The sequence below is a fragment of the Rheinheimera pacifica genome (assembly GCF_024809855.1).
Lineage (GTDB): Bacteria > Pseudomonadota > Gammaproteobacteria > Enterobacterales > Alteromonadaceae > Alishewanella > Alishewanella pacifica_A.
Genome location: NZ_JANUEM010000011.1, coordinates 56938 through 114608, shown reverse-complemented (window position 1 = coordinate 114608; position 57671 = coordinate 56938). Strand labels below are relative to the sequence as shown.

51 protein-coding genes (2 of these 51 only partly in view) are annotated in these 57671 nt (G+C 48.9%); 32 read left to right on the top strand and 19 right to left on the bottom strand.

Translation table 11 applies throughout. The features are described from left to right. The 4 genes from M2404_RS14410 to M2404_RS14395 form a co-directional block, all read left to right on the top strand. Positions 1 to 118, top strand: partial view of a BON domain-containing protein gene (locus M2404_RS14410; RefSeq protein ID WP_259240453.1) — the final stretch only. The gene continues 236 nt to the left of window position 1, outside the view; only the last 118 of its 354 coding nucleotides appear in the window; its start codon lies beyond the left edge, outside the window; it ends in the stop codon at positions 116 to 118. 199 nt (positions 119 to 317) lie between these two features. Beyond that, positions 318 to 2360, top strand: a complete 2043-nt coding sequence (locus M2404_RS14405; protein ID WP_259240452.1) for a bifunctional 2',3'-cyclic-nucleotide 2'-phosphodiesterase/3'-nucleotidase — start codon at positions 318 to 320, stop codon at positions 2358 to 2360. A gap of 40 nt (positions 2361 to 2400) precedes the next feature. Next, entirely contained in the window at positions 2401 to 2961 is a 561-nt protein-coding gene (locus M2404_RS14400) for a GNAT family N-acetyltransferase (RefSeq protein ID WP_259240451.1), read from the top strand. Continuing rightward, on the top strand, positions 2948 to 3457 hold the full coding sequence (locus M2404_RS14395) for a SixA phosphatase family protein (RefSeq protein WP_259240450.1): 510 nt from the start codon (positions 2948 to 2950) through the stop codon (positions 3455 to 3457). The genes M2404_RS14400 and M2404_RS14395 overlap by 14 nt, the downstream gene beginning before the upstream one ends. Before the next feature lie 64 nt (positions 3458 to 3521). On the opposite strand, the gene katG is transcribed toward M2404_RS14395, so the two are convergent. The 6 genes from katG to M2404_RS14365 form a co-directional block, all read right to left on the bottom strand. Further along, the gene (gene katG / locus M2404_RS14390) at positions 3522 to 5687 is read right to left on the bottom strand and encodes a catalase/peroxidase HPI (RefSeq protein WP_405047788.1); all 2166 of its coding nucleotides are present in this window, start codon (positions 5685 to 5687) and stop codon (positions 3522 to 3524) included. Between the two features lie 225 nt (positions 5688 to 5912). After that, the gene (locus M2404_RS14385) at positions 5913 to 6683 is read right to left on the bottom strand and encodes a substrate-binding periplasmic protein (RefSeq protein WP_259240448.1); all 771 of its coding nucleotides are present in this window, start codon (positions 6681 to 6683) and stop codon (positions 5913 to 5915) included. Positions 6684 to 6885: 202 nt separating this feature from the next. Continuing rightward, the gene (locus M2404_RS14380; protein WP_259240447.1) at positions 6886 to 7722 is read right to left on the bottom strand and encodes an NHL repeat-containing protein; all 837 of its coding nucleotides are present in this window, start codon (positions 7720 to 7722) and stop codon (positions 6886 to 6888) included. 157 nt (positions 7723 to 7879) lie between these two features. Next, positions 7880 to 8626: a class I SAM-dependent DNA methyltransferase gene (locus M2404_RS14375; RefSeq protein WP_310503095.1), complete on the bottom strand. Its 747-nt coding sequence runs from the start codon at positions 8624 to 8626 to the stop codon at positions 7880 to 7882. Positions 8627 to 8769: 143 nt separating this feature from the next. Further along, entirely contained in the window at positions 8770 to 9171 is a 402-nt protein-coding gene (rnk, locus tag M2404_RS14370; RefSeq protein ID WP_259240446.1) for a nucleoside diphosphate kinase regulator, read from the bottom strand. After that, entirely contained in the window at positions 9171 to 9581 is a 411-nt protein-coding gene (locus M2404_RS14365; RefSeq protein ID WP_259240445.1) for a GreA/GreB family elongation factor, read from the bottom strand. Before M2404_RS14365 ends, rnk begins: the two co-directional genes overlap by 1 nt. Positions 9582 to 9940: 359 nt before the next feature. Between M2404_RS14365 and M2404_RS14360 the strand changes: the two genes are divergently transcribed. Both M2404_RS14360 and M2404_RS14355 read left to right on the top strand, forming a co-directional pair. After that, the gene (locus tag M2404_RS14360) at positions 9941 to 10474 is read left to right on the top strand and encodes an OmpA family protein (protein WP_259240444.1); all 534 of its coding nucleotides are present in this window, start codon (positions 9941 to 9943) and stop codon (positions 10472 to 10474) included. Positions 10475 to 10652: 178 nt separating this feature from the next. Next, a complete protein-coding gene (locus M2404_RS14355; RefSeq protein WP_259240443.1) occupies positions 10653 to 11756 on the top strand; it encodes an endonuclease/exonuclease/phosphatase family protein in 1104 nt (367 codons plus the stop codon). Here M2404_RS14355 and M2404_RS14350 read toward each other — a convergent pair. From M2404_RS14350 to M2404_RS14340, 3 genes are all read right to left on the bottom strand, one after another. Beyond that, the gene (locus tag M2404_RS14350) at positions 11753 to 12163 is read right to left on the bottom strand and encodes a hypothetical protein (RefSeq protein WP_259240442.1); all 411 of its coding nucleotides are present in this window, start codon (positions 12161 to 12163) and stop codon (positions 11753 to 11755) included. The genes M2404_RS14355 and M2404_RS14350 overlap by 4 nt on opposite strands. Positions 12164 to 12269: 106 nt before the next feature. Next, the gene (locus M2404_RS14345; RefSeq protein ID WP_259240441.1) at positions 12270 to 13103 is read right to left on the bottom strand and encodes a class II glutamine amidotransferase; all 834 of its coding nucleotides are present in this window, start codon (positions 13101 to 13103) and stop codon (positions 12270 to 12272) included. Next, positions 13088 to 14041 (bottom strand): ATP-grasp domain-containing protein, encoded by a 954-nt coding sequence (locus tag M2404_RS14340; RefSeq protein ID WP_259240440.1) that lies wholly within the window; start codon positions 14039 to 14041, stop codon positions 13088 to 13090. The genes M2404_RS14345 and M2404_RS14340 overlap by 16 nt, the downstream gene beginning before the upstream one ends. Positions 14042 to 14261: 220 nt before the next feature. Here M2404_RS14340 and M2404_RS14335 point away from each other — a divergent pair, with 220 nt between their 5' ends. Beyond that, complete coding sequence (locus M2404_RS14335) at positions 14262 to 16028, top strand: N-acetylglutaminylglutamine amidotransferase (RefSeq protein ID WP_259240439.1); 1767 nt, start codon at positions 14262 to 14264, stop codon at positions 16026 to 16028. Positions 16029 to 16092: 64 nt separating this feature from the next. On the opposite strand, the gene M2404_RS14330 is transcribed toward M2404_RS14335, so the two are convergent. Continuing rightward, positions 16093 to 16545: a ferritin-like domain-containing protein gene (locus M2404_RS14330; protein ID WP_259240438.1), complete on the bottom strand. Its 453-nt coding sequence runs from the start codon at positions 16543 to 16545 to the stop codon at positions 16093 to 16095. 361 nt (positions 16546 to 16906) lie between these two features. On the opposite strand from M2404_RS14330, the gene M2404_RS14325 reads away from it, so the two are divergent. From M2404_RS14325 to M2404_RS14310, 4 genes are all read left to right on the top strand, one after another. Beyond that, complete coding sequence (locus tag M2404_RS14325) at positions 16907 to 17959, top strand: aldo/keto reductase (RefSeq protein ID WP_259240437.1); 1053 nt, start codon at positions 16907 to 16909, stop codon at positions 17957 to 17959. Between the two features lie 222 nt (positions 17960 to 18181). Beyond that, the gene (locus M2404_RS14320) at positions 18182 to 19396 is read left to right on the top strand and encodes an MFS transporter (protein WP_259240436.1); all 1215 of its coding nucleotides are present in this window, start codon (positions 18182 to 18184) and stop codon (positions 19394 to 19396) included. Between the two features lie 83 nt (positions 19397 to 19479). Continuing rightward, complete coding sequence (locus M2404_RS14315) at positions 19480 to 20355, top strand: DMT family transporter (RefSeq protein ID WP_259240435.1); 876 nt, start codon at positions 19480 to 19482, stop codon at positions 20353 to 20355. A gap of 81 nt (positions 20356 to 20436) precedes the next feature. Then, positions 20437 to 20865 carry a CBS domain-containing protein gene (locus M2404_RS14310; protein ID WP_259240434.1) on the top strand — a complete coding sequence of 143 codons (429 nt, stop codon included), beginning with the start codon at positions 20437 to 20439 and terminating at the stop codon, positions 20863 to 20865. Between the two features lie 35 nt (positions 20866 to 20900). On the opposite strand, the gene M2404_RS14305 is transcribed toward M2404_RS14310, so the two are convergent. Together M2404_RS14305 and M2404_RS14300 are read right to left on the bottom strand one after the other, a co-directional pair. After that, positions 20901 to 21986 (bottom strand): fatty acid desaturase family protein, encoded by a 1086-nt coding sequence (locus M2404_RS14305; RefSeq protein ID WP_259240433.1) that lies wholly within the window; start codon positions 21984 to 21986, stop codon positions 20901 to 20903. A gap of 11 nt (positions 21987 to 21997) precedes the next feature. Continuing rightward, positions 21998 to 23047, bottom strand: coding sequence for a flavin reductase family protein (locus M2404_RS14300; RefSeq protein WP_259240432.1), 1050 nt, complete (start codon positions 23045 to 23047; stop codon positions 21998 to 22000). Positions 23048 to 23501: 454 nt separating this feature from the next. On the opposite strand from M2404_RS14300, the gene M2404_RS14295 reads away from it, so the two are divergent. Together M2404_RS14295 and M2404_RS14290 are read left to right on the top strand one after the other, a co-directional pair. After that, entirely contained in the window at positions 23502 to 24287 is a 786-nt protein-coding gene (locus tag M2404_RS14295; protein WP_259240431.1) for a helix-turn-helix domain-containing protein, read from the top strand. A 67-nt stretch (positions 24288 to 24354) separates the two neighbouring features. Then, positions 24355 to 25872, top strand: coding sequence for a serine hydrolase (locus M2404_RS14290; RefSeq protein WP_259240430.1), 1518 nt, complete (start codon positions 24355 to 24357; stop codon positions 25870 to 25872). 7 nt (positions 25873 to 25879) lie between these two features. Here the strand turns inward: M2404_RS14290 and soxR are convergent, their stop codons facing one another. Further along, complete coding sequence (gene soxR / locus M2404_RS14285) at positions 25880 to 26326, bottom strand: redox-sensitive transcriptional activator SoxR (protein WP_259240429.1); 447 nt, start codon at positions 26324 to 26326, stop codon at positions 25880 to 25882. A 215-nt stretch (positions 26327 to 26541) separates the two neighbouring features. Here soxR and M2404_RS14280 point away from each other — a divergent pair, with 215 nt between their 5' ends. The 3 genes from M2404_RS14280 (at position 26542) to M2404_RS14270 (ending at position 28177) form a co-directional block, all read left to right on the top strand. Further along, the gene (locus tag M2404_RS14280) at positions 26542 to 26982 is read left to right on the top strand and encodes a VOC family protein (protein WP_259240428.1); all 441 of its coding nucleotides are present in this window, start codon (positions 26542 to 26544) and stop codon (positions 26980 to 26982) included. After that, positions 26979 to 27530 carry an NADPH-dependent FMN reductase gene (locus tag M2404_RS14275; RefSeq protein ID WP_259240427.1) on the top strand — a complete coding sequence of 184 codons (552 nt, stop codon included), beginning with the start codon at positions 26979 to 26981 and terminating at the stop codon, positions 27528 to 27530. Before M2404_RS14280 ends, M2404_RS14275 begins: the two co-directional genes overlap by 4 nt. An 83-nt stretch (positions 27531 to 27613) precedes the next feature. Beyond that, positions 27614 to 28177 carry a flavodoxin family protein gene (locus tag M2404_RS14270; protein ID WP_259240426.1) on the top strand — a complete coding sequence of 188 codons (564 nt, stop codon included), beginning with the start codon at positions 27614 to 27616 and terminating at the stop codon, positions 28175 to 28177. A gap of 68 nt (positions 28178 to 28245) precedes the next feature. Here the strand turns inward: M2404_RS14270 and M2404_RS14265 are convergent, their stop codons facing one another. Next, a complete protein-coding gene (locus M2404_RS14265; RefSeq protein WP_259240425.1) occupies positions 28246 to 31500 on the bottom strand; it encodes a S41 family peptidase in 3255 nt (1084 codons plus the stop codon). Between the two features lie 151 nt (positions 31501 to 31651). Here M2404_RS14265 and M2404_RS14260 point away from each other — a divergent pair, with 151 nt between their 5' ends. From M2404_RS14260 to M2404_RS14240, 5 genes are all read left to right on the top strand, one after another. Then, positions 31652 to 32335, top strand: a complete 684-nt coding sequence (locus M2404_RS14260; RefSeq protein WP_259240424.1) for a tellurite resistance TerB family protein — start codon at positions 31652 to 31654, stop codon at positions 32333 to 32335. Positions 32336 to 32496: 161 nt separating this feature from the next. Then, positions 32497 to 33084 carry a PEP-CTERM sorting domain-containing protein gene (locus tag M2404_RS14255; RefSeq protein WP_259240423.1) on the top strand — a complete coding sequence of 196 codons (588 nt, stop codon included), beginning with the start codon at positions 32497 to 32499 and terminating at the stop codon, positions 33082 to 33084. A gap of 316 nt (positions 33085 to 33400) precedes the next feature. Then, positions 33401 to 34585, top strand: a complete 1185-nt coding sequence (locus M2404_RS14250) for an efflux RND transporter periplasmic adaptor subunit (protein ID WP_259240422.1) — start codon at positions 33401 to 33403, stop codon at positions 34583 to 34585. 17 nt (positions 34586 to 34602) lie between these two features. Then, entirely contained in the window at positions 34603 to 37776 is a 3174-nt protein-coding gene (locus tag M2404_RS14245) for an efflux RND transporter permease subunit (RefSeq protein WP_259240421.1), read from the top strand. 83 nt (positions 37777 to 37859) lie between these two features. Beyond that, on the top strand, positions 37860 to 39143 hold the full coding sequence (locus M2404_RS14240; RefSeq protein ID WP_259240420.1) for an Nramp family divalent metal transporter: 1284 nt from the start codon (positions 37860 to 37862) through the stop codon (positions 39141 to 39143). Between the two features lie 10 nt (positions 39144 to 39153). Here M2404_RS14240 and M2404_RS14235 read toward each other — a convergent pair whose 3' ends face one another. After that, positions 39154 to 40110: a sugar phosphate nucleotidyltransferase gene (locus M2404_RS14235; protein ID WP_259240419.1), complete on the bottom strand. Its 957-nt coding sequence runs from the start codon at positions 40108 to 40110 to the stop codon at positions 39154 to 39156. Between the two features lie 232 nt (positions 40111 to 40342). Between M2404_RS14235 and paeA the strand changes: the two genes are divergently transcribed. Continuing rightward, complete coding sequence (gene paeA, locus M2404_RS14230) at positions 40343 to 41650, top strand: polyamine export protein PaeA (protein WP_259240418.1); 1308 nt, start codon at positions 40343 to 40345, stop codon at positions 41648 to 41650. A 22-nt stretch (positions 41651 to 41672) separates the two neighbouring features. Here paeA and M2404_RS14225 read toward each other — a convergent pair whose 3' ends face one another. Beyond that, positions 41673 to 42269: a DUF5610 domain-containing protein gene (locus M2404_RS14225; protein ID WP_259240417.1), complete on the bottom strand. Its 597-nt coding sequence runs from the start codon at positions 42267 to 42269 to the stop codon at positions 41673 to 41675. Positions 42270 to 42477: 208 nt separating this feature from the next. Between M2404_RS14225 and M2404_RS14220 the strand changes: the two genes are divergently transcribed. Next, entirely contained in the window at positions 42478 to 43659 is a 1182-nt protein-coding gene (locus M2404_RS14220) for an MFS transporter (protein WP_259240416.1), read from the top strand. Here the strand turns inward: M2404_RS14220 and M2404_RS14215 are convergent. Continuing rightward, positions 43627 to 44361 (bottom strand): pseudouridine synthase, encoded by a 735-nt coding sequence (locus M2404_RS14215; protein WP_259240414.1) that lies wholly within the window; start codon positions 44359 to 44361, stop codon positions 43627 to 43629. The genes M2404_RS14220 and M2404_RS14215 overlap by 33 nt on opposite strands. Positions 44362 to 44806: 445 nt before the next feature. Here M2404_RS14215 and M2404_RS14210 point away from each other — a divergent pair, with 445 nt between their 5' ends. The 5 genes from M2404_RS14210 to M2404_RS14190 all read left to right on the top strand — a co-directional run bounded on the left by M2404_RS14210 (position 44807) and on the right by M2404_RS14190 (position 48505). Beyond that, positions 44807 to 45331 carry an RNA polymerase sigma factor gene (locus M2404_RS14210; protein ID WP_259240413.1) on the top strand — a complete coding sequence of 175 codons (525 nt, stop codon included), beginning with the start codon at positions 44807 to 44809 and terminating at the stop codon, positions 45329 to 45331. Then, positions 45324 to 45830, top strand: a complete 507-nt coding sequence (locus M2404_RS14205; RefSeq protein ID WP_259240412.1) for a hypothetical protein — start codon at positions 45324 to 45326, stop codon at positions 45828 to 45830. Before M2404_RS14210 ends, M2404_RS14205 begins: the two co-directional genes overlap by 8 nt. Positions 45831 to 45840: 10 nt before the next feature. Continuing rightward, the gene (locus M2404_RS14200; RefSeq protein WP_259240411.1) at positions 45841 to 46815 is read left to right on the top strand and encodes a DUF4097 family beta strand repeat-containing protein; all 975 of its coding nucleotides are present in this window, start codon (positions 45841 to 45843) and stop codon (positions 46813 to 46815) included. Between the two features lie 203 nt (positions 46816 to 47018). After that, positions 47019 to 47450: an acetyltransferase gene (locus tag M2404_RS14195; protein WP_259240410.1), complete on the top strand. Its 432-nt coding sequence runs from the start codon at positions 47019 to 47021 to the stop codon at positions 47448 to 47450. A 215-nt stretch (positions 47451 to 47665) separates the two neighbouring features. Next, the gene (locus M2404_RS14190) at positions 47666 to 48505 is read left to right on the top strand and encodes a hypothetical protein (RefSeq protein WP_259240409.1); all 840 of its coding nucleotides are present in this window, start codon (positions 47666 to 47668) and stop codon (positions 48503 to 48505) included. A 107-nt stretch (positions 48506 to 48612) separates the two neighbouring features. On the opposite strand, the gene M2404_RS14185 is transcribed toward M2404_RS14190, so the two are convergent. Beyond that, positions 48613 to 49785 (bottom strand): transglycosylase SLT domain-containing protein, encoded by a 1173-nt coding sequence (locus tag M2404_RS14185; protein WP_259240408.1) that lies wholly within the window; start codon positions 49783 to 49785, stop codon positions 48613 to 48615. Between the two features lie 258 nt (positions 49786 to 50043). On the opposite strand from M2404_RS14185, the gene hemN reads away from it, so the two are divergent. The 4 genes from hemN (at position 50044) to secF (ending at position 54844) form a co-directional block, all read left to right on the top strand. After that, a complete protein-coding gene (gene hemN, locus M2404_RS14180; protein WP_259240407.1) occupies positions 50044 to 51405 on the top strand; it encodes an oxygen-independent coproporphyrinogen III oxidase in 1362 nt (453 codons plus the stop codon). A 114-nt stretch (positions 51406 to 51519) separates the two neighbouring features. Further along, on the top strand, positions 51520 to 51831 hold the full coding sequence (locus M2404_RS14175) for a hypothetical protein (protein WP_259240406.1): 312 nt from the start codon (positions 51520 to 51522) through the stop codon (positions 51829 to 51831). Positions 51832 to 52035: 204 nt separating this feature from the next. Next, positions 52036 to 53889, top strand: coding sequence for a protein translocase subunit SecD (secD, locus tag M2404_RS14170; protein ID WP_259240405.1), 1854 nt, complete (start codon positions 52036 to 52038; stop codon positions 53887 to 53889). A 10-nt stretch (positions 53890 to 53899) separates the two neighbouring features. Continuing rightward, entirely contained in the window at positions 53900 to 54844 is a 945-nt protein-coding gene (gene secF, locus M2404_RS14165; protein ID WP_259240404.1) for a protein translocase subunit SecF, read from the top strand. 87 nt (positions 54845 to 54931) lie between these two features. On the opposite strand, the gene M2404_RS14160 is transcribed toward secF, so the two are convergent. Further along, positions 54932 to 57671: the 3' portion of an efflux RND transporter permease subunit gene (locus M2404_RS14160; protein ID WP_259240502.1), read on the bottom strand. 380 nt of this gene lie beyond the right edge of the window; only the last 2740 of its 3120 coding nucleotides appear in the window; the start codon falls outside the window, past its right edge; its stop codon occupies positions 54932 to 54934.

The following is a 57671-nucleotide window of genomic DNA, read 5'->3' as shown; positions in this document are numbered from 1 at the left end:
TGTCACCCTGGTGGGTGACGTGGATACGCCGCAGCAACGTATGTTGGCCGAGCAGATAACGCTAGCCACAGCGGGTGCGCATACGGTGCAAAATAAAATAAGTGTAAAAAATAATTAGCCTTAAAGCGCATTTCCGGCTGATGTAATGGTGTTTTAAACGCGAATTTATGTTTGCAGCTTTTGTTCGGCGCTTTTTTTCTATAGGTTAGCCTGTACAACTGAGCCCGTTTGATTTTTCTGCACCAATTACAACAACAGCATACACCTGGCCGGAATACTCCGGGTTCCGGCCAGGCTGTAAAAGCCGGGATTTAACTATGTTCAAACTGTCTTTACCATTATTACTGCTATCAACAGCGGCAATGAGTATCACATCTTGTGCTGTCAGCACACCCCCACAAGCAGTAACCGTAAAACTGCGGGTACTGGAAACCTCTGATCTGCACGCTAATGTGATGGATTATAACTATTACACAGGTATGGCAGATCCCAGCATTGGCCTGGCACGTACCGCCAGCCTGATAGCAGCCGCCCGGCAAGGGGCTGTTAACACTGTGCTGGTGGATAACGGCGATTTAATTCAGGGCAGCCCGATGGGCGATTATGCCGCTGACAAAGGGCTGGCTGACGGCGAGGTACACCCGGTATATCAGGCCATGAATGTGCTGCAATACGATGTGGGCAATATTGGTAACCACGAGTTTAATTACGGCCTGGATTTTTTGCAAAAGGCGTTGGCCGGTGCTGCTTTCCCCTATATTAATGCCAATGTGTACTGTGCACAGCCGCAGTGCTGGCACGGCATAAAGCAGGGCGAACATTTATTTACGCCTTACCTGATTAAAGACACTGTAGTAACAGATACTGCAGGTAATCAGCACAATATAAAAATTGGTTATATTGGCTTTGTACCACCCCAGATTATGGTATGGGATAAACAGCATTTAACCGGCAAAGTACGCGCGGACGGTATTGTGGAAACAGCAATAAAACTGGTTCCGCAAATGAAAGCGCAGGGGGCCGATCTGGTTATTGCCATTCCGCACTCCGGCATTGGCTCCAGCGAGAACCCCGGCGATCCGCATGCTGAAAATGCGGTTTTTGCTATTACGCAGGTGCCGGATATTGATGCGGTGCTGTTTGGCCACAGCCATTCTGTTTTTCCGTCATCCAGTTACAGTGACTTGCCGGGGGTGGATATAGAAAAAGGCTTGCTTAACGGTGTTGCTGCCGTAATGCCGGGGCGTTGGGGGGACAATATGGGCCAGGTCGATTTTACCCTGAGCCTGCAACAGGGCAAATGGCAGGTAACCGATGTCAGTGCCAAAGCCGTAGCTATTTATGATGGTGCTAAAAAAGCGCCGCTGGTGGCTGCAGATAAACGTATTCACACCGCAGTGCAACAGGCACACCAGGGCACAATTGACTTTATGCAGCGCCAGATTGGGGTGGCTTCGGCCAATATGTACAGTTTTCTGGCGCAGGTACAGGACGACCCTACAGTACAAATTGTAGCTAATGCCCAGATAGCCAAAGTGAGTGCAATGCTACCGCCACAGCTGCAACATTTGCCGGTGTTGTCGGCTGCTTCGCCGTTTAAAGCCGGAGGGCGGCGCAGCTCGCCAACAGATGCGCAGCAGTACATTCAGGTGTCAGCCGGTACGCTAAGCTTTCGTAATGCTGCAGATTTATATCTTTACCCTAACACCGTAGTGGCTGTAAAACTTAATGGTGCAGAATTGAAAGACTGGCTGGAATGCTCGGCCAACCAGTTTAACCGTATTGATGTGACCAGCAGTGCGCCACAACAGCTGATTAACTATGAACACCCGACCTACAATTTTGATGTAATTGATGGCGTAAACTACCAGATAGATGTAACCCAGCCTGCCAAGTTCGGCCATGACTGTGAGCTGCTGGATGCCAGTGCTTCGCGTATTATTAACCTGAAATATACCGACAACAGTGGCAAGGTATTTAGCGGTAAGGCTCTGGCCGAAAAGGAATTTATAGTAGCTACCAATAATTACCGCGCTTTTGGTGGCCGTTTTGCCGGTACCGGCAGCGGGCATGTGGTAATGGAACTGCCCGACAGCAACCGTGAAGCGCTGGTAAGTTATATAACGCAGCAATCCGGCTATGATGCTGCCAGCGGGCAATACAGCAGTCAGGTAAACCCGGCGGCCGACAATAACTGGCGGCTGGCGCCTGTTACGGGCAGTGTAGTGCTGGATATCCGCTTTAGCACACAAGACAGCAAAACAGCAGAAGACTTTATTGACCACTATAAGCAGTGGCCTATGACAAAGCTGGGCACCGACGAGCAGGGGTTTGCCCAGTATCGTATTGATCTGCAGTAGATGCGACCAAAGAGCAATAGTAGAAAAGAGTGAAAGAGTAATGTTGAAAATTGCAGCAAGTAACAGGCTGAGTTTTACCCTATTGTCTGAACAGGATGCCGGGTTGCTGTTTGAAGTAGATCAGGATCAAGAAGTCATGCGCTACCTGAACGGTGGCAAGCTTACAACGATGCAAAGCATTGTTGATGTATTTATACCGCGGATGATGCAGTACCGCAGCCCGGCACAAGGCTATGGTATATGGCAGGTGCGGCGGTTAGGAGATAACGCTTATATCGGTTGGGTATTAATACGGCCGATGGGTTTTAATACTGCAACGCCAAGCCGCGATGACGTTGAGCTTGGTTGGCGTTTTAAGCGGCCGTTCTGGGGACAGGGCTATGCCAGTGAGGCGGCTCGTGCTGTAGCTGATGCGGTGCTGGAAAATAATAGCAATGTCCGGTTTTTGTCGGCAATTGCCGTGCCGGATAACGCTGGTTCAATTGGCGTTATGCGTAAACTGGGTATGCAGTTTGTAAAACGCTTTTTGCACCGTGACGCCCTGGGGGATGTCGATGCCGTGTTATACCGTATGGAGGCTAATCAAGTTGAAGCTAAATAAACTGCTGGCCTGGTGTGGTACGCTAAGTTGTTTATTTGCTCCGCAACTAAGTGCTGACACGGTTTATCTGGTGCGTCATGCTGAAAAGCAAGGCGACAGTATAGATCCGCCTTTGTCAGAATGCGGCAGGGCCAGAGCACAAGCACTGGCCGGTTACTTTGCTAACATTCCCCTTGCCGCCGTGTATGCCACACCGTATCAGCGTACCCGGCAAACGGCTGCTGCAGTGGCTGCTGCCAAGCAGCTTAGCGTAACAGACTACGACCCACGCCAGAGCGGGCAGTTAGTGGCACAGCTAACAGCGCAGGGGCAGCCGGTATTGGTAGTAGGGCACAGCAATACCGTGCCGCAACTGGTTAGTTTGCTGAGTGATATTGAAATGGCTGCATTGACGGAGCAAGACTACAACCTGTTGTATCGGGTTGAATTGGGGCCGCAGCCAGCAGTGATGTTAACGCGGCAGATGTTTGAATGCGACAAGCAGGCATCTGAATAAAAAAGCGCTGCACCTTTGCAGGGCAACGCTTTGCGTTTATAGCCGTTTAGATTATTGCAGCGGCTTAACGGTCCAGGTTCATAACTTTGGTCCAGGCTTTAACAAAGTCATCAACAAACTTTTGTTTCGAGGTATCAAAAGCATATACCTCAGCCACGGCGCGCAGCTCTGAGTTGGAGCCGAAGATCAGATCAACAGAAGTAGCAGACCACTTTTTGTTGCCTGATTTACGGTCAAAGCCTTCGTAGATGCCGTCGGTGGCAGACTTTTTCCACACGGTCGACATATCCAGCAGGTTAACAAAAAAGTCGTTGTTTAAGGTGCCGGGTTTAGCGGTAAATACACCGTGTCTGGCACCCTGATAGTTAGCATCCAACGCACGTAAGCCACCTACCAGCACTGTCATTTCCGGCACGGTCAGGTTTAGTTGATCGGCTTTATCTATCAGCATTTCTGTAGGCGATTTATAGCTTGCGGCTATGTCAAAGTAGTTTCTGAAGCCGTCAGCTGTTAACGCCAATTGGTTAAACGAGGCTATATCCGTCATGTCCTGGCTGGCATCACCGCGGCCCGGGGTAAAGGGCACAGTAATCGTATAGCCGGCGTCTTTAGCGGCTTTTTCTATTGCGGCCACGCCGCCTAACACGATTAAATCAGCCAGTGACACTTTTTTGCGGCTGGTATTAAAATCTTGCTGAATGGCGGTTAGCGCTTTTAATACTTTTGCCGTTTCTGCCGGGTTATTTACCGCCCAATCTTTTTGCGGGGCTAATGCAATGCGTGCGCCATTGGCACCCCCACGCATATCCGAATGGCGGTAGCTGGCTGCAGAGCCCCAGGCTACACGTACCAATTCAGGCACAGTTAAACCTGATTTTAAGATACTGGCTTTAAGCGCTTTTACATCATTAGCTTTAATGGTGGATTGGGTTTTTTCGTCAATCGGATCTTGCCAAATCAATACCTCTTTCGGTACTTCTTTACCTAAAAAGTTACGTGGTGGCCCCATATCGCGGTGTGTCAGCTTGTACCAGGCTTTAGCAAAGGCTAAGCGGTATGCTTCCGGATCGGCTAAAAAGCGTTCGGCAATTTTGCGGTACTCCGGGTCAAACTTCAGCGCTAAATCCGCGGTGGTCATTACCGGTGGGTTAAACTTACCTTTGATATGCGCATCCGGTACAATTTTATGCAGCGATTCGTCAGTCGGTACCCACTGAATAGCACCGGCCGGGCTGCGGCTTTGTTTCCACTCGAAGTTAAGCAGATTGCTTAAGTACAGCGATGTCCATTGCGTAGGTGCCTGGGTCCAGGCACCTTCTAAACCGCTGGTAATCGTATCTTCAGAATGGCCTTTACCACAGTTGTTTTTCCAGCCGAGGCCTTGTTCTTCAACGCCTGCTGCACCGGGCTCGGTTTCCAGGCAGTCTTTGGGTTTATGTGCACCGTGCATTTTACCAAAGGTATGGCCGCCAGCGATTAGGGCCAGAGTTTCTTCATCGTTCATGGCCATGCGCTCAAAGGCAACACGAATATTTTTGGCTGAACCCAGCGGATCGGGTACCCCTTTGGGGCCTTCAGGGTTAACGTAGATGAGGCCCATGTGGGTGGCACCCAACGGGCGTTGTAGCTTACCGTCTTTATCTTCACGGTCGCTGGCCAGCATTTCAACTTCCGGCCCCCAGTAAACCATATCGGGTTCCCAGTCATCGGCACGGCCGCCGGCAAAACCAAACGTTTTAAAGCCCATATTTTCCAGCGCGACATTACCGGCCAATACAATTAAATCTGACCAGGACAGTGCTTCGCCATATTTTTGTTTTACCGGCCACAATAAACGCCGTGCTTTGTCCAGGCTGGCGTTATCAGGCCAGCTGTTTAGCGGGTCAAACCGCTGCTGGCCACCACCGGCGCCGCCACGGCCGTCTAGGGTACGGTAGGTACCGGCACTGTGCCAGGTCATACGGATAAAGAATGGGCCATAGTTACCAAAATCTGCCGGCCACCAATCTTGTGACTGCGTTAGCAGGGCATTGATATCCTGCTTTACGCTGTCTAAATCCAGCTTATTAAAAGCGTCAGCATAGTTGAAGTCAGCGCCATAGGGGTTAGAGCGTGCATCGTGATCGCGCAGCACAGACAAGTCAAGTTGCTGCGGCCACCAAAACTGGTTTGTTCTTACGGCTCCCTGTTGAGCATTGCCCTGGCCTGAAGCACCGGCTGGCTTGGTCATAGTTTTGTCATTGGCAAAAGCAGTGCCGGATAGCAGCAACATGCTTATTATGCCTGCCAGCGCTCTGGTTTTAAACGTTTGTCTATTCATTGTCAGCTTCCTTTTTGTTAGCATTTTGTTGTTATTTGTAGTGCTGATGCGGTGAAGTATCAGGCACCGAACTAAACAACCGCCAAAATAGTATAGTAAGAAGCTAATTGATTGATGTGAATTAAAGTGATGATGTTAATCGGTAAATTCGATGATTCTGTCACCAAATATACGTTTTATGCTGCCATCTACGGCCATAGTTGTAATACTTTGCTGTATCGCTTGTGAGATGTGTGGGCACTGGCAGCTTTTGGCTAAGCCGATATATACCAGCTGTGGTGTGACAATATTCAGCGGAAAACTGACTTCTCTTATTTTTGCTGCCAGCTCCGGGTTTTCCTGCAATACAGCCCGAACCTGGATTGGTGGCAGCAGCGCGGCTGTTACCCGCTGTTTGGCAACAACTTCAAGTGCGGAATAAATAGAGTTTACCCGTATTACCTGACTGGGTGGCATAGCGTCAACTATTGTCGTCACTTTCGGGTGAAAACCATAGTTACGTATTGCTGCCAGCGTCATGGTAGATAATTCTGTAACTTGTTGTAGCTTACGGTTATCAGTGACAGACAAGTAAACCCGGTCTGGCTGGCGTGCGCCGTAAGGGATATATTCAATGGCTTCTCTGCCATCACCGGCTTTAAGAATGCTGACCACCAGATCGCTGCTGCCGTCGGTCAGTTCTTTCAGGCAGCGTACCGGCGGTGTGTTTTTACTGATTAATAGTTCAAATCCGGCACGGCGCGCCAGTTCCTGCATAAAATCAACGGATACGCCCTGTGCTTCTTTCGCTGTGTTATTAAAGTCAACATTGCCCGGAAACTCCCATACGCACCAGCGCAACTGCTGTTTGGCCTGTAGCGGACAAGCCGCAACCAGGCACAACAATATGGCAGACAATTTCAGCATGGTTTTAACACCTCCGTTGGATGTGGGGAACCAGTCTACGGCGAAAAGCTGGCGTTAACCAGCCTGCATTATGGCTGGAACTGTAGCGGGAAAGTGCATGCTATTGTTAAAACGAGTAAAGCCTGTGAAAACACCGGCAGCATATAGCGGCAGAATAGCTGCATTTTAATACTGCCGGCCTTATTAAACCGGTGCAACGAACTTAGTTTTTTGTTGGCAGGGTCAATTTATAAGCACTAACGGAATTGCCGAAAAAGGTTGGCACATACAATGTGTTAGTTGCGGCATCCCAGCCGATATCGGCGGTATTGAGCTTTTTTTCTTGCGTGTCCAGTATCGGCTCCATCCGGCCATCAGCGTATACGTAATAGATAATGCCGGCCCAGCAACTAACTATAAAATCACCGTTGCCTACCGGTTCCAGGCCATCAGCACGTTGTGAAAAACCTTTGGCTACTTGCGTGAGCTCGCCGTTTTTATCTGCTTTTAGCAGCAAATCTGCTGCAGCGATGTACAAGTCGCTGCCGATACTCTTTAAGCCGTTAGCGGCAATTATATCTTCCAGCCAGATGCTGATGCGCCCTGCAGCGTATTTGTACACACGGTTTTTGCGGGTATCAGAGATGTACACCACGCCGTGCTCATCTACCGTTACGTCATTTAAAAATACCGCATCGGGCGCAGGGATTTTGGTTGTAACCTTAGCTGTGGCAATATCAATAATCACCAGTTCGGTTAAGTCTGCTACATAAAGTTTACCCTGATATTGTGCCAAACCTTTGGGAGCATTTAAGCCGCGCAGCCAGTTATGCTCGCGCATACTGCCGTCAGTATTCAGCAGGGCTACGCCACCTTCGCCATCTGCTACATTGCCTTCACCATCAATTTCAGACACAAATAAAAATTTATCATCTTGCTGCTGATATACCAGCACTGACTCTGGCACACGTAAGCCATCGGTATGCCACAACAACTCCAGTTGTGGTTTAGCAGTTAGGGGCAGGGATAAAACCAGCAACAAAGCCAGGTATTTTTTCATCTGTGTTAACTCCGGACAACACTATTACTGCCGCCAGCATAACGTGCCCGGCAGCACAATGCGAACCTGGGTTGCTATTGGCACGGGTAACCATAGCCGTTTTCCATATCTGAAACTGTTTTAGTAGCGCTACAGCAGCACACAAAGCAGAGTTGGATCAGCGTTTTACACAGGCAAATAAGGCGTTGCCGGAGGTGTTGTCCCACGGAGATATTTTGTCGTAGTCGTGCGCTAAGATATGCACCTCAAAGTAAGGCAGCAGCAACGCTTGCAGTTCGGCAAAGTTGATAGCAACCATAGGGTGCTCATCCTGCCATAGCTGAGTATTACCCGCGCTGGTTTTGGCAATGCGCAGCTTAAGTGCTTGTTGCTCACCACTGCCGCTGTAATGCCACAGCGATTCAAACTCAAAGAGACTGTTGTCATGGGTGGTGCTGTGGCGCACGGCGCTGTGGTTGCAAATTTTGTCTTTATCTACTGCATTAAAACAAAACATTCCACCTGGGTTAAGCGCGGCATAGGCACTGGCAATACACTGCTTTAGCTGGTTAATACCGGCACTGTAATGAATGGAATATAAAAAGCAGCTGATAAGGTCAACCGGTTTATCCAGCGTAAAACTACACATATTTTGCAGCATAAAATGGGCTTGCGGGCAGCGTGCTTTTGCTAAGTCCAGCATAGGTTGGTTTAAATCCAGCCCGCTGCAGTGATAGCCATAATCGATAAAATGGCGGATATGTGGCCCGGTGCCACAGGCTAAATCGAGGTGGCTTTTACCACCATTACCCAGCAACTGGTGCAGCCGGTGTACGGTGTTGCTTTGCGCCGGGTAGTTAATGTCGCAACACATTAAATCATAGTAGCCGGATAAATCGGTGTATAACGCATTAGACGACATCATGGCTGCATAACGCCCGCGCAAAATTAAGGTGGCGCATTCTATAGCAGTTAAGCTGGTTTGCGAAGCCGGAAGCGTTTATCTGATAAATAAAGTACATGAGTAAAATACATCCAGCCCCGTTGTGAGCGGGGCTGGGGCGCTGTTCAGCGGTGGTAAGCACCTTCGCGCTCTGGCTGGTACAGCACTTCGTCTACGGTGATGGTTGACATATCGCCACTGGGCAGTGGCCAGTTAATACTATCGCCCACTTGCAGTCCCAGCAAGGCACTGCCTACCGGTGCCAGTATTGAAATAGTATTGCTTTGGGCGGCGTCTTTTGGGTATACCAGCGTTAAACTGCTGCTTTTACCATCAGCAAAGCTAAAGCGTACTGTAGAATTCATGCTTACCACATTGGCGGGCAATTGTTGCGGCGTTACCAAATTGGCGCGCTCCAGCTCCTGACGCAGGGTGTTGCTGCCCACAGTATCCGCTGGCAGGCTGCTAAGCAGTTGTTCCAACCGGTCAAAGTCGGTGGTAGATACAGTGATATCGGGTGTTTTCATTAAGATCTCCTTGGTTGACGGTGTGTTACGTTTAGTACTGTCAGCACGCGAAAATGCAGGCGTTGGCACAGTACGGTTAGCTCAATATCTGCATCGGGAGCTTTGCCAGCCAGCACTGCCCCCAGCGGCGAGATAATAGAAATACGGCCCCGGCGATAACTGGCTTGCGCCGGACAAACCACTTGTAACCAACCACGCTCATCGGTGTCGGTATTGTGCAGCTCTACCGAGCTGCCAGGCCGGATACAGCTGGTATTACTACTAAGCCGGTGCCTGGCCGTATCGTCGGCGATAAAATGTACAATACTTGCCAGCTGCAAGGCGGTAATTGGCAACAGTTGCTGGCATGCCAGAGCTGCAATAGCCCGGCTAACGGCGCCATAAGGCCGTTTGGGATAACAAAAGAACATCGGCGCTCCGGATCAGAGAAGCAAAAATGACATTAAGGGTTTAAGCAGAAAAAAGTGTTCAGCCGGCTTTGCGCAGGGCAAAACCGGCCTAGGAATGGAAGGCGATAGCGGTATTGTAAGGCCGTAGCACGCATAGCGTGTTAGCGGTAAAACATTCGGGGCTTTGCATGGTGATACCATAGTGGATTTGCGACTAAAGTTCAATCGGGATACTGCACAACTTTAAGTAAACAACTAGCAGAACAATTGAAAATAAGTAAGGGGTTTATTTTTATTATTTGTTAAATAAAAGTGTTTATTTGCCTAAATAAAACCATTAAAGTATGCGCCAGTATTTAACATTAAATAACGGAGTATAAATGTTGCGCATGTTATCGTTTTCCGTCGCAGTTATTGCGGCGCTAATATCAACCGGTTGTGTCAGCACGTCAAATAGCTCTACCGCAAGTTCGGCGGGGGTCAATGCGGAATCAGCCAAACCACAAACACTGTTTGCTGCCCGGTTGCAACCCGCTACGGGTGTCACTACTGCAGAGTTGGCTGACAATGCTGTTAAAGTGTCTTTTCCTGACATTACAGCGTTTTCGCATGATGGCGCCAGTATCAGCAATGAATTACAACGACAGTTAAGCGCAGTAGCAGAATCACTAAAAGGTATAACCTATCAAAATGTTACTGTGCTTGGGCATACTGATAGCTCCGGCCAGTTAGCCTATAACAACAGATTATCGCAGCAGCGGGCAGAGCAGGTCATGGCTTTTTTACAGCAGCAGGGATTAGCCGCTGAGCAATTGCTGGCCGAAGGCCGTGGGCCGTCAGAGCCGATTGCTGATAACAAAACATCGCGGGGCAGAGCAGCAAACCGCCGGGTAGAAATTGTCGTAGCGTTTTAATTATTACTTTTAAGCATCAAGCATAACGGCTACCAGCGGGTGGCCGTTGCTATTTATGCTTACGGCAGATTATGTTGTTGGTGCCAAACCGGCTTGTTGCCCGCCAGCGGTGTTTTTGCGTTGCCTGAGGCAGCGGGATCAGTTAGGGTTAAACACTATTAACCAAACGGAATAATGAATGCTGTCCAGTTTTGCTGTATTAACTGCCATATTGCTATTACTTACCCTGTTACCTCTTAGCCGCATTAAGCACTGGTTAGTACGTGGGCTGGATTTTCCCCGCTTGCAGCTGGCTGTACTTAGTGGCCTGTTATTGGTTGTGCAACTGACAACGCTTGATATAACGCAGGGTGCTAGCCAGTTGCTGATAGTGCTTAATCTGGGGTGCCTTGCTGTGCAGGGCTGGTGGATTTGGCCTTATACCCGCTTACACCGTACAGAGGTTCCGTTAAGCAAAAGCGTGGGTAATGACAGCCAAACGGTGTCAATAATGACAGCTAATGTGTTGATGACAAACCGTAATGCGCCTGCCCTTATCAAGCTGGTGCAGCAGTACAAACCTGATGTACTGGTAACGCTGGAATCTGATTTGTGGTGGCAACAGCAACTTGATAGGTTAAGTATTGACTATCCGCACAGCATCAAGTGCCCACTGGACAACTTATATGGCATGCATGTGTATTCACGTTTACCGCTGCACAATGGCGCGGTGCAGTTTTTAGTTGAACCGGATGTGCCTTCTATTCACGCCGAAGTGGAACTAACCAGCGGCATGCGCGTAGTAATGCATTTTGTTCATCCGGCGCCGCCAAGCCCAACTGAAAACGAAAGTTCTTCTGAGCGCGATGCCGAGCTGCTGGTATTAGCGGTGAGCGTCGCACAGTGTAAACAACCCCTTATCGTTACCGGAGATCTGAACGACGTTGCCTGGTCTGAAACAACCCGTTTATTTCGTAAGGTAAGTGGTTTACTTGACCCGCGTATTGGCCGGGGTATGTTTAACAGCTTTCATGCCGCTTACCCTTTTATCCGCTGGCCGCTGGATCACCTGTTTCATAGCAGCCACTTTAGTCTGCAAAAAATAGCACGTTTACCTAATATAGGCTCAGATCATTTTCCGCTGTTAATGACGCTACGTCTGGAAGGGAAAACCACCGCAGAGCAAACCGTAACGCTTGAACCGGACGATATGCAACTGGTAGCCAGTGATCTGGCTGAGCAAGCTGTATCGCCAGAGCAGGTGCACCGGCCAGAGAGAGCTGCCGATACACCGGCGGCTTAGTTAGTTAACATCCAGCCGTTTTCTGTCATGCGTAATGTCAGGGTTTGTTGTTTTACCTGATATTTGTCACCGGCTTTAAAATCGCCATATTGTAGCTTTAACATACCGGCAGACATGCCGGTTACCATTTTTTCCAGCGGGTTGCCGGGCTGTTCAGTCTGTTCGTTCATAAAAGCGGCAAAAGACTTTTTAAACGCAATATTGTAAGCCACTTCGGCGGTGTAATGGTTGTCACTGTCAGACCAGCCATTAAGCTTCTTTACATCGTTAATATCCATTAAACCGGCATATTTGGCATCATACTGCTGTTGTAGCAGTTGTTTTAGTTTAGTGTCACCCGGGGTGTCAGAGCAGGCTGTTAATGCAATCGCCAACAGAATGGCAGTAAGGCTACTGATAATTTTCATAATCACTCTTTAAGCTAAAAATAAGTGTAGCGATTATGATATAAAACGCGACACTGCGGCTAGTGGCTGCTGCTTATATTAGCAGTGGCCGTGCGCCGGTGTTGTATTAATGCTCTGTAAAGCGCTCAGTTTTAATGTTGCTTCGGTAAATAGTGGTAAAAGTGTTGCTGTCGATCGTTGTCCACTTATCACTGACATGATCCAGCGGCTCTGATACCACTATCGTGCTACCAGAGGGAATTTGCGGTTTTGAGTCGTCAAATTCTTCCAGACAACTCGCGTCTGTTGACACGAACTGTGTCATGGGGGCTTCATTATGTGAGTAGCGCACTGTGTAAAGCTTGTTGCCGTCAGAGATGGCACAAGACAGGTTCAGCACTCCTTGTTTATCAATCTGTTTTAACGTTTGCAGCACTTCAGCCACCATTTTTTGCATTGCTGCTTTGGGATTTTCCTGTAAACCATAAGTGAGGGCCAGCAAAAAGAACGTTTCGCTGTCGGTTGTACCCTGTAAGTGTGGGTACAACTTTGGCGCAATTTTTAGCTGTAGCTGGCGGCGTAACTTAGGAAAGTTGCTGACATGGCCATTATGTTGAAATAGCCAGTTTTTATAACTGAACGGATGGCAATTGGTCCGCTGAATATCACCTGTGGTCGTTGCCCTGATATGTGCCATAAAGGTATGAGATTTAACCTGGTGGCATAAATTGTTCAGGTTGGTGTTATGCCAGGCGGGTAAATCATCTTTGAACAGGCCGGGGCTGGCACGTTTGTCGTACCAGCCAATGCCAAAGCCATCACCATTAGTGCTTAGCAACTGGCCGCTGTTAGTGTAATTCATTTGGCTATGCCGACTTTGTACTACCAGCGAATGGTCGGGTTTGGTAACCAGAGTATCCAGATATATTGGTTTGCCGGTATAGGCTATCCATCGGCACATAAGATACCTCTTTGTAATTCAAGTACTTTGGCGCTGGGGTAACGGTTTTCATAAAAACGATGCACTTGCGATACAACAAAATCAATAATGGCATCGGCAATGTTAATTCCAGTTACTTTTTCTATACCCTGTTCGCCGGTAAAGTCGGGGGAAACATTGATCTCCAGCAGCATCGGGCCATCATTGGAGCGGACAAAATCTACTCCGGAAACGTTGATACCAATAGATGCAGTGGCAGATAGCACCATCTGTTCTTCGGCCGTTGTTAGCTGATAAGGTTCAGAGCAGCCGCCCAGCGCAACATTCGATCTGAAATCGCCATCTTGTGAGCGGCGGCACATGCTGGCTACTACTTTACCACCCACGACAAAAGCTCTGATGTCAGTGCCAGCAGCTTCTGTAACAAAGTGCTGGATAATATAAGATGCGCCTAACTGGCTGAATGTCCTGACGATGTTATCCATTTCTTTTAGGCTGTGTACCAGAAAAATACCGGTACCTTCGGTACTTTCAATCAGTTTAATAATCATTGGTAAACCGATAACCTTTGCCAGTTGCCGGAACCCCTGCGGTGTGTAGGCAATACCGGTAGCGGGAAACGGCAAGCCCCTGGCCAGCAGATACTGCAAACACTTTAATTTATCGCGGCCCAGCCGTAGTGCAGCCGGTGACTCACTGACATAGGTCCGGCTGCAGATAAATTGCTGTAATACGTTGGTGCCGTAATCGGTAAAGTTGACGTTTAAGCGCGGAATAATAGCGTCGAAGGTTTTGGTTATGTCTTTGTCGCGCCAGTAAATGGAGGGTTTGTCGGTTGTTAGCGCCATACTGATATCGCGGATGTTATATAACTGTGCAGTATGGCCTTTGGCCCGCGCAGCCTCCAGCAGCCGATGATCATCTGTTTCCTGATCGGTCGACAAAATACAAATATTCATTTCAACGCTACCTTAGTAATTGTTGATTAAAAGTTAAGTGTAGCACAAGGAAACCGGCACATTGCCCGGTAAAGGCCGCCAATTAAGGCTACACTTAAAAAAGTCTGCATTAGGTTGGCTTGAGAGCAAAGCCTGATGATGCTGTCAGATATGCTGAAATTTAGCGCCGGCCGGGTTTGTCAAAACCTGCTGCCATAAGCAATAAATGCAGAGGGTGAGTATGTGTGGAATAGCAGGAGAAATCAGTTTTCAGGGTAAGGCATCAACGCATTATGTTGATGCAATGTTAGATGTGTTGGCAGTGCGTGGGCCAGATGGCAGGGGCGTGGCAGCACAGGGTAATGTTTGTTTTGGCCACCAGCGGCTTAACGTTATTGATTTAACCGCAGCCGGGGCGCAGCCAATGCATGATGCCAAACTTGGTTTAACCATAGTATTTAACGGTTGTATTTATAACTATAAAGCCTTGCGCTACGAGTTGGAGCAACTGGGGCATCAGTTTTTTTCTACCAGTGATACCGAAGTTATTTTAAAAGCCTATGCCCAGTGGCAGGAACACTGTATGGCGCGGTTTAATGGCATGTTTGCCTTTGCTATCTGGCACCGCGACAGCAACAGCACCTTCTTTGCCCGCGACAGGCTGGGTATTAAACCTTTGTATTATCATCATAACGGTAACGGATTCTGGTTTTCATCTACCTTACCATCGTTGCTAAAATGCGCCGAAGTACCCCGCCAGCTTAGCCCGTTGGGCGTGCATCAATATATGTCATTCCGGGCAATTGTTGGTACTGATACCTTGTTTAGTGGTGTGCATAAGCTGCAGCCAGGGCATTGGCTAAAAGTTAGCGCGATGGGGGATGTACAGCAGGGCTGTTACTGGCAATTGCATGCAACAACCGACGACAACCATCGTAGTGAGCAGGACTGGCAGCAGGCGTTGAATGAGGCTTTATTTAACAGTGTCGGGCGCAGGCTGGAGGCCGATGTACCGGTGGGGGTACTGTTATCCGGTGGGCTGGACTCATCGTTACTGGTTGGTATGCTTAGCGAGTTGGGGCAAAAGCAGTTGCATACCTTTTCTATTGGTTTTGACAATGTAGCAGAAGAAGAGGGCAATGAATTTAAGTACTCAGATATTATTGCCAGCCACTACGATACCCGCCACCAAAAAATTTATGCCAGACATAACACCTTGCTTAACCATTTGCGCCCCTGCATTGAGGCGATGTCAGAGCCTATGGTAAGCCATGATGTAATTGGCTTTTATTTGCTGGCGCAAGCAGTAAGTCAGCACATTAAGGTGGTGCAAAGCGGGCAGGGTGCTGATGAGGTATTTGCCGGTTATCACTGGTATCCGCCAATGACAGAAGCCACTGACAGCAATGCGGCACAGTGCTACGCCGATGCATATTTTTCCTGGGACGAGGCGCAGTTAACACAAGTGCTGGCACCTGAATATTGCCAGCGTAACTATTCACTCAGCTATATTCAGCAGTATTTTGCCGGTTGTGATGCGCAATTGCCGGTAGATAAAGCTCTGCATCTGGACACCGCAGCTATGCTGGTAGATGACCCACTGAAACGGGTAGATAATATGACCATGGCATTTGGCCTGGAAGCTCGGGTGCCATTTTTGGATCATGAATTAGTCGAGCTGGCATTTCAAATGCCGCACCAGCTGAAATTGCGTGACGGTGGGAAGTATTTGCTAAAACAGGTAGCCCGGGAAATTATTCCGGCTGATGTTATTGACCGGCCCAAAGGTTATTTTCCGGTGCCGGCACTGCGTAAAATGCAAGGCGAATATCTGCAACTGGCTAAAGAGATATTCAGCCAGCCGGTAGCTCGCCAGCGCCGGTTGTTTAATATGGATTATATTGACACGATGTTGGCAAAGCCTGAACAGTTCAGTGGCCGGTTTGGTTCAAAGTTGTGGCAGGTTACGTTATTAGAAATGTGGCTACAGCAGCATAATATTCAGTGAGTAATAGCAAAGCCCCGCTGGTGTTAACCGCCGGCGGGGCTTAAAAGGCAGTTAAATTACCATTTTAATGGCGGGTGGCCTTTTTCAAAGCGCGCATTTCGTCATGGCATTCCTGCATGGTTGCCATAGATTGCAATAACGCTGCTTCAAACTGCGGAGGCTGATTTTCTTTCAGCGCAGCTCTGATTTCTTCGAGGGTTTTATCTTCAACTTCTTCCAGCTGGCTGATATAGGTGTGATCTTTGTCAGACGACATAGCACCAATAACTTTGGTATACACTTTACGCGCTTCAACTGAAAAGGCTGAACCTTCTTCGCGCTTGCCATCTTCCTGCACGGCAAATGGCTGTAAGCGCTCTTTTACCATACGGCGCGCATTTACCATGCGGTCAAAAAACTGAGCCAGGTGCTGGTCTTTAACTTTTTCTTTCGCATCGCCGTAAAACTCGATGCCGCTGTTAAGTACCTGAATAATGTCAGATACATGCTTCATTTCTGGGGTGTTTAACTGTGCCATAGTTAGGTTCTCCTTAATTGAGTGAAAACTTCAGCGGTAACCAGTATTGGTCAACCGGTGGTGAACATGTCCAGGCAGCAGGACAATAATGCAGTTGCAGTATATAGGCCAGCATGAAAAGCAAGCCCAAATAACGTGCTATTACTTATTTAGTTGTTTGATTAATATAGGTTTATTTTATTTTTTGCCGTGCTTGAAAGTACAGGTGCTTAACGCTGGGCCATAACTGCCAGCAGCATTAATTTCCTATTTTAGTTAACAAACAGGTAATTTTTACCTTCAGGTTGTCTGCGCTTTACTATTGGGCTAATGTGCCGCTCAGGTTACAACAACCGGTAAAACAGAAGAGAAAGAGGTCGTTATGCAATATGCCGTTATGGGTAGCAGCAAGCTTAAGATATCACGGGTGTGTTTAGGCAGTATGACCTGGGGTTGTCAGAACAACCAGACCGATGCCGACGAGCAGCTTAACTACGCGCTGGCGCAGGGCGTTAATTTTATTGATACCGCTGAAATGTATGCCATTCCTCCTACGGCTGACACCTATGGCAGCACTGAGCGTATTATTGGCAACTGGCTTAGCCGTAACCGCAATAAGCGCAATGACATTGTGCTGGCAAGTAAAATGGCAGGCAATGGCCTGGCACACGTGCGCGGTGGCAGCGATATGACACCGGCCACTTTACTGCAAGCAGTGGATGCATCTCTGCAGCGTTTACAAACCGACTATATCGATTTATATCAGTTGCACTGGCCTAACCGGGTGTCGCCACATTTTGGTAAGCATGCGGTGGGCCGCATTGGTTTTTCTGCCGTTAACGGCGGGCAGCACACTGAGCAGATGCTGGGGTTACTGCAGGCACTGGATAACTGTGTAAAGGCGGGCAAAATCCGCTTTTGTGGCTTATCAAACGAAACACCCTGGGGGATTAGCCAGTATTTACAGCTAAGCACACAGCATAATTTACCCCGCATGGTATCTATACAAAATGAATTTAGCCCGTTGCATACCAAAGACTGGCCCTATTTGATTGAACAGTGTGTCCACGAAAATATCGCCTATCTGCCCTGGTCGCCACTGGCCGGTGGCGCTATAAGCGGTAAGTATCTTAATGGTGCCCGTCCGGCTGGCACACGCTGGAGTATGCTGCAGCGCAACGGCTTATTTCGTGATACGCCACAGTCAAACAGTGCTATTGCTGCGTTTACGGCACTGGCGCACAGCCACAATATATCGGCACCAGCGCTGGCACTGGCCTGGGTTAATCAGGTAGATGGCGTAAGCTCTACCATTATTGGCGCTACCAGCATGGCACAGCTGCAACAGAATATAGCAGCATTTAAACTGCAGTTAACCGGTTCAGTGTTAGATGATATAGCGTTGTTTTTGCAGCAATACCCGGCACCGTTTTAGCACTGAGTTACCCCAAAAGCCGCATTCTCAGCCGGGATATCAGCTTTATGATAACAAGCTAAAACAAGGGCACAGATCTTTGCTGATTGCTGTCGTAAATACTGCCGTAATTACCATCGCAAATACCGCAGCCAGGCGGCAACCTGGCGCTTGGCAATGTTCCGCTAATCATACCGTGGTATATACTGGCCGCCTTTTTTACCAACCGCTTGCCGGAGAATTATGACAAGCGTTTCTAATGCGGGTGTATCTGGTGCTGTTGCACCGGCAGCATTGGCTGTTCCTGTTGTGGCGGCAGTGAGTTTTGTGCATCTGCTGAATGATCTGATCCAGGCTATACTGCCGGCGATTTATCCTATGCTAAAGCAGCAGTATCTGCTTAGTTTTGCCCAGATCGGCTTAATCACGCTGATTTTTCAAATTACCGCGTCGTTATTACAGCCCGCGGTAGGTTTTTATACCGACAAGCATCCTAAGCCGTGGTTATTACCGCTTGGCATGGTGTTTACGCTGCTGGGCCTGGTTATGCTAAGCCTGGTAACCAGCTTTGGCATGTTATTGCTGGCATCTGCCATGATTGGCCTGGGCTCATCTACTTTTCATCCTGAGGCTTCAAGAGTAGCCCGTATGGCGTCTGGCGGGCGTTATGGTTTGGCGCAGGCGGTGTTTCAGGTGGGTGGTAATGCCGGCTCAGCGCTTGGGCCTCTGTTAGCTGCAATGATAATTATTCCGCGTGGGCAGGGCAGTATAGGCTGGTTTTGCTTGTTCGCTATAGTAGGCATAATGGTACTGCAGCGCGTTAGCCGCTGGGTTATTACCTCACATGCCACAGCACATAAACGCAGTAGTATCGTTGCTGATAATGGCTTATCGCCACGGCAAACCAAGCAGGCATTGCTGGTTCTGGCCCTGCTGGTATTGTCCAAATACGCATATATGACCTGCCTGAGTAATTTTTACACCTTTTATCTGATTGAAAAGTTTGCCGTATCGGTGGCTGACTCCCAGTTATTTTTATTTCTGTTTCTCTCTGCAGTGGCAGTAGGTACCGTGATTGGTGGCCCGGTAGGTGACAAAATCGGCCGCAAGCCGGTGATTTGGGTGTCTATTCTGGGTGCTGCACCACTAACCTTGCTGTTACCCTACAGCAACCTGTATGGCGCTGCTGTGCTAACGGTACTGATAGGCCTGGTTATGTCGTCGGCGTTTTCGGCCATTATTGTTTTTGCCCAGGAACTGGTGCCCGGCAATATCGGTATGATCTCGGGCATTTTTTACGGCATGATGTTTGGTTTTAGCGGCATTGCTGCTGCGGTACTTGGCATAGTGGCCGACGCCACCAGCATCACCTATATTTTTAAGCTGTGCGCCTGGTTACCGCTGCTGGGCGTGTTAGCTATTTGGCTACCTGATATGCGGCGTATTGGTGCACACTAACACTGTTCGTGTAAAAGACATTTTTATGTTTATTAACATGTGTTTATAGTTGCCGGTTAAAGGTTTCTGAATGAGTTTTGTCAATGTCTGCTCCGTCTTTATCAAACGTCGATAACCCGCTGCGTGGGATTCTATGTATGTTGCTGGCCGTGGCGTTGTTTGCTGCTATGGACGCCGCGATGAAGTCGTTAACACCATATTACAGTGCGATGCAAATTGCCTGTTTGCGCGGGGCTTTGGCCTGGCCTTTGGTGGTAGTTTGGCTTATTAGCAGTGGCCGGCACAAAACTTTGCTAAATACGCGCTGGAGCCTGCATATTTTGCGGGCGGTATTGGGCGTTACCATGCTGTGGGCTTTTGTGTTTAGCCTGCAAAGCCTGGCGCTGGCTGAAGCTTATACCATCTTCTTTACCGCACCGCTGTTAATTACTGCTATGTCTGCATTCTGGTTAAAAGAATATGTGGCACCACGGCACTGGGTGGCCATTGCCATTGGCCTTATCAGCGTGTTGTTTATGCTACAGCCCGATGGCGATAAGCTGATTAGCTTTGGTGCCTTAATGGCATTGCTGGCAGCATTTTGCTATGCGGTATCAGCGATAACAGTACGTATTCTGGGCCGTACAGAAGGTACCGGTAATATGGTGTTTTGGCTAATGACACTGTTATCACTGGGGGCCGGTGTTTTAGCATTGCCAGACTGGCAGCCGCTTCGCAGCGAGCTGTGGGTAAGTTTTGTGCTTATTGGTATTACCGGTTTTGGCGGCCAAATTGCCATTACGCAGGCATTTAAAATAGCACCGGCTGCCTTGATAGCACCGTTTGAGTATACGGCGCTGTTGTGGGGTATTGGTTTTGATATTGTGCTATGGCAGTTATACCCACAGTTCTCAACTTTGGCCGGGGCGGCAGTTATTATGTCAAGCGGCTTGTATTTGTTGTGGCAGCACCGTAGGTAGCAGGCTGGCAATGCCGCTGAAAAACGCTATAGTCTTGCCATTTGCCGTTAATTATTACAGTGGCTTAGCCAAAGGTGTGCCATGCTAAATGTAGCCCAGCTAATGAGCGTTAAGCCGGTTAGCGTATCGCCGGACGATACATTGTCGGTGGTAAAACATATTTTTGATCATGTGAAGTTTCATCATGTACTGGTGGTGGAACACGGCATTTTGCTGGGAGTGCTATCTGATCGTGATTTGTTTAAAGCCTTAAGCCCGCATATTGGCACAGCTGCAGAAACCCCGCGCGATCTGGCTACCTTAAATAAAAAAGTACACCAGGTTATGCTGCGTAAACCGGTTACCTTGCAGCCTCAGGCCAAGATAATGGATGCTATACATCTGTTTAACACCGAAGGTGTATCCTGTATTCCAATTGTAGACAGCAAACAACATCCGCAGGGTATTTTAAGCTGGCGCGATATTATCCGCGCGCTGGACAGAACCGATAAGCGTACTGCGGCCACCTGACAAAGTATCTGCACGAAGCGGTTCAGTAGCTTTTTCTACAATGCCTTTACTGCTTTCTCACCACCCGGTAGTGAATAACGCATAATACGTAAAAATACCGTGCTGTATTGGCGCACAAAGCTACCTGTATTATAAGGGATGCCGTATTTAGCGGCGATAGCCTGCACTTGTTTTGCCATAGCCGGGTAGTGCCGTGCCGGAATATCGGGGAACAGGTGGTGCTCTATCTGGCAGCTTAAGTGGCCGGTTAAAATATGCAGCCAGGTGGGGCCGGTAAAGTTAGACGAGCCCAGCATCTGGCGGTAATACCACTGGCCACGGCTTTCGCCCTCGCACTCTGCCGCGCTAAACACATATATGTCTTTGGTAAAGTGGCCGCAAAAAATTACCGTTGACGTCCATAAATTGCGCAGTAAATTAGCCAGTAAATTACCGGTTAGCACCCATAGCCACATTGGCCCGGCGATTAGCGGGAAAAATACATAGTCTTTAATCAGTTGGCGCGCACCCTTGCCAAAAAAGGCCTTTTTCAGCTCGCTATCGCTAACCTGTGAATGGCGCTCAGGCTTCTTTTTACCAAAGAATACCCGCTGCGCAGCTAACTCGTGATACGACACTCCCCACTGAAACAGCATGCTTAGCAGCAGATAAGAACCTCCTTGCCACAGGTTCCGCAGCCGCCAGCGAAAATCGTTGCTTAAACGCAGCAGGCCGTAACCAAAGTCGCGATCTTTACCAATAATATTGGTGTAAGTATGGTGCTCAAAATTATGTGTGCGCTGCCACGAACCGGCATCGCAGGCAATATCCCACTCGTAGCGTCTGGAATGCAGCATCGGATCATTCATCCAATCATATTGCCCGTGCAGCACATTGTGGCCAATTTCCATATTATCGAGAATTTTTGCCAGTGCTAACAATAATACACCTGCCAGCCACAGCCAGGGCGTAATAAAACCCAGCACCATTAAAATGCGCCCGCTTAGTGCACTTAAACGCTGAGTGAGTAATACGCGGCGGATATAGCGCGCATCGGCGTCACCCAATTGCTGTTGCACCTGCTGTTTTACGCTATCGAGCTCATGCGCCAGCGCGGTAAATTGTTCGGTGGTTAGTTTCATTAAAGGTCCTGTTATAGCTTAATCACTAATTTGGTTACCGGCTGGCTTACACACAGCTGAATTTGCTCAGTACCGTGGCTGCTGAGTGCTCCGCTGCGTAAATCACGCACCTGGCCGGATACTTTGTCACACACGCACTGAAAACATACGCCCATACGGCAACCAAAACGTGGCGTAAGGCCGTGTTGCTCGGCACTTTGCAATAAACTTTGCTGTGGGTTTAGTGTTACCTGTGTGCTAGTACCGGCGCGGATAAAGCTGGCGGTTAGCTGCTTGGTATCAGTGGTGTGCTCAGCCGGGGCTGGTATTACCAAACCAAATTGCTCTTGCCGGATTTGCGCGGCATTTACGCCGTTGTTAGTAAGTGCTGTGTGTATCTGCTGCATAAAACCTGCCGGGCCGCACAGATAAAACTGCTTGTTGCTGCTGTTAGCAATCAGCTGTTGTTGCAGTGTTTCAGCAGGTTCGGTACGGCTGTCAGATAACGTTAAGGTAAACAGCGGTTGGCGTGTGGCGAGTTGTTGCAGGTCGTTTAACAAGGCGGCGTTTTCTGCCCCGCGGCAGCGGTAAAATAAACTTACCGGCGCCAACCAGTGGCGCTGGCTTAACAGCATGGCTGCTACAGGCGTAATACCAGAGCCCGCCGCCACAAATACTGCGGCTGCAGCCGGTTGCTGCCAGGCAAAATTACCCTGCGCTTTACTGATATTAACGACAGCGCCATTTTTTAGCTGGTTTAATAGCGGCGTAAATTCGCCATTGCGGTTAATTTTGCAGCACAGCTGTATTTGGCGCTGGCTTTGCCACAGGCTAAGTGGCGAGCAAATACTAAAAGGCCGGCTGATATAGCGGCCATTGTGTTTGAACGTTAGAACCACATGCTGGCCCGGCACAAAGCCAGGCCATCGGCCGGATATACTAAAGTTAAGCTTTAGCATATCAGCGGTTTGCCATTGGCGGTACAGCAGGCGGGCGCGATACTGGCCCGGTAGAAAGCCCGGCGCAATGTGCTGTAACAGCGGCAGAAAATATAGGGTTAACGAACTCTGATTGCCCAGCATTAAACAAAAGTTGCGCCAAAGGCGCGATAAAAGTGGTTTCACTACAGGATCACATACCGGTTAATTTCAGCGCACAGTTGTACACTAAAATATCTGGTTTGGCCAGTTTGTTCTAAGCTGGTTTAATAGTTTGTCTATTAAGTTTTTGAATGTAAATAAGTTAAAATTTCCCTTTCTACTGCTTCATAATTATTTCAGTGAACAGTTGTACACCTAATATGCCGCTGTATGACTTTGCCAACTGGGTCCCGGCACAAGCCGTTATTCTATTTGCTCCAGGATCACCTGCCCGGTGCCTTGCGTAGCTAAAACATCATCCGGGTTATATAGCGGGCATTTGCTCATGCTAAGGCAGCCACTTAGTTTTTGCAGAAAAACAACTTGATTGCATCTGGTACCCAGTTTAGCGTATCAGCAGAATTAACCGGAGTCTGGAAGTATTTAAGGTTAAAAGATGCAGAAAATACAACGTTGTAAAGTGTTATTTGAGGATCATTCATTGCGGGTGATATCAAAGCGTTACGCTGCTTCCACCATTTTTACACCACACTATGATACGCAGTCACGTATTACCTTAACACTTAACGGCACAGTAGCAGAAGATGTTGCGCAGCAGTCGGCGGTGGTTATGCCGGGTGACATCCTGTTGAAGTCATATCAGACGCGGCATGAAAACCGCTATTGCGCGGCGGGTGCCACCCATATCACCATTGAACCGCAAATGTATGGTGACGACGGCCTACATGACAAAGTGAATCAAATTGGCTGGCAGTTGCAAAAGGGAAACTTGGCTTTATTACATACTGCAGCGGCTATTGACGCTGCAGTGGCGGGCAATGGTGCTGCACTGCACATCACCATTGCCGATATCTGTGCTGCTGCCGGGGGCATGCTAAAACGGCGGCCTAAGCCACCGGTCTGGCTTAATCTGTTAAAAGCACAGATTGAGGAAACGGGCCTGGTTGGGACCAATATATCAGATTATGCCAACTCAGTTGGAGTGCACCCAGCACATATATCCAGGTTATTCCATAGCTGTTTTGGTACTTCTATTACCCTGTTTGCGCAGTCTCATGCCGTTAAACGGGCACTACAACTGTTGCTAGCTCAAACCAGTCTGGCTGACATTGCAGTAGCGGTGGGATTTTATGATCAGAGCCATATGTGCAGAGTGTTTCGCCGCGCAACTGGCCGTACACCCGGCTATTATCAGGGCCTATGGTTGCAGGCTGACTGTTAAGATCGTCCTATACCCTGGGGACTAAACTGGCATTATTACGACTTGGTTATGCCTAAAAGGAAAGGTTATGTTTCAATTCGGTCGTCTTATTGTATCCTGCTTGGTGATATCTTTGCTGTCAGCCTGTATCTATAAATCGTCAGCGCAACCTAAACAGCTAGTTGTTGCGTCAGAAGTTGATACGTTGATAAATAGTTTTCTGACGCAAACTGGTTTATCTGTTGGGGTTGGGGTGGCAATTTATACACCTGACGGCGTTTATGTTCAGGGCTTCGGTCAGGCCAATGTCAGGGGCGAAGCAGTAAAACCGGATACTGCATTCTATATTGCTTCTTCAACCAAATCGGTTGTGGCGCTGAGTATGAACAGCCTGCACCAGCAAGGCAAAATTAATCTCGATAGCAGCTTAGCCATTTTTGCACCTCAAGTTCCATGGCCAGCGGCTATTAAGCCGGAGCAGGTAACATTAAGATCGCTGCTGGCGCATACCTCGGGCATAAAAAATGATGCCATTGCTATTCGTAGTGCTTATACCGGCGATTCTACCCCCGAGATGTTATGGCAACTTTTGCAGATATCTTCAGCTAATACCAGTGCACCACTGGGCACATTCAAATATACCAATACCGGTTATAACATTCTGACGACACTGACGGATAAACAGCTGGCCACCCCCTGGCAGCAGCTTATTATGGCAGAAATTATCCGGCCAGCAGGTATGACACATACGACAGCCTATGTGTCGGAGGCCGTAGCTGTAGGCTGGTCAATTGCCAGCCCCTTTTTGCTGGCGCCAGATGGTCAGTCGGTACAAGCGCTGGCATTAGATAAACAGGACGCTACCATGCACTCCGCTGGAGGTATGCTGATGAGCCCCGCTGATGCTCTGTTATGGCTGGAGCTGATGATTAGGGATGGCCGCGTCGGTAATAAGCAAATATTGCCAGCTGCTGTGGTCCGGCAAACCCGTTTGCCATTGGCCAGCGTGAATCAGGCATTTGGCGATTATCAACGTCAGGATTATGGACTTGGCTGGTATATTGCCCGTTATTCTGGACAGCCTATGTTACAGCATTTTGGCAGTTTTTCTGGCTTTCGGTCTCATGTTTCTTACCTGCCAGAGCGTGAACTCGGAGTGGCTGTATTTACCAATGAGGCTTTGGTCGGCTCTTTCCTGCCAGACGCGATTGCCAACTTTGTTTACGATAAGCTTGCTGGCTCTACCTTTAGTGCTACCGAACGTGCTACACAACTGGCACAACAATTTCAAAAGCTGGCAGCGGGCTATGTTAAATCACAGCAGGCTATGGCAGAACGAAAATGGGCGCTTACTTTACCGGTAGAGCATTATGTTGGCCGTTATGTTAACCCTCAGTTAGGAACGTTGTTTATTGATGTAGATGGCAATGTTTTAACAGCAAGGATTGGGTTGTTACAAGGTGTTGCCACAGCTTATCCGCAAGCAGATACAATACGGTTAGCGCTAATACCACCAGGTGGAGAACTCGTCACCTTTGAATTAGAAAACAGAGCTGTGATCAGGGCTACACTGTTCGATATGCAGTTTGAAAAACAACAGAACTAACACGGATTTATTGCTCTGCCTGCTCCAGGATCACCGGCCCGGTGCCTTGCGTAGCTAAAACATCATCCGGGTTATACAGCGGGCATTTGCTCATGCTAAGGCAGCCACAGCCAATACAGCCTGTCATGTAATCGCGCAGTTTTTGCAGGTAGGCAATGCGTGCATCCAGCATTTGCTGCCAGTTGGTTGATAACAGCTGCCAGTCTTCCACAGTAGGCGTGCGGCTGTCGGGCAGGGACAGAAAAGCCAGTTTTATTTCCTCCAGGCTAATACCAACTTTTTGTGCCGCTTTAATCACTGAAATACGCCTTAGCACTTCCGGTTTGTAGCGGCGTTGATTGCCATCATTACGCCAGCTTTTAATCAGGCCCTTTTGTTCGTAAAAATGCAGTGTACTTACTTTAACACCACAGCGTTTGGCGACACGCCCGACACTCAATGTTGCTTCTGTCATCCCAAGCCTCTTCATTTTTCTGCCATTTTTTTCAAAAAAACACTTTACCTTAACTTAGGTTAAGGTTTTAACCTGCTGTCAGTTTAATTGCAAGGAGATAAGATATGGACACTCTACCGCACAACTCAGAGCCGCGCTGCAACAGCTTTTTGTGTCAGTTTTTCCGACTGTTCAACCGCACTATGCAGAATAAATAATCTGATTAGGAGATAACTATGTATCTGGAACATGTGAACCTGGTGGTGGCAGATATTGATGCCATGCTGCATTTTTACCGTGCTGCTTTTCCACACTGGCATATTCGTGATGAGGGGCGGGGCGAATGGTATGGCAAGCCGCGAAAATGGCTGCACTTTGGTGACGATTATCATTATTTAGCGCTAAGCGATCACGGCGAGGGCCAAAACCGCGAGCTGGCTGGCCACAGTGTTGGCTTGGCGCATTTTGCTTATGTTACTAACAATCTGAATGCCGTTATCGCCAGACTGAATACCGCAGGTTATGCCATTGCCAAGCCTGGTGCTGACGATCCTTACCGTAAAAATATCTACTTTATTGACCCGGCCGGGTTTGAAGTGGAGTTTGTTGAGTATCTAAGTGATATACCGGCCGAGCGCAATTTAAACCAGGAAAAAGCCCGTAAGGAGGCGGTATGAAAATTCTTGCTTTTGCTGCCAGTAATAATCCGCACTCTATTAACCAGCAACTGGCATTAAGTGTTGCCAGGCTACTGCCACAGGCTGAGGTGCTCAGCTTAAATATTGATGACTATGAGCTGCCGATATACAGCGAGCAACGCGAAGCTGAGCTGGGTTCACCGGCAAAGGTAACGGCGTTTTTGCAGCAAATAGCCGAAGCTGACGGTCTGATAGTATCTTTTGCCGAACATAACGGCACCTTTACCGCCGCCTTTAAAAATTTATATGACTGGGCTTCGCGCAGCCAACGGCATATTTTTCAGTATAAACCGGCGTTGTTTCTCTCCGCAGCGCCGGGGGCCGGTGGCGCACAAAGTGTGCTGCAGGCAGCAGTACAGGCTGCACCTTTTATGGGAGCCAGGCTTGTTGCTACAGTATCAGTACCCAACTTTCATCAAGTGTTTGATGCACAATATCAACAGGTAAAACACACACCGTTGTTTTTACAACTGCAGCACGCCGCGCTGATGCTGCACCAGCAAGTTATGCAAAGCAAAGCCGCGTAATTGCGGCTTTTGAATACACAGTTCAAAGATAAAACTTTGATCACGAGAGTATTGATCAAGTGACTATTGATAAGGAAGGGTAAGTGATAACAGTCGCAGTAGTGTTTTATTCTGCCAGCGGTAGTACCCGGCAGTTAGCTGCAGCGGTAGCTGGCGGTGCGGCAACCGTGCCTGGCGTAAATGTTATGCAGTCCGAAATTGCCAGCACTGATATCAGCGCAGGTCGGTTTTGCAATAGCAAACTGCTGGAGGAATTAACCAGTGCCGATGCCATAATATTTGGCTCACCTACTTATATGGGGTCTGTGTCGGCGCAGTTTAAAGCTTTTGCCGATGCCAGCAGCGAGTGCTGGGAGCCGCAGTTATGGGCTAATAAAATTGCCGCCGGTTTTACAATTGGCACTAACTTTAGCGGCGATCAGTTACATACGCTGCAGTATCTGCAAATTCTGGCAAATCAGCAGGGTATGTTATGGGTAGGGCTGGATAATCCCGGTAACCAGAAGGGCAGCGAACTTAACCGGCTGGGCGCGCAATCTGGCCTTATCGCGCATTCAGCCGATGGGTTGTTAGACGAAACCGATTTACTTACCGCACACTACTTAGGCCAGCGCGTGGCCCAGCTTAGCAAAAAGTTTGTCGGGTAAGGTTATCCGGCAATCTTCAGATAAAAAAACCGCTGGCTGGCAGCGGTTTTTGCGTTTGGTGCGGGAGATTATAAACCCAGTTTAGTCGGCATGGCCGGGGCTTTGCTGTGATCTTTTGGCGGGTTGGCTTTCAGTTCGGCCAGCGTATGCTCAATGGCACGTTCCAGCTGTACATCCCGGCCTTTATTTACTGCTATTGGATCCAACTCTACCTCGATATCCGGTGCTACGCCTTCGTTTTCTACCCGCCATTCGCCATCCGGCGTGTAAAAGCGGAAGAACGGCACAACGTGGAAGCCACCGTCTATCATATTCGGGTTAGCTGAAATACCAATTAAACCGCCCCAGGTGCGGGTGCCGATGGTTTTACCCAAGCCCAGGCGCTTAAATGCCCAGGGTAGGAAATCGCCACCTGAGCCGGCATCCTGATCTATCAGCATGGTTTTCGGGCCGTAAATACCTGCGCCCGGTGTGGTAAACACTAAACCGTCACGATCTTTCCAGCCCGATAAAAATGGCCTACCAAGAATTTCGGTAATGTAGTTTGCTGCCTGGCCACCGCCATTTTTGCGCTCGTCAATAATCACTGCCGGTTTATCGGTTTGCGCAAAGAACATGCGGTTAAAGAAGTAAAAACCACCATCTGCGGTATTAGGCAGGTAAACATAGGCCACTTTGCCATCGGTTTTTTCTGCCACTAACTGGCGGTTTTGTTCTACCCAGTGCCATAAGCGCAACTGGCTGTCGTTGGCTACCGGCTCTACGGTAATATTACGGCGGTTTTTGCCACGGGCATCGTCGGCAATGCTCAGTACTACCTGTTTACCCAGGGTGTTATCCATAAAAGCATGAATATTATCAGAGGCGTTAAGCTCTTTGCCGTTAATAGCCAGCAGGTAATCGCCGGCTTTAGCACTGGCACCCGGCACATTTAACGGCGCTTTTAAGAACGGGCTCCAGCGATCGCCCTGATAAACCGTTTTAAACTGATATTTACCATTGCTGATAGCAAAGTCGGCACCAAGCAAACCGGCTTTGGTCGGGTTTTCCTGGTGTACATCGCCGCCACCAATCCGGTTATGGCCCACCTGTAGCTCGGCAATCATTTCTACCAGTACGTCGTTTAAGTCTTCACGCCGCTGCACATGTTTTAGCATGGGCTGGTATTTGTCATATACCGCCTGCCAGTTGATGCCGTGCATTTTGGCATCATAGAAGTACTCTTGCTGCATACGCCAGGCGTCGTTAAAGATTTGCTGCCACTCCTGCGCCGGGTCAACAAAACTGCGTACTTCTGCCAGGCTTACAGGTTTGGCTTCAGGTTTAGTTTTGGCATCACCTACCTGCAATGTATTTGGCAGGCTGACTAACAGCAGCTTTTTGCCATCGTCACTCAGGTTATAGCTGGCCAGGCTATCTTTTACCTGTTCGGCTTTTTTCTCTTCAAAGTCAAAGCGGTATAAGGTGCCGTTGTTTTGGCCGTTGCTGCCGGGTAATTCATTGCTGACACCCGGTTGTGTACGTTCTACGTAAAATAGTGCGCCGTCGCTGGCGACGCTTAAGCTGTCGTAATTACGCTCTGGCAGCGGCAGCGCCACTATGCGGTTTTGTAAACCGGCAATATCAATTTTTACGGCTTTAACCGCAGTTGCTTTGTCGTCTTTATTCTTTTTATCGTCTTTGCTGTCGGCCGTTTTTAGCGGCTCATCCCCGGCTTTAGGTAATAACGGCGATTGACCATCGGCAGAGAGTACATAGGCATAAATAGCTTTACGTACCGGCCGCTCGCGGGTAGATAAATCCAGCCCCACCTGAGACGGGCCGGTGTTGACCGAGGCAGTAAAGTACAGATAATCCTGGGTAAATACCGGATCATCAGCCTGGCTTAAACCATCGGTAATTTGCGTAGCTTTGTTGGTGTTAAAATCAAACAGTTTTATCTGGCTGAAATAGTTAGCGCCGGATACCGTATAAGCTAAGTAGCGGCTGTCGGGTGAGAACGACACATTAAAACCGTTGCGCCTCTCTGAGGTATCCAGTTTTTGGCTGCGTTTGGTTTTAAGGTTAAACACATACAGGTTTAAATGGTTGTCGTGATAGGCAATCAGGTTACCGTCTGGCGAAAAGCTCAGCAGGTTAAAGTAGCCGGTGTCTGACAACGCAAAAGTTTCTGCTGTGCTTAAGCCATCCTGAGCCTGTAGCACCAGTTGGTGCTTATTACCGGCATCGGAAATATAAGCCACTTTGCTGCCATCCGGGCTCCACAGGCCATCAAATTCATTAATGCCGCTGCTTTGCGTAAGATTACGGCTGCTGCCATCTTTTACCGGTACGGTAAACACATCGCCACGGGCGCTTAGCACTAAACGTTGGCCGGTCGCCGACAAACGGGCGCGGGTAAGGGTTTTGCTGGCGTCTTTCCACTGTGGGCGCAATTGTGCTGACTGGGTATTAATATTTATTGTTAGCGGCGAGCTTTGTCCGTTGCTCACATCCAGCTGGTGCAAAAAGCCACCGGCTTCATACACTATAGTGTTGCCATAGCCTGCAGCGCTGCGTAAATCCCAGTCGGTGTTGTTGGTTAGTTGCGTTACCTGCTTATCGCTGTAACGGAACAGGTTAACCGCTTTATTGTCGCGATCTGACAGGAAATAAACTGTGTTGTTAAGCCAGAACGGGTTAAACTCGTTGGCATTGGGGTGGGGGATCTTTTCCAACTGCTGTTTTTCTAAATCGATAATCCACACCGGCGGGGTGCTGCCACCACGGTGTAAACGCCAGCCACTGGCGCCGCTGTATGCCATATTATTTGGCCGGTAGGCCAGCTTTTTGCCATCACTGCTCAAATCGCCTTCAAACGCCACGGCTTGCATTAACTGCTGCGGGTAACCACCATCAATACTGACTTTATATAGCTGATTACTGCGGCTGTTGGCGACTTCACGGTTAGAGGCAAAGATCACGCTTTTGCCATCCGGGGTCCAGCCATTTACTGTGTCTGCACCGGGGTGAAAGGTCAGTCGTTTGGCTGCACCGCCACTAACCGGCATAACGTATACATCGGTGTTATTATCATAGCTGGCTGAAAAGGCAATCCAGTTACCATCGGGAGAAAACTTCGGCGCAAATTCGCTGGCCGGGTGGCTGGTTAACTGGCGTGGGTTTTGGCCATTTTTATCGCTAAGCCAGATATCGCCGCCGTAAACAAAAGCAAGATGCTCTGCTGATATATCCGGCTGGCGCAATAAGCGTGTGCCATCATTGGCAAAGGCAGCGCTGCTCGCCAGCGCACAAAACAGTGCAAGGTAACGTGGTTTAAACATGATGTATCCTTGTTATGGTTCTGATTCGAGCACAAGTAAAGCACATTGTGTCGCCCTGGCAAAACATCAGGTTGTAACAGTTAGTGTCAAAGCGGAATCTTTTTCTGCCGCCGTAGTCAGATGGCTGATGTCGATCACAGGATGCAAAAATATGAATACAAAAGGTTTACTAGATCAGTTGTTTAAACAAGGCTCAGAATTATTGTCCGGCAAAGGCAGTAACCCGCAAAGTGGTGCCGGTGGTTTTTTATCCGGTAAAGGCGGCGCAGCCTTGGGCGGTGGTGCTTTGGGGCTGCTGCTTGGCAGTAAAGCAGGTCGCAAAATGGGTGGCAAAGTACTCACCTATGGTGGTTTAGCTGCGCTTGGTGTTGTGGCTTATAAAGCTTACAGCAATTGGCAGCAACAGCAGGGTAGTAATGTGTCGCAAGCACAGCCACAAACGATCGATCGCTTACCGCCGCCGCAGGCCGAGCAGCATAGTTACGCTATTTTACGTGCCATTATTGGGGCAGCTAAAGCAGACGGTCATATAGATGATAAAGAGCGTGAACTGATTGATAACGAAATTGCCCGTTTAACCCGCGACGGTGAGCTGCAACATTGGTTTGACGCTGAACTGAAAAAACCGCTGGACCCGGCTGACATAGCCCGCAGCGCAACAACAGCTGAAATGGCCGCAGAAATGTACCTGGCCAGTGTGCTGGTGGTAGATGAAGAAAACTTTATGGAGCGCGCTTACTTAACCGAGCTGGCAAACCAACTTAAACTACAGCCGGCATTAAAAGCAGAACTGGAACAACAAGCCCGGCAGGCTGCTGCGAATAGTTTTGCCTAGCGCTGTAACGTTGATGTTGTCAGCTTTATTTACATTGTAAGCCGGAAAGGAATAGGCTTTTTGGCTTAAGTTATTGATCTTAAATAGTAGGGAGATGGTGGCATAAAGCTTGCTTTATTCTGGCAGTAGTAATTCAGCTGTACATAAGAAGGATGCTGTTTATGTTGAAGAAAGCCATTGTGTCGATGATTTTGCTGTCTGTGTCATGCTTTTCCTACGCGGGCTTGATCAGTGCTGATTTCCGCGCCGATTCTCACCTGCCGGATTATAGTTCACAAGGTGCTAAAACCTACCAGAGCCTGGCGCAAACTATCGGTGCCGGTACTGAGTTAAACTCTGGTAACTTAGTTGCTAACCCTGCAGGTTGGGGTGGTGGTGTGGTGTGGATGGATTTTGATCCGTTAAACAGTGTACTGACATTAACCTCACAAGACACCTGGGACTTTCAGACGTTTGATGCCTGGATGAGCAACATCGTTTTTAGTGAGCCTGGAGAGTTTATTACCGGTTTTTCTTTGCTGAGCAATAATCTGGTGACCAATGGTGTTCAGCCGCTGTTATCATACACTGCCAACAGCCTGCATATTTCTTATAGCAGCGAGCCAACCTTCAATTTTACCGGCGGCCAGGCAACATTTTTAGTGCAAACAGGGTTTCAACCAACAGCTGTACCAGAGCCTGCGTCACTGGCAATTTTTGGCCTGGCTTTGTTAGGTTTAGGTGTTGGCCGCAGAATGTCACGCCGCTAACAAATACTACGCTTTGACTAGTCCTGAAGTAAGTTGACACTTATTTCAGTTTAAAACGCCCCGTTTTCCGGGGCTTTTTTATGCCTGCAGCTCTACTTTATTCCTGCATTGCAACGCGCAATGATTCGCTGAAAAATACGCTGCAACAGCTTTTTACAATTCTTCGTATTTATTTTATTCCGCTCGGTAAGAAATGTGCTATTTTACTGGCGTTTAATCTTATTTCCTCTGCTTATATTACATAACATTCCCGCGTGGTACTGCTGCAGCCTGCGTTGCTGCCTGCAGTAAAGGCGGCCAGCTTAAAGGTACTTGTATGACAAGAATGTCATTATCTTCCGGTACAGCTAAATTAACAGCTGTCATGTTTTCACTGGGCTTATTGAGTGCCTGTTCAGAGCCTTCTGCCGCATCGGATGCTGGTGGCGGGGGGATGCCGCCTGCTACCGTAAATGTGCAAACCGTAGAATTGAAAACAGTACCGCTGCTGATCGAAAGCCCGGCTTTGCTGGCAGGTTCACGCGAGGTGGAAATTCGCGCCAGAGTGTCCGGTATTCTGGAGAAGCGTAATTTTACCGAAGGGGCAGCGGTTAAAGCTGATCAGACATTATTCAGCCTGGATGCTGCGCCTTTTCAGGCTGCGGTTAACCGTAATAAAGCAGAATTAGCAGCGGCACAAGCACGCCGGGCACAGGCAGAACGCACGCTTAAGCGGCTGGATAAGCTGCGTAAAGATGGCGCAGTGTCGCAACAAGCCTATGATGACGCTTTATCTGCGCTGGATGTTGCCGGGGCTGATGTAAAAACAGCAGAAGCCATTTTGCAGCAGTCACAGTTACAGCTGAACTATACCGAAGTACGCTCACCAATTAATGGTGTGGTTAGTCGTGAGCTGGTGTCAGAGGGCTCCCTGGTCTCAGGCCCCGAACTGTTGCTAACGCACGTTACCCAGCTAGATCCAATGTATGTGCGCTTTTCTGTAGCTGAGCGTGACCAGCTGAAACTGCGTGCTGAAGCACAAAGCGGTAAGGTTGATTTGCCTGAGAAATGGCAGGTTAAGCTGCTGCTGGCCGATGGCTCGGTGTATAACCAGGCTGGCGTGGTAGATTTTTCCGATGTCCGTATTAATACCCAAACCGGCACCAGTGAAATGAAAGCTGAAATTGCTAACCCCGACGCTTTATTGCGCCCCGGACAGTTTGTGCGTATTCAGCTTGAAGGCGCGGTGCGGCATAACGCCATTGTGGTGCCACAAAAAGCTGTACTGGATAGTGGTACCGGTAAATTTGTTTACCTGTTAGCCGACGGCGAGCAGGGCGGTAAAGTGGCGTTGCCTGCGCCGGTTGAAGTAGGCGAGTGGGTAAAGCTGGATAACGGCAATGGTTGGGTAATTAAAAGCGGCCTGAAAAGTGGCGATGTGGTGATCATCGAAGGTATGGCACGTATTTTCTTCCCAGGTATGCCGGTGCAACTGGCTGCATCTGCGGCTAATGCAGGCTAACAGGCAAGGATCAGCGTATGTTCTCTCGTTATTTTATTGACCGGCCTATCTTTGCGCTTGTAATAGGTATTTTTATCTGTCTGGCGGGCCTGGCTGCTATGCGTAGCTTGCCGGTAGCGCAGTATCCTGAAATTGCGCCGCCGGTGGTGCAGGTAATGGCCGTGTACCCCGGAGCTTCTTCTGAAGTGCTGGAGCAAACTGTAGCGGCACCGCTGGAAAACGCCATTACCGGTGTAGAGGGCATGATGTATATGTCGTCTACCTCTACCAGTTCAGGCATTACTACTATCTTTATTACCTTTGAAATTGGCACTGATGTTGATCAGGCCGCGGTGAATGTAAATAACCGCGTTAGCAAAGTAGAAGCGCGTTTGCCGGAAGAAGTACGGCGCCAGGGCATAACGGTAGAAAAAGGCTCGTCGAGTTTTTTACAGGTACTGGCATTTTACTCACCCGATGGCAGCCGTGACGATTTATGGACGTCAAACTACGTCACGTTAAACGTGCTGGACCGGTTAAAACGTATTCCCGGCACCACTAACGTACAGATTTTTGGTGCTAAAGATTACGCCATGCGTATCTGGCTGCGGCCGGATCAAATGAGCCAGCTTAAAGTCACGGTGCCGGAAGTTGCTGCTGCGTTAGGTGAGCAAAATGCTCAGTTTGCCGCCGGTAAAATTGGTGCCACACCAACTTCAGCTGACGCACAGGAGCTGGTGTATACCGTTACCGCGCAGGGGCGTTTTTCTACTGCTGAAGAGTTTGAGAACGTTATTATCCGTGCTAACTCAGATGGCAGTACGTTACGGATAAAAGATATTGCCAGGGTAGAGCTGGGCTCACGCGATTATGACTTTGTTGGCCAGTATAATGGCCAGTCAGCCACGCTGGTGGGTATATTTCTGCAGCCCGGAGCTAATGCACTGGATGTAGCAGACGAAGTAAACCGTACGATTGCCGAATTAAAGCAGCGTTTTCCAAGCGGTTTAGCTCAGGCCACGCCTTATGACACCACGCGCTTTGTTGAAGTGTCTATCCGTGAGGTAGTAAAAACCCTTGCTGAAGCCATGCTGCTGGTGTTTCTGGTGGTGTATCTGTTTTTACAAAACTGGCGTGCTACGTTAATTCCGATTCTGGCTGTGCCGATCTCGTTGCTGGGTACTTTTGCCGGTTTGTATATGCTGGGTTATTCCATCAATACGCTAACGTTGTTTGGCATGGTGCTGTCGATAGGTATAGTGGTTGATGATGCCATCGTTGTACTGGAAAACGTAGAACGTATTATGCACGAAGAGCATGTGTCAGCGCGTGATGCGGCAATAAAGGCCATGCAGGAAGTATCGGGCCCGGTGGTGGCTATCGTCATGGTGCTGTGTGCGGTGTTTGTACCGATTGCCTTTTTAGGTGGTTTAACCGGCGAACTGTTCCGCCAGTTTGCGGTAACCATTTCTATTGCGGTGAGCTTATCCGGTGTGGTTGCACTGGTAATGACACCGGCACTGTGCGTGATGATTTTGCGCCACGAGCATAAACAAACAGCGAAGTTTTTTCTCTGGTTTAATGCGTTTTTCCAGCGCATTACCGGCAAATATGTCTCTACTGTGGGCTTTTTCCTGCGCCGTGGTTTACTGGCGCTGATATTGGTAGGCGGCATGATTTTTATTACTGCCGGTATGTGGAAGGCGACACCAGGCTCACTGGTGCCGGATGAAGATCAGGGCTTTTATATAGCGGCGATCTTTTTACCTGATGGTGCCTCGCTGGAGCGCACGCAAAAAGTTACCGAGCAGGTGATTGCTGCTATCCGTTCTAACCCGGCCAACAAAGATGTGATCAGCTTTGCCGGTTTTGACTTTATCGGCGGCGGTTATAAAAACAGTGCAGCTACTATCTTCGTTACCCAGAAAGACTGGAGTGAGCGTGATATCAGCGCCAGCGATCTGGTAAACGAGCTGTTTATGAAAACAGCCGGTATTAATGAAGCATTAGTACTGGCCTTTAACCCGCCGCCTATTTTTGGCTTGGGTAATACCGGTGGTTTTGAGTTTTATTTGCAAAACCGTGGCGATGGCGGGCCGGAAAAACTGGCCGAAGCTATGGGGATTATGCAGGGCGCGGCCGGGCAAAGCCCGGTGCTGGCTGGCGTGCAAACACTGTGGCGGCCTAATACGCCGCAGCTTAAAGTTAACCTGGATCGCGAGCGCGCTAAAGCGCTGGGTGTACCGGTAAACGACGCCTTTAATACTCTGGCCGGTACGCTTGGAACTTACTATGTAAATGACTTTAATAAGTATGGCCGTGCCTGGCAGGTGTTAATGTCGGCCGATGCGCAGTTCCGTATGAAACCTGACGACATCAACCATATTTATGTTAAAAGCCAAAGCGGTGAGATGATCCCAATGTCGGCACTGGCTGAAATTCAGTACAGCTCGGGCCCGGACAATATGGAACGCTACAACAATCTGCCGGCAGTAAAACTGCTGGGTAATGCCGCGCCCGGTTACAGCTCGGGCCAGGCGATTGCCGAGATTGAACGTATTGCCAATACTATGCTACCACCCGATATCAGTTACGACTGGACCGGCAGCGCCTTTCAGGAGAAGCGCAGCGGCGGTACCACCGGCTTGGCACTGGGCATGGCGGTGGTAATGGTATTTTTAATTCTGGCGGCGCTGTATGAGAAATGGTCACTGCCACTTTCAGTACTGCTGGCGATGCCATTTGGTATCTTTGGTGCGCTGGTTGCCGTTTGGCTGGCCGGTTTAACCAACGATGTGTACTTCCAGATTGGCCTGGTAACCTTACTCGGGTTAGCTGCGAAAAATGCCATCTTAATTGTTGAATATGCGCTAATGAAAACGCAGCAGGGCTGGAGTACCGGTACCGCAGCGCTGGAGGCTGCACGTTTGCGTTTCAGGCCGATTATTATGACCTCACTGGCGTTTATTCTGGGTGTTGTGCCACTGGCATTTAGCAGTGGCGCCGGTGCCGGAGCACGCCACAGCGTAGGTACCGGTGTAATGGGCGGCATGATGGCGGCAACCTTCCTGGCAGTATTTTTTGTACCGTTGTTTTTTTACTGGCTAACCGAGTTACGCATTCGTGAAACCCGTAGCAAGCAGCAACTGGCAGCGGAAATTGCAGAGCATCACAGACAGGAGCATCTGGACACCAAAGAAGGCCTGTTGTAAAGCTACACAGACATAGCAGTTACACAAAATGGCGCTGCCTTATGCTAAGGTAGCGCCATTGCTATTTTTGTCATCTGCTAACTATGTCCGACACGCTATCCAGTAAACAGACACCGCCACTTAAAAGGTCGTGGTTTGGCCCTGCAACCCTGGTGACTGCCGCCTTTATTGGCCCGGGAACCGTTATTACGGCATCACTTGCCGGGGCTAACTACGGTTATGCCTTAGTGTGGGCGCTGTTGTTTTCCGTATTTGCCACTATGGTGCTGCAGGAAATGTCAGCCCGGCTGGGTATTGTTACCGGCCGCGGTCTGGGGGAAAACCTGCGTGAGCTGGTACGTAAGCCATTCCTGCGCTGGCCGCTGCTACTGTTGGTGGTGGCTGCTATCGTCATTGGCAACAGCGCCTATCAGGGCGGTAATATCAGCGGTGCTGCGCTGGGGGCCGATGCATTGTTTGGCCAGCTGCCGTTGATCCAGCGCTGGCACAGCAGTACCGGTATTAACCTGTGGGCGCTGTTGCTGGGCGCTGTAGCAGCTGTGGTGCTATGGTTTGGCCAGTATAAGCTGATAGAGCGCTGTCTTATTGCCCTGGTGCTGCTAATGAGCCTGGCGTTTATTGGCACTATGTTGCTGACCAAGCCGGATTTGGCTGCACTGTTTAGCGGCGCTTTTATACCTGTTATTCCGCAAGGTGCGCTGTTAACGGTGGTGGCGCTGATTGGTACCACGGTAGTGCCATATTCGCTGTTTTTACATGCTGCCGGTGCCGCACAAAAATGGCCGAAACAGCACACCGACACTAATACTGCACTTAAGGCGTCACGCCAGGATATGGCGCTGGCTATTCCGCTTGGTGGCCTTATTTCTATAGCCATAGTATCAACGGCTGCAGCGGCGTTTTTTGGCCGCGAGCAACAGCTGGAAAACGTAGCGCAATTGGCACAAAGCTTAACGCCCTTGTTTGGTAATGCTGCTACCTGGTGCCTAGCACTGGGCCTGATAGCGGCCGGTTTGTCATCTGCTATTACTGCACCGTTAGCGGCGGCTTATGCGTTGTCAGGTATTTTAGGTAAGCCGCTTAATCTTAAGCTACCGCTGTTTCGTTTTACCTGGCTGTTTATTATTGTGTGTGGTGTGGTGCTGGCGTCGCTGGGGATCCGGCCGGTAAGTGTAATCTGGTTTGCTCAGGTAGCTAACGGTATTTTATTGCCGTTGATGTGTTTATGTTTATTGCTGGCGATGAACCATACATTGCTGGGGCCCTATAAAAATAACCACTGGCAAAACGGGCTGGGGGTGCTGGTGTTGCTGATAAGCCTGTTATTAAGTGGCCGTAGCCTGGCCCTGGCATTTTCGTTGCTGTAACCATTGCATGCTAGGCATATAGTGGGTGAAGATGTTGCAGCGTTAAGCGCTGCATAGCGCGGGTGCATAGCCTTATTTTGGGTTCCTGGGTGTTAGCTGCCAGTATCGGCCAGTGTTGTGTTGGACCGTCAAGCCAGTCGGGGTGCTGTAGTATATCCAGCCTGCTGTGGAAGTACGTAGCCAAAGTACCGACATCACGCCAGTAGTGCGGCAGGCCTTGCCCGCCTGGCAACCGGTTATTGCTAAAGTTGTACACGCAGGCTTGTTGCTGCCGAAACAGTGCTGGCAGCAGGTCATGGCCAAAGTCTACCGGTTGCGTAAGGTCGATGTTATCTAGCAGTTGATACAAGCTATCGGCATTAAATAAATAGTTACCCATCGACGCCAGTGCATAGCCTGGTTTGCCGGGTATTTGTGGTACTTCGCCCTGTGGTTTTTCAATAAAACCACAGATACGGTAGTTATCGTTTACCTTAAAAATACCAAATTGCCGGGCCTGAGCCACCGGTACAGCTATAGCTGCAACCGTTACCGCAAGCTGTTGCTGTTGATGAAACTCCAGCATTTGGCGGTAGTCCATTTTATAAACATGATCGGCACTTAATACCGCTATCACATCCGGGCGCTGATCGCGAATGATACTAAGCCGGGCAGCAACTGCTCCTGCCGTACCCTGGCAAACAGACGCCGCTGCCTGATACCATCGCAAAAAGCCATCACGGTTAAACATTGGTTGCCAGAATTGCTGTAAATGCTGGTGCAGGCTGTCGGGTTTATATTGAGTTAATACCAGCGCTTGCCGTAAGCCTGAATGCCATAAATTACTTAATGCAAAGTCAATAACCCGCCGGTGCTTAATAAAAGGCAAAGCCGGTTTAGCCTGCTTTAATGTCAGTGGCTGCAGCCTTTTACCTGCACCACCGGCCAGTACTATGCTAAGCACATTAGATTTAGAGACATTTGTCATAGCCTGGCTCCGGTATTCATAATTTGCTCAATAAATGTACACCATGCTGGCAGGCAGTGTTTGATATGTATCAAATGAATTTATGATAATCAGCGCGAATTACCGTACTTTTAGCTTTTCTCCAGCGGCTGTTTGAATATTTTCAGATAGTTAGCAGGTTTGGTCATACAACAGCGCTATACTAGCGCCATATGTCAGTGTTTTAGGCTGATGCTGTTATACGGGAGAGAATATGTCTACGCTGGAATATATGTTGCTGATGCTGGCGCTGGTTGCCTGCAGTGCATTTTTTTCGGTATCTGAAATTGCACTGGCGGCATCACGAAAAATGCGCCTGCGGCTGATGGCAACTGAAGGTGACGCCAATGCCGAGAAGGTTCTGGCATTGCAGGAGCACCCAGGTAACTTTTTTACCATAGTACAAATTGGCCTTAATGCGGTGGCGATTTTGGGCGGTATTTTGGGTGAATCGGCTTTTACCCCTTACTTTACTGCTTTACTAACACTGTTTTTCAGCGGTGCCTGGGTGGCAAGCGCAGGTTTTGCCCTGTCAGTATTTTTTGTTACCTCGCTGTTTATCCTGTTTGCCGATTTAATGCCCAAACGGTTGGCGATGATAGCACCGGAGAAAATTGCCACTAAAGTGGTTGGCCCGATGCTGTTTTTGATCATGTTGCTAAAGCCTCTGGTTTGGCTGTTTAACAGCCTGGCTAATTTATTTTTCAGCCTGTTTAATGTACCTACCATGCGCAAAGATGATATTACCCCGGAAGATATTATTGCCATGATGGAAGCCGGTGCGCAGGCCGGAGTATTGCAGGAGCATGAGCACCAGCTACTGGAAAACGTGTTTGATATGGAATCTCGCACCGTAACCTCGGCCATGACAGCGCGCGAAAGCCTGATTTTTTTCACTAACAATGAATCACAAGACAGCATTAAAGCCAAAATTGCCGAACACCCGCATGCTAAATTTGTTGTTTGTGATGGCGTGCTGGACAAAGTAGTGGGTTATGTTGATACCCGCGATATTCTAATGCAGGTGTTGCACGATCAGCCTATATCACTGAAAAAAGAGGGCATAGTACGCCAGCCGCTTATTATTCCCGATACCTTGTCGTTGTACGAAGTGCTGGAGCACTTTAAATCGGCCGGGGTAGATTTTGCCATTATTATGAATGAATACGCATTGGTAGTGGGCATTATTACACTAAAAGATGTGATGAGTATTGTAATGGGCGAGCTGGTAAGTTCTGAGGAAGAACAGATAGTAGCCCGTGATGCCAGCTCCTGGCTGGTAGAGGGATTAACGCCGCTGCAGGATGTTATGCGGGTGCTGGATATTGATAGCTTCCCCAGCCCGGAAAACTATGAAACCATTGCCGGTTTTATGATGTATACGCTGCGTAAAATTCCTAAACGCACCGACTTTGTGCTGCATGGCGGCTATAAGTTTGAAGTAGTCGATATCGACAGCTACAAAATTGACCAGCTGCTGGTTACCCGTATTGGCTCAGCTGAGCCTGCCGTTAAGCTATAACGGCAAAAACACAGCGCCAGGGTTAAACCTTAGCGCTGTTATCAGGTTGTGCGGGTATAGCGGCCAGTTCGAGCATTTTTTCACGAAAGTTGCTTAACCCCTGCATAACCAGGCCATAGGTTTTGTCTACGCCGCTTTCTACTTCGCCTTCATACACTTTTAAGCCTTTAAGAATATCTTTGGCATCGTTAAAGCCTTTTTCGATACCGCCACCGATGATCTTCATAAAGCTATCGAGGGTTTCTTCTTCTGATTTACCCGGATTCAGTTCTTTATAGCGGCTGTAAAAGCCGGTAGCAAAGGCGACAATACGATCGGCCGTGGCTTCGGGTGAGGTATCAATGCCGGAGTCATAAATTTTTTGTGCCGCATTTTCGCCCATTACTGGTTCCAGTTCGGCGTTTATGCCTTCCAGCGCGGTTTTATACAATAAACTTAGCGAATCGTTATTGCTGCGCAGTGATACCTGCTCATTGGCGCGCAGAATAGCGACATTTTGTGCCTGTTTGGCTTCTGCCGCCATATTTTTAATACCGCGGTTATCCTCTGCTTTTATGCTGGCAGTGTTTGGTTTGGTTGCGCCTGTTACAGCTGCGCCATTGCCTGAAGTAATTGACATAATGTTGCTCCTGAAAAGCTGTTTTAATCTGGCATCAGTATAGCCCGTAACTGGTTAACGGCTGATATTGGCGAAACTTTAACCTTTTTTGCAATTATTTTTTGCAGGCCAAAAGCAGGTAATACAGGTTGTAACGGTTTATGTCTGCTCGTATGGGCCGGTAAATAGCCTTATAATAGCCGCACTTTAACAAGTCAGGCCCTGTGTTGTGATCGAGTACAAAAGCCCGGCGTTTTACCGTGCTACCTTTGCGCTGTGTTTAGCAGCCGTGGTGGTATTTGCCAACCTGCACTTACTGCAGCCCTTACTGCCGGTGTTAAGCCGTGAGTTTGCCCTGACCCCACTGGAAACGACCTGGGCCTACGCCAGTGGCACTTTGTGCCTTGGCCTGTCGTTACTGATTTATGCTGCGTTATCTGATGCCTGGGGGCGCAAAAAACTGCTGTTACTTACCCTGATAGGTATGACGCTAAGCACTCTGGCACTAACTCAGGTAGAGAGCTTTGCTGCCCTGGTCTTCTGGCGCGCTGTGCAGGGTATTTTTCTCGGCGGGCTACCTGCTGTAGCGATTGCTTATATGGGAGAAGAATACAGCAAACCGGCACTGGTGGCTGCCGTGGGTTATTACATCAGCGCTAACTCGTTAGGGGGCATAAGTGGCCGCTTAATGGCCGGAGCACTGGCCGATATTGGTCACTGGCAATGGGTGTTTTGGCCGGTAGCTGCATTGGGTGTGGTGAGCTGTTATCTTATCTGGTGCCATTTACCACCGGCAAAGCGCTTTGTTGTTAAGCCGTTTGCGTTAAAACAGGCTTTGGCCGACAACCTGTTTCATCTGCGCCAGCCATTACTGTTGTTAACCTACCTTATTGGCGGGCTTAACTTTTTTATTTTTCTTAACCAATATACCTATATTGCTTTTGTGTTGTCAGATGCACCTTATAACTTGTCCAGCTTCTGGATTGGCTTGCTGTTTATTACTTACTTTACCGGCACTATCGGCTCGGCCATCTCCGGCAAAGTAGCACTGAAAATGCCGGTGCCGCTGGGTATGGCGTTGGGTGTGGTTATTTTAATGCTGGGCACCTTACTGACGCTTAGCAGCAGTTTAGGTTTTATTGTCGCCGGTTTTTTTATTAATGCTTTTGGCTTTTTTCTTACTCATTCGCTGGCCAGTAGCTGGGTAAATCAATGCGCCAACCGGGCCAAGGCCAGTGCTAATGCGCTGTATTTAGTGTTTTACTATGTTGGTGCCAGCACCGGTGGTTTGTATTTGCAGCCATTTTGGCAGTGGCACAGCTGGAATGGCGTAGTACTGGGCGCGTTACTGATGTATGGCGTAACTCTGCTGTTATGTTTATGGCTGTGGCAGCGCGCTAAGCAGCTGTAGCTGGTGTAGTTCGGCACTGCTTAGCGGCCGCATTTGCCCTTCAGGCAGTTGGGCCAGTTGTAAATTATGTAGTTTGTCACGTTTTAACGCAGTAACACGATACCCCAATGCTTTACACATATAGCGTATTTGCCGGTGCAGGCCCTGGGTTAACACAATATAAAACTCTTGCTCAGCAGTTTGGGTTATCCGGCACGGGCGTGACTGATAACGTGTTTCACCCAGTTGCCAGCTTACTCCTGCAGCCATACTGGCAATAAAACCGGCGCTGATGCTTTTATCGGTGCTTACCAGGTAGCCTTTTTCATGGTAGTAGGTCGGGTGCATCAGGCGTTGGCTAAGGCCGCCATCATTGGTTAACAGCAATAAGCCACTGGAGTCTTTGTCCAGCCGGCCAACGGCAAATAAGCGCTGCGGTAATAATTTGAGTACCTGATACAGGCTTGCCGGGTCATCCGGGCGGTTATTGCAATCTACGCCAACGGGTTTATGGTACAAAAGGTACTGCAAAGCAGGTTGGGCCGGTAACGGCTGGCCGTGCACAAATACCTGATCCAGTGCGCTAACACCATCTGTATGACGGGCTACAGCGCCATTTATGCTAATTACACCCTGGGTAATTAACCGCTCGGCTGCCCGGCGTGAGCAATAGCCGCTTTGGGCAATCCATTTTGCCAGACGCTGTGGAGCAGGGGATGTCATCAGGTTAAGCCATCAAAATAAAGATGCTGATAATAACCGATATAGCGGTGCAAGATCATCTGGCTGTAACACTTAGCCTGCATATTAGGTATTGCCTGCTAAGGCAAACTGTTCCTCCTAGTGTTTCAAATTTGCCGGATCTATAGGGTCCGGCTTTTTTTACCCGTGACCATTAAAAGACTTCATAAAACTATCGCTAAGTTGTAACACAACTGACACTTAAGCCGGGCACAATGCACAGCGTTACACCTTCCTTCCTGGATTATTAAACACTATTTAGTGGCGGGGGCCCTGGCCCCCGCTTTATTTTTTCTGCCAATAGGCTGCCTGCATAACCAAACTGAAGAAAATTACCAATAAAAATTTTGCTGCGTTTAAACCTTTCGTTTTACCCTGCCGACTAACCTGACAATTAACACAATAACTTTGGTATTTAAGGGCGTTTATGGCAATGGAGATTGCGCAGGCAGTCACAGCTGCGCAAAAAGGCGACAAACAGGCCTTTTATTACCTGTATCAGCAGTATGTCGGCCGGGTATACGCTATTTGCTGGCGCTTGCTGGCCAATAAGCAAAAAGCTGAAGATGCCAGCCAGGAAATTTTTATTAAGGTATGGCAACAACTGGGCGGGTTTCGCGGTGACAGTAGCTTCGCCACCTGGCTGCACAGTATTGCTACCCGCACTGCTATTGATATATGGCGTCAGGAAAAATACCTGCGCTTAACCGACAGCAGTGACGAGCAGCCTGAACTGGCTGAGCAAACGGTAGAGTGCACCAGCGCAGAGGCGCCACTGGAGCAGGCGATACAGCGCCTGCCGGCACAGGCCAGAGCAGTATTTGTATTATTTGCTCTGGAGGGGTATCAGCACCAGGAAATTGCAACGTTACTGGGTATCGCTGAAGGTACCTCTAAAGCACAGTATTTCAGAGCCAGACAACTGTTACAGGAGTGGTTAGCAGATGAATGAGCAGCAACTTGATAAGGCTATCAGCCAACTGGCATCGCAGATAGCACCACAACGTGATTTATGGTCGGATATCGCCGCACAGCTTGAAACAGTTGAGCAACAGCCAGAAGCCCCCACTGTTGGCAAAAGCAAGCCAAAGCGCTGGTATTGGGGCGTTGCCGCTATGCTGGGGCTGTTGAGTGTATTTGGCTGGCAGCAGGCACTTATGCCCGGTACTACCAGCACCACCGCGGCTATGCCCAGCGCAGAGCTAACGCTGCTGCAAATTTATGAACAGCAAAAAGCTACCCAGCTAAGCCAGATGGTGGCCGTGGCCGAGGGTTTTGATAATTGGCAGCAACAAATACGTGTGTGGGATCAGGCAATAGCCCAGGTACGCCAGGCGTTAGCATTTTATCCGGATGAACCGCAGCTGTTAGCGCAGTTGCAAAGCTTGTATCAACAGCAGTTGTCTTACCTGCAACAGGCGACACTGCAACAACCTTTAGTAATAAGTTAGGAGATAACATATGAATACAATGGCAAAAACATGGGCCTTTGGCCTTGGCAGTTTAGTGTTATTGGGCTTTAGCCAACTGGTATTAGCCGATGCGCGTGAAGCCGTAAATGAAAGCCGGGCGGTAAGCGCCAACGAGAAAATTTATATTGAAGTAATGAGCGGTGAAATAACCATTAATGCCGTAAGTAGTAACCAGTTTAAAGCCAGCGGTAAGCTGGATGAAAAAGCTACCGGTTATACGCTGGAAAGCAAAGACGGTTTTACCCGTTTTGAAATGACCATGCCACGGCAGGTTAATTACAACTGGCGCGATAAAGCCAACAACGCAGAGCTAAGTTTTGATGTACCGGTAGGCAGTAGTGTTGAGTTTAAAGGCGTAAACGGCAATGTTACTGTAAAGGGTATTCATGGCAGCAGCCAAATCAGTACGGTAAACGGCGATGTTAAGGCCTTTGACCTGCGCAACAGTGCAAAACTGAGCACGGTAAATGGCGAAATTAAAGTAAAAAGTGCCAGCGGTAAGGTAGAACTAAGCTCGGTTAACGGCAAAATAGATGACGAAGGCTCAAGTGGCCGCCTGAGCTATGACGTAGTTAACGGTAAGATTAATGCTAAAAGCAGTGCCGAAGAAGTAAGTGTCAGCACCGTAAACGGCGATGCTGAACTTGATTTAAACGGCACTAAACAGCTAAAACTAAGCACGGTAAACGGCGAAATTGATGCCAAATTAAAAGGCTCGGCCAGCCCGCGTATTAGTGGTAGCAGCGTAAGCGGTGATATTGAACTAAAACTGGACAGCAACGTTAGCGCCCGCTTTGACATTAAAGCCTCAGCCGGTGGCAGCATTAAAAACCAGCTGAGCAACGACAAAGCCAATAAAGCCAAATACGGCCCGGCCCGCAGCCTGCAGTTCACACTGGGCAGTGGTGATGGCAGTGTAGAGCTAAGTACAGTAAGCGGCGATATAGAGCTGGATAAGTTGTAAGCCGCATTAAAACGTAATGTTTTTCTGCCAACAAAGGCCGCTCTTGCGGCCTTTGTTATTTGCAGCAACAGAAATTTATACAAGATGAAAATGCTTGATTTACATTGAGATAGCGGCATAGACTGGATCCAGCTACCTCTTGCCATTGTTGATATCTGGCTTTAAGTCAGGTGCTGAATGGCAAATTTTACTCGGGTTTATTAATGAAGATTGAAAGAGCAAGTAAAGCAGAGTATCAAACGCTTATCGACATTTGGGAAGCGTCAGTTAGGGCCACACACGATTTTTTATCTGAAGACGATTTACAGCAACTTAAACCACTTATTCTGGAACAGTATTTTGCTGCGGTTAACTTAACCTGTGCTAAAACCAATACCGGCAAAATAGCCGGGTTTTGCGGTGTACATGATGGCAATATTGAAATGCTGTTTATTGCACCAGAGTTTCGCGGGCAGGGGATTGGCTCTATGCTGGCAGTTCATGCCATTAGTACACAAGGCGCAACAAAAGTGGATGTTAACGAGCAGAACCCGCAGGCGCTGGGGTTTTATCAGCATATAGGCTTTGCTGTAACCGGGCGCTCGCCAACTGATGGTCAGGGCAAGCCTTACCCGCTGCTGCATATGACATTATAAAAAGCATAACGCAATATTCCTATCCATATAAGTTACCCGCAGGATACCTCGGTTTGTAGCAGTAAAAGCCCTTGTCCGGTGGCGTTGTTAAGCTCCGGTTATGAGTTACAAGTAATAATTGAAACTGGCTCTGAACGTCTTGGGTTTATTTAGAATTATTTTAAGTTTGTACCGCACTGGCCGATAAATAGTAAAATTTTGTCTGGCTGCCCATTATGGTTTCATCAATTTCAGCAAATCGCACCTTACAGGCTTATAAAGCTGGCAACGACGTCTCTGGCGGTACTCAGCTAAAGCCCGGGCAGGCTGGTTATTTGAGCGCTACGCAAGGGGATAATGAGTCTGTCCGGGTAAATCTGAGTAAGGCTGCACAGGAAAAACTGGCGTTATCTAAAGCGGTAAGATCAAGTATGGATCAGCATCTGCAAGCTAAAAAAGCCAGGGCCCGCGAGCGCGTAGCTGAAGTTAAAAAGCGGATTGATGAGCTTAAAAAAATGCTGATGATGTTTGGTGGCATGGCACCTAAAGCTCTTCTTCGCGAGCTTAAGCTACTGGCCGGAGAGCTAAAAGGGGCCGCTAAAGATTTGCAGGAAGGAGGTTCTGCCGGTAGTTCAGTCTCAGATATGCCATTAACAGCGAACTCTGATAAGGCTGTAATGACTGAAACAGCCGATGACAGCCTTGTGGTGGCTGACGAACCTTCAGACCCCATAGTGGCAACGCCTGCTTTACCGGATGATACTGAAACAGCTGACGATAACGGTAAGCAAACCGAAGCAGCCGAAAGGGGTTTGAATTTACAGCAGCAAAGGCCATTGGCAGATGATAAAGCCCGGCAACAACGCCAGGAAGATCAGCGGATGCTGCAGGAAACCGTCAGGGAGCTGCAATCACTGTTTAATATGCTAAAAGCGATGTTGCGTAATAACGACAAAGGCAAAGATACCGAAAAACAAATGGACGAGATCAGCTCACTGATTGACGATACTAAGCAATCTGCTCAGCAACTTTCTACCGGATTTGTGCTGGATATAGATGCGGTTACTATTGTATAGATTTCACTCAAGTTTATTGATGAATATGGAAAGTGTAAACAAGACCGGCAGTGGGTTATCGAAATTTAGTAAGCCTCAGCCTGGGCGTGCATAACCGGTATAAGCTGTTACAGCTTGTCGCTTAGCGGCTTTGTTCCCGGTGGTATCGGTGCCTTGGCCGGCTGGCCCAGAGCGAGACGGGCGCTTTGCTTGGATTCCAGTTGTTGCAGCGCAATGCGGATATCGGCAGTGTAATACAATGAGGCGAAGCCTAAACGATTGCGGCCCAGGTTATGGAATACCATACCAAAGGCGATATCACCGGCACTGAAGTCCTGATGGTGTTCGGCAAAATAAGCAGCGGGTTTGCTGAACTCGTCGTCTATCAGCAGCGCTCTTACCCGGCCGGGGCCGCCATGGTAAGCCTGGATCAGCAGCAGCCGGTAAATGTGCTCCTGCTTTTCTTCCGGCAGATGGCCAAAGCGCGTCAAAAATACCGGCCGCAGCATCCGGTGGTTACGTTCAAACAGCCATAGCGCACAATCTACCTGAGCAATACGGTGCAGTTGTTTATTGTTTGGAACTTTGCAATCTTTCAGTGCCTGTGGTGTCAGCTGCAGGATCCCCCTGGCATTGGCTTTTGAATGCGCTTCGCGCACGCCACCACTTTCGATAATTAACATACCGGCCAGATCTGAAAGTAAGTTGTCGGGCAGACTGATACGCTTTTGCTGCACCCGGCGGGTGTGCACCAGACGTAGGGTGTCATGCAATGAGGCTTGTTTGTCTGGGCTGCCCACCTTAATGCCATCCCAGTTTCCAGACAAGCGGCCGTCCGGGAGCTCTCCCAGGTAGCGCGATATAGCCAGAGGTAAATCGACATAGGGCTGGTGACAGCGAATAGCAAAAGGGTAACCCAGGGTCTGGCTATTGCCTTCTACCCAGGCATGAACCACACCTTGTTGTGCCATGCCCTGACGGGTTTGGTTCAAAATCAGCTGGGTTTGCAAAGAGTCAGTAGCGTCTTCAATAAACTGCAGAAAATTACCACGCATATCAAACAATAGATGGCGGTTGCGTTCAGTGCAATGACCTGAGCGGGTAAGGATCCAGCGCCGTACATTCATCACATTGTCATACACACCTTTGCTTTCTGCATAAGGCTTGCTGCGCACGACTTCAGCCCAGTTCTGGTAAGGAGGAAACACCTGTTCCTGAGCCAGAGCGTGTTGCGCCGACATACATCCAAATAGCGTAGCAATGGCAAATGCCCGGTATCTGCTATGTAACTTGGATCCCATATCTGCTCCGGTGTTGCTATTGCTGCTGTAGCGGTTGTTAACTGCCATTAAAAGCAAGGCTGAACGCAGCCTTAATAAGCAAGTACAGTAAATCCTTTTCTCCGCTGTTACCAGAGGTGCTGACGAATATTGTTGCACCTGCATAGTGATAGTTAAACCAAGCCTGAGGCAGATCAATATCAGCTGACACAGCAGGGATTATTATGGCTATTCGTCAATCGCCAGCAGTGTTAAACCAACAGTGTTAAAGAGGTTAAGATGTTTGTCAGCAACTGGGACCCCACATTAATCAGCAAGTATAATATTAACGGCCCGCGTTACACCTCTTACCCCACAGCGCTGGCGCTAAGTACTGATTTTGATAACATGCTGATCCCTAATGCAATAGGGCAAGGCCCAGATCAGCTTAGCCTTTATATCCATATCCCGTTTTGCCATAAGCTGTGTTACTACTGTGGTTGCAATAAGGTGGTAACCCGGCATCAGCATAAGGCCGATAGCTATTTGGATGCGCTGGCAGAGGAGATGGCATTGTACCGGACGCTTTTGGTGCAAAAGCAGATCACCCAGCTGCATTTGGGTGGTGGTACGCCAACTTTTTTAACTGAAGTGCAACTTAGCCGTTTAATGGCGCTGCTGCACGGCAACTTTGCGATAGAGCCGGATGCGGAAATCAGCATTGAAATTGACCCGCGCAGTTGCAGTGACAGCAAGCTGGCGCATTTACGCTCGCTGGGCTTTAACCGGGTGAGTTTTGGTGTACAGGATTTAGATGAAAAAGTGCAAATTGCCATTAACCGGGTGCAGGATACCGCACTTATTTGCCATCAGGTGCAGCTGAGCCGCCAGTTGGGGTTTAACTCAGTTAATCTTGATCTGGTATATGGTTTACCATTTCAGCAACCAGACAGTTTTGCCAGCACGCTGGATGAAATTATCCGGCTGAACCCGGATCGTATTTCGTTATTCAGCTATGCGCATTTGCCCGAACGTTTTGCCGCCCAGCGCAAGCTTGATAATGCCAGCCTGCCAGATGCTGCGCTTAAGCTGCAGCTACAATGCCTGGCTATTAAAGCCTTTATGGCGGCTGGTTATCAGTTTATTGGCATGGACCATTTTGCCCGGCCCGGTGATGCGCTGGCTAAAGCTCAGCTTGCCGGTAAGCTGCAGCGTAATTTTCAGGGTTATACTACTGGTGGGCAAAATGCGCTGATTGGCCTTGGCGTGTCCGCTATTAGCCAGGTAAATGGTGTGCTGTGGCAAAATAGCAAAGAGTTACCGGCCTATTATGCGGCTATTGCTGCCAGCCAGTTACCGGTTGAGCGTGGTTTTAGCTTAAGCGATGACGATAAACTACGGGCAGCACTTATCAGCCAGTTAATTTGCCACTTTGAACTGGACGTAGAAACATTTAGCCGCCAGTGGCGCCTGCATGGTTTTTGGCAATATTTTGCCCAAGCGTTGGAACACTTGCAGCCGTTTATGGAAGATGGCCTGGTTGAAGTATATGCCGAACGTATTAGTGTCACTGCAACAGGGAGGTTATGGGTGCGCAGTATTTGCGCCTGCTTTGATGCTTATTTAAGCCGGGGTCAGCAGCGTTATTCTAAGGTGATTTAGTGCGTGCGATGGCAAATTTTTTTTTACCAGCGCTTGTGCTGGGGTGAATTAGGGCCCATTATGCGCTTGCGTAAGTCTGCTTAGCAGATTACGTGCCCTGTAATATGAGGTGTTATGCGCTGGCTGAGTAGTTTTGCCATACTGTTTTATCTAAGCTTATTGTGTACGCCGCAAGAACTTTTTGTGCACGATCCACGCTTATCACCCCTGGCAGATACGCAATTTCATGCAGTAAACCCCTCACTGCATCAGCATACGCTGAACACACCCCAAGACAAAGACGATGATCCTCAACTTGCAGTAATACCTGTAAAGCGCAGTGTTGTGTTCAGTGCATCTTCTGTCATTCCTGCGGTATTGTCTGTACTGCATTCATCCGTTTTCCTTACTCCGCAACAAGCCAGAGCGCCGCCACTGTTTTCCTGAAATTAGATCTTAGCCCGGCAAACTGATTACATATTTTACGTGCTACTTGCGCACTTTATTTGTGCTTGCACGGTATTCAGCCGGTTACAAATCACACTTTGCCTTTTCTGTTATTAACCATCTGCGTGGTTATCGCAAAGTGTTGCACAGTCTTGCAGTTGCCATATCGGTTGTGGCTGTAAGGAAGAATGTAAGGATAAACTGATGTTAAATAAAAACCCTGCCTGGCGCTATGTACTGGTGATTGGCATGTTATTGCTGGCACTGGTGTATGCGTTGCCAAACTTATATCCGGAAGATCCGGCGCTGAATATCAGTGCTACACGCGGTGGTACTGTTGCAGAGCAAACCCGCTTGCAACTGGAACAAAGCTTCCGCGCTGCCAATATTGCCGCTAAATCGGTGGTGCTGGAAGAAGGCCAAATTCTGGCCCGTTTTAACAGTACCGAAGATCAGTTGCAGGCCCGTGAAATTGCCAGCCAGCAGTTGGGAACAAATTTTGTTACCGCACTTAATCTGGCTCCGGCCACGCCCGGTTGGTTAACCGCCATTGGTGCTACGCCGATGAACTTAGGCCTGGACTTGCGTGGCGGTGTGCACTTTTTACTGGCGGTGGATATGAAAGCTGCGCTGGATAAAAACCTGAACGATATGGTGCAAACTTTCCGCGCCGACTTACGTGAAGATCAAATCCGTTACCGCAACGTGCAGGCTGACATTAGCCGTGGCCAGGTGCAGATTACTTTTCGTAGCACCGAAGATCTGACAGCCGCAGAAGCAGCACTTAAAAAACGAGACCGCGAACTGGTATTTAGCACCGGCAGCGACAACCAGACCTTGCTGGTTACCCTTAGCGAAAACCGCTTAAAAGAAATTCGTGAATATGCGCTGGAGCAAAACATTACCATTATCCGTAACCGGGTAAATGAAATTGGTGTGGCTGAGCCGTTAGTGCAGCGCCAGGGAGCTGATCGCATTGTGGTGCAATTACCCGGAGTGCAGGACACCGCGCAGGCAAAAGAAATTCTCGGTGCTACGGCATCACTGGAATTTCGGCTGGTAGACACAGACGGCGATTTAGCTGCCGCGCTTGAAGGCCGTGTGCCACCTAATTCTGAGCTGTATTACAGCCGTGATGGCCGCCCTGTACTGCTGGAAAAACGCATTATGCTTACCGGCGATCATATTACCGGCGCCAGTTCGGGTTATGACGAATACAGCCGGCCGCAGGTAAATATTAAGCTGGATGCAAAAGGCGGCAGCTTACTTTCGGCCAGTACAAAAGACACGATAGGCCGGCGTATGGCGTCGGTATTTATTGAGTATAAGCCCGGCACTGAAATAGATGTTGACGGCAACCCGGTGCTGATTAAACAGCAGGAAGTGATTAACGACGCCACCATTCAGGCGCGTTTGGGCCGCGACTTTGTAATTACCGGCATAAGCTCGCCGGCAGAAGCACAAAATCTGGCCACCTTACTACGTGCCGGTGCTCTGATTGCTCCCATTCAGATTATAGAAGAGCGCACCATAGGCCCAAGCTTAGGTAAAGAAAATATTGAGCTTGGTATAACTGCTATTCAGTGGGGCATGGTTGTGGTGCTGTTGTTTATGGCGGTGTATTACAAAGCCTTCGGTATGGTTGCCAATATTGCACTGGTAGCTAACCTGGTACTGCTGGTTGGTGTTATGTCGCTGATCCCAGGTGCAACTCTCACCTTACCGGGCATGGCCGGTATAGTGCTAACGGTGGGTATGGCGGTAGATGCCAATGTGCTTATTTTTGAGCGTATCCGCGAAGAATTGTTGGAAGGGCGCTCAGTACAGCAGGCTATTCACCATGGCTATGACCGGGCTTTTGCCACTATTGCCGACTCTAATATTACTACCTTACTGGTAGCGCTGGTGCTGTTTGGTATTGGTACCGGGCCGGTAAAAGGTTTTGCGGTAACACTGGCGATAGGCATTTTAACGTCTATTTTTACGGCGGTAGTCGGTACCCGGTTATTAGTTAATTTAATTTGGGGTGGCCGCCGCGTGCAGTCACTACCTATATAAGGAGCACGCTATGCAGGTATTTAACTTTGCCAAACCGCTGGATTTTATGCGGTTAAAATGGGCGGCTGTGGTGCTTTCCGCTGTGCTGGTGCTGGCCTCTTTTACTTCTATTGCGATAAATGGCATTAACTGGGGGCTGGATTTTACCGGTGGCACCGTGATTGAAGTTGGCTTTGCCAAACCAGCTGATTTAGCTGCCGTAAGACAAACACTGACCGACGCCGGGTATGAAGATGCTGTGGTGCAGCTATTTGGCACCAGCCGCGATGTGCTGATCCGCATCCCGCTGCGCCCTGATATTGCTCAGGCAGAAGTGGGTGATACCGTGCTGCAGGCACTGAATAGTCAGCAGGCAGATTCGGTAACTATGCGCAGGGTAGAGTTTGTCGGGCCAAGTGTAGGCGAAGAGTTAAAACAAGACGGTGGCCTGGCCATGTTAATGGCGCTGCTGGGTATTCTGGCTTATGTTGCCATGCGCTTTGAATGGCGTTTGTCGGTGGGGGCGGTAGCAGCACTGACACATGACGTTATTTTAACCCTGGGATTATTCTCATTATTGCAGCTGGAGTTTGATTTAACGGTTCTTGCCGCGATACTGGCGCTGATAGGTTACTCGATTAACGATACCATAGTGGTGTTTGACCGTATTCGTGAGAGTTTCCGTAAGTTGCGCGAAACAACCGTAGCTGAAACTATTAACGATGCCATTACCTCCACGTTAAACCGCACGGTTATTACCTCATTAACTACTATGCTGGTATTAGTGGTGTTGTTTTATATGGGCGGTGCGTTAATACATGGTTTTGCTACGGCATTGCTGTTTGGTATTGCGGTAGGCACTTATTCTTCTATCTACGTTGCCAGTGCCATTGCTGAAATTCTGGGAATAAGCCGTGAAGATATGCTACCACCGCCACCGGTAGATAAAGAAGGCGAGGATATCGACGCGCTTTGATAGCAACAAAGCACAGTAGTAAAGCGTGCAGTAAAAAAACGCCCCGCTGATGCGGGGCATTTTTTTAGTTAACAACAAAGCTGATTATCAGTGCACTTCATCTGCTGCGTGTGCATCCGGTGCTTCTTTTTCCAGTTGTTGTAGTTTGTGCTCCAGCCGCTTGGGTGAGCCGGTATTGCGTGCTATAGCAATATACATTACCGGTACCACATAGATTGTCATCAAGGTTGCCAGTGAGACCCCGGCGAAAATAACCATACCTATTACCATTCGGCTCTCTGAGCCCGGGCCTGATGCTACTATCAGCGGGATACTACTCATTGCGGTGGTAAAGGCTGTCATCACAATAGGGCGTAACCGCTGTGCTGACGCTTGTTGAATGGCAGCAACAAATTCCATGCCGGCATCACGCAACTGGTTGGCAAATTCAACAATCAGAATGCCGTTTTTCGCAACCAGGCCAATCAGCATAACCAGGCCAATCTGGCTGTAGATATTCAGTGTCATGCCACTGAAATACAAGCCGGATAAGGCGCCAACTAACCCCAACGGAACCGTGACCATAATAACCAACGGATGAATAAAGCTTTCAAATTGCGCAGCCAGTACCAGATAGGTAATAAGCAGTGCCAGAATAAATACCATCAGGGTAGAGCTGCCGCTTTCCTGGTACAGCAGCGACTCGCCTTTGTAGTCAATACCAACGGTGTCCTGTATTTCGGTTTTAACTACGTTTTCCAGGTATTCCAGTGCTTCGCCCAGGCTGTAACCCGGCGCCATACTGGCAGTTAACGTAATAGCACGCATCCGGTTATAACGGTTCAGGCTGGATGATGTTGCCTCTTCACGCAGTGTTACCAGGTTATCCAGCGGGATAAGTTCGTTTGAGGTATCCGAGCGCAGATACACATTGCTGATACTGCCCGGCGAGCGGAAATCGTCATCCAGACCTTCAATAATAACGTCATACTCTTTACCGCGATCCAGGAAGGTGGTTACCCGACGCCCGCCTAACATGGCTTCTAAAGAGCGGCCGATAGCACCGACAGAGATCCCCAGATCGCCGGCGCGCTCGGTGTCAATTTCAACCAGTATCTGTGGTACGGTTTCTTTGTAGTCGTGATCCAGCATCAGAATATTAGGGTTTTCTGACGCTTTGCTGATCACAATGTCACGCCAGCGTGCCAGTTCTTCATAGGTATTACCCTGCAACACAAACTGGATTGGCCGGCCACCGCCACCGCCGCCGCCCAGGCCGCTACGCATAAAGGTGAAGGCGCGTACATCGGGGAGCTCGTTAAGCTTTTCGCCTACTTCGCCCATTAATTCCTGTGTGCGGCGTTTACCGTTATGCCAGTTTTCCGTGCCGACTATAGCAATACCGCCGCTGTTACCCCAGCCGGGCACACGTACCAGTAAGCGGTTAAACTCGCCTCCGTGGTAGTAGGGCATCAGTACATCTTCAATCAGGCGCATATTGCGGCTGTTGCTGGTGTAACTGGCGCCTTCTGCCGGGCTCATCATAACAAAAAAAGTACCACGGTCTTCAACCGGTGCCAGCTCGCTGGGCAGCAGTTTTACCAGCATATAGCTGGCGACAAAACACAATGCAACCACTATAATTACCGGCCAGCGTGTGGCACACACCACATCCAGTTGTCGCCGGTAAGCATTTTCCAGTTTGTGAAAGGCGCTATGCAGCCACAATCCCAGTTTGCTTTCGCGTTTCTGATGCGTCAGTAATTTACTACATAGCATGGGTGACAATGTAAGCGCCGTGACACTGGAAAATGCCACTGCTGCAGCGATGGCCAGCGCAAACTCGGTAAACAGCTTGCCCAACTGGCCTTGCATAAACACCAGTGGCACAAACACTGAAATTAGCACCAGTGTAGTGGCGATAACAGCAAAACCAACTTCACGCGCACCGCGGTATGACGCCAGTAGCGGATGTTCGCCTTGTTCAATCCGGCGGTAGATGTTTTCCAGTACCACGATAGAGTCATCTACCACCAGGCCTATGGCTAAAACCATCGCCAGCAGGGTCAGCAGGTTGACGGAAAAGTCCAGTGCAAATAATACCGTAACGGCCGCTACCAGCGATACCGGCACTGTAACAGCCGGAATAAAAGTCGCGCGGATATTACCTAAGAACAAAAAGATCACCACGATAACCAAAGCCATTGCTATGGCCAGGGTGTTGTATACTTCTTTAATTGATTCGGCAATAAACAACGAAGAGTCGTAACCCGGTTCAATGGTGGTTCCTTCAGGCAGAGTTGGTTTAATCCGCTCCATTTCTGCCCGTGCGGCTTTAACAACGTCCAGCGTATTGGCTTTTGATTGTTTAATAATACCTATACCAAGCAGGTTTTTACCGTCACCGCGAAACTCGCTTTCCTCGTTTTCTGCGGTTAGCAATACATCGGCAACTTCACCCAGCCTTACCAGATAATTATTGGCACCGCGTTTGATTACCAGTTTGCGAAAGTCTTCCTGTGATTTATAGGTGCGCACAACGCGCACGGTAAAATCACGCTCGGTAGATTTTATATTACCGGCAGGTAGCTCTACGTTTTCAGCCCGTAATACATTTTCAATATCCTGCACTGTTACACCGCGGGATGCCATAGCATCGCGATCCAGCCAGATACGCATGGCGTAATCACGTGCCCCGCCCAATTGCAAACGGGCAACGCCGTCAACTACAGAGAACCGCTCGACAATGTAACGATCGGCGTAATCGGTCAGCTCCAGTGAGGTCATGGTTTCGCTGTTTAATACAAACCAGGCGATAGTGTCTTCATCGTCACTGGCTTTGGACACT

Coding starts and splice junctions, on each gene's coding strand:
- M2404_RS14275 (WP_259240427.1), top strand. CDS start 26,979: ATGAAAATTCTTGCTTTTGCTGCCAGTAATAATCCGCACTCTATTAAC.
- M2404_RS14350 (WP_259240442.1), bottom strand. CDS start 12,163: ATGAAAATTATCAGTAGCCTTACTGCCATTCTGTTGGCGATTGCATTA.
- M2404_RS14315 (WP_259240435.1), top strand. CDS start 19,480: ATGTCTGCTCCGTCTTTATCAAACGTCGATAACCCGCTGCGTGGGATT.
- M2404_RS14300 (WP_259240432.1), bottom strand. CDS start 23,047: ATGCTGGGCAATCAGAGTTCGTTAACCCTATATTTTCTGCCGCTGTTA.
- M2404_RS14240 (WP_259240420.1), top strand. CDS start 37,860: ATGTCCGACACGCTATCCAGTAAACAGACACCGCCACTTAAAAGGTCG.
- M2404_RS14330 (WP_259240438.1), bottom strand. CDS start 16,545: ATGGCACAGTTAAACACCCCAGAAATGAAGCATGTATCTGACATTATT.
- M2404_RS14320 (WP_259240436.1), top strand. CDS start 18,182: ATGACAAGCGTTTCTAATGCGGGTGTATCTGGTGCTGTTGCACCGGCA.
- katG (WP_405047788.1), bottom strand. CDS start 5,687: ATGACCAAGCCAGCCGGTGCTTCAGGCCAGGGCAATGCTCAACAGGGA.
- M2404_RS14250 (WP_259240422.1), top strand. CDS start 33,401: ATGACAAGAATGTCATTATCTTCCGGTACAGCTAAATTAACAGCTGTC.
- M2404_RS14205 (WP_259240412.1), top strand. CDS start 45,324: ATGAATGAGCAGCAACTTGATAAGGCTATCAGCCAACTGGCATCGCAG.
- M2404_RS14200 (WP_259240411.1), top strand. CDS start 45,841: ATGAATACAATGGCAAAAACATGGGCCTTTGGCCTTGGCAGTTTAGTG.
- M2404_RS14235 (WP_259240419.1), bottom strand. CDS start 40,110: ATGACAAATGTCTCTAAATCTAATGTGCTTAGCATAGTACTGGCCGGT.
- M2404_RS14325 (WP_259240437.1), top strand. CDS start 16,907: ATGCAATATGCCGTTATGGGTAGCAGCAAGCTTAAGATATCACGGGTG.
- M2404_RS14245 (WP_259240421.1), top strand. CDS start 34,603: ATGTTCTCTCGTTATTTTATTGACCGGCCTATCTTTGCGCTTGTAATA.
- M2404_RS14195 (WP_259240410.1), top strand. CDS start 47,019: ATGAAGATTGAAAGAGCAAGTAAAGCAGAGTATCAAACGCTTATCGAC.
- M2404_RS14255 (WP_259240423.1), top strand. CDS start 32,497: ATGTTGAAGAAAGCCATTGTGTCGATGATTTTGCTGTCTGTGTCATGC.
- M2404_RS14310 (WP_259240434.1), top strand. CDS start 20,437: ATGCTAAATGTAGCCCAGCTAATGAGCGTTAAGCCGGTTAGCGTATCG.
- soxR (WP_259240429.1), bottom strand. CDS start 26,326: ATGACAGAAGCAACATTGAGTGTCGGGCGTGTCGCCAAACGCTGTGGT.
- M2404_RS14295 (WP_259240431.1), top strand. CDS start 23,502: ATGCAGAAAATACAACGTTGTAAAGTGTTATTTGAGGATCATTCATTG.
- M2404_RS14225 (WP_259240417.1), bottom strand. CDS start 42,269: ATGTCAATTACTTCAGGCAATGGCGCAGCTGTAACAGGCGCAACCAAA.
- M2404_RS14380 (WP_259240447.1), bottom strand. CDS start 7,722: ATGAAAAAATACCTGGCTTTGTTGCTGGTTTTATCCCTGCCCCTAACT.
- hemN (WP_259240407.1), top strand. CDS start 50,044: ATGTTTGTCAGCAACTGGGACCCCACATTAATCAGCAAGTATAATATT.
- M2404_RS14400 (WP_259240451.1), top strand. CDS start 2,401: ATGTTGAAAATTGCAGCAAGTAACAGGCTGAGTTTTACCCTATTGTCT.
- rnk (WP_259240446.1), bottom strand. CDS start 9,171: ATGAAAACACCCGATATCACTGTATCTACCACCGACTTTGACCGGTTG.
- M2404_RS14190 (WP_259240409.1), top strand. CDS start 47,666: ATGGTTTCATCAATTTCAGCAAATCGCACCTTACAGGCTTATAAAGCT.
- M2404_RS14335 (WP_259240439.1), top strand. CDS start 14,262: ATGTGTGGAATAGCAGGAGAAATCAGTTTTCAGGGTAAGGCATCAACG.
- M2404_RS14365 (WP_259240445.1), bottom strand. CDS start 9,581: ATGTTCTTTTGTTATCCCAAACGGCCTTATGGCGCCGTTAGCCGGGCT.
- M2404_RS14345 (WP_259240441.1), bottom strand. CDS start 13,103: ATGTGCCGATGGATAGCCTATACCGGCAAACCAATATATCTGGATACT.
- M2404_RS14210 (WP_259240413.1), top strand. CDS start 44,807: ATGGCAATGGAGATTGCGCAGGCAGTCACAGCTGCGCAAAAAGGCGAC.
- secD (WP_259240405.1), top strand. CDS start 52,036: ATGTTAAATAAAAACCCTGCCTGGCGCTATGTACTGGTGATTGGCATG.
- M2404_RS14185 (WP_259240408.1), bottom strand. CDS start 49,785: ATGGGATCCAAGTTACATAGCAGATACCGGGCATTTGCCATTGCTACG.
- M2404_RS14215 (WP_259240414.1), bottom strand. CDS start 44,361: ATGACATCCCCTGCTCCACAGCGTCTGGCAAAATGGATTGCCCAAAGC.
- M2404_RS14280 (WP_259240428.1), top strand. CDS start 26,542: ATGTATCTGGAACATGTGAACCTGGTGGTGGCAGATATTGATGCCATG.
- paeA (WP_259240418.1), top strand. CDS start 40,343: ATGTCTACGCTGGAATATATGTTGCTGATGCTGGCGCTGGTTGCCTGC.
- M2404_RS14340 (WP_259240440.1), bottom strand. CDS start 14,041: ATGAATATTTGTATTTTGTCGACCGATCAGGAAACAGATGATCATCGG.
- M2404_RS14260 (WP_259240424.1), top strand. CDS start 31,652: ATGAATACAAAAGGTTTACTAGATCAGTTGTTTAAACAAGGCTCAGAA.
- M2404_RS14360 (WP_259240444.1), top strand. CDS start 9,941: ATGTTGCGCATGTTATCGTTTTCCGTCGCAGTTATTGCGGCGCTAATA.
- M2404_RS14355 (WP_259240443.1), top strand. CDS start 10,653: ATGCTGTCCAGTTTTGCTGTATTAACTGCCATATTGCTATTACTTACC.
- M2404_RS14175 (WP_259240406.1), top strand. CDS start 51,520: ATGCGCTGGCTGAGTAGTTTTGCCATACTGTTTTATCTAAGCTTATTG.
- M2404_RS14405 (WP_259240452.1), top strand. CDS start 318: ATGTTCAAACTGTCTTTACCATTATTACTGCTATCAACAGCGGCAATG.
- M2404_RS14265 (WP_259240425.1), bottom strand. CDS start 31,500: ATGTTTAAACCACGTTACCTTGCACTGTTTTGTGCGCTGGCGAGCAGC.
- M2404_RS14385 (WP_259240448.1), bottom strand. CDS start 6,683: ATGCTGAAATTGTCTGCCATATTGTTGTGCCTGGTTGCGGCTTGTCCG.
- secF (WP_259240404.1), top strand. CDS start 53,900: ATGCAGGTATTTAACTTTGCCAAACCGCTGGATTTTATGCGGTTAAAA.
- M2404_RS14290 (WP_259240430.1), top strand. CDS start 24,355: ATGTTTCAATTCGGTCGTCTTATTGTATCCTGCTTGGTGATATCTTTG.
- M2404_RS14375 (WP_310503095.1), bottom strand. CDS start 8,626: ATGATGTCGTCTAATGCGTTATACACCGATTTATCCGGCTACTATGAT.
- M2404_RS14305 (WP_259240433.1), bottom strand. CDS start 21,986: ATGAAACTAACCACCGAACAATTTACCGCGCTGGCGCATGAGCTCGAT.